Annotated in this window: 52 protein-coding genes and 1 tRNA gene (2 of these 53 cut by a window edge); 17 read left to right on the forward strand and 36 right to left on the reverse strand. The window is 59.2% G+C overall.

Annotated features, from left to right (window positions below; translation table 11 throughout):
- The 6 genes from C2E19_RS02625 to C2E19_RS02650 form a co-directional block, all read right to left on the reverse strand.
- Positions 1-452 carry the 5' portion of an FkbM family methyltransferase gene (locus C2E19_RS02625; protein WP_129387704.1) on the reverse strand. Its footprint begins 385 nt before the window's first position, so only the first 452 of its 837 coding nucleotides appear in the window; it begins with the start codon at positions 450-452; its stop codon lies beyond the left edge, outside the window.
- A 343-nt stretch (positions 453-795) separates the two neighbouring features.
- On the reverse strand, positions 796-2,031 hold the full coding sequence (locus C2E19_RS02630) for a methyltransferase (RefSeq protein WP_129387707.1): 1,236 nt from the start codon (positions 2,029-2,031) through the stop codon (positions 796-798).
- Positions 2,012-2,701: an ABC transporter permease gene (locus C2E19_RS02635; RefSeq protein ID WP_129387710.1), complete on the reverse strand. Its 690-nt coding sequence runs from the start codon at positions 2,699-2,701 to the stop codon at positions 2,012-2,014. Before C2E19_RS02635 ends, C2E19_RS02630 begins: the two co-directional genes overlap by 20 nt.
- Positions 2,701-3,393 carry an ABC transporter permease gene (locus C2E19_RS02640; RefSeq protein WP_129387713.1) on the reverse strand — a complete coding sequence of 231 codons (693 nt, stop codon included), beginning with the start codon at positions 3,391-3,393 and terminating at the stop codon, positions 2,701-2,703. The genes C2E19_RS02635 and C2E19_RS02640 overlap by 1 nt, the downstream gene beginning before the upstream one ends.
- A 78-nt stretch (positions 3,394-3,471) precedes the next feature.
- Entirely contained in the window at positions 3,472-4,221 is a 750-nt protein-coding gene (locus C2E19_RS02645) for an ABC transporter substrate-binding protein (RefSeq protein ID WP_034153033.1), read from the reverse strand.
- A 13-nt stretch (positions 4,222-4,234) separates the two neighbouring features.
- Positions 4,235-5,008 (reverse strand): ABC transporter ATP-binding protein, encoded by a 774-nt coding sequence (locus C2E19_RS02650; RefSeq protein ID WP_007909167.1) that lies wholly within the window; start codon positions 5,006-5,008, stop codon positions 4,235-4,237.
- A gap of 553 nt (positions 5,009-5,561) precedes the next feature.
- Here C2E19_RS02650 and gabP point away from each other — a divergent pair.
- Positions 5,562-6,953 (forward strand): GABA permease, encoded by a 1,392-nt coding sequence (gene gabP / locus C2E19_RS02655; protein WP_129387717.1) that lies wholly within the window; start codon positions 5,562-5,564, stop codon positions 6,951-6,953.
- A gap of 70 nt (positions 6,954-7,023) precedes the next feature.
- Here gabP and vapC read toward each other — a convergent pair whose 3' ends face one another.
- The 6 genes from vapC to C2E19_RS02685 all read right to left on the reverse strand — a co-directional run bounded on the left by vapC (position 7,024) and on the right by C2E19_RS02685 (position 10,853).
- Positions 7,024-7,431 carry a tRNA(fMet)-specific endonuclease VapC gene (vapC, locus tag C2E19_RS02660; RefSeq protein ID WP_129387720.1) on the reverse strand — a complete coding sequence of 136 codons (408 nt, stop codon included), beginning with the start codon at positions 7,429-7,431 and terminating at the stop codon, positions 7,024-7,026.
- Positions 7,431-7,661: a type II toxin-antitoxin system VapB family antitoxin gene (gene vapB / locus C2E19_RS02665; protein ID WP_129387723.1), complete on the reverse strand. Its 231-nt coding sequence runs from the start codon at positions 7,659-7,661 to the stop codon at positions 7,431-7,433. Before vapB ends, vapC begins: the two co-directional genes overlap by 1 nt.
- A gap of 164 nt (positions 7,662-7,825) precedes the next feature.
- Positions 7,826-8,278 carry a hypothetical protein gene (locus C2E19_RS02670; RefSeq protein ID WP_129387726.1) on the reverse strand — a complete coding sequence of 151 codons (453 nt, stop codon included), beginning with the start codon at positions 8,276-8,278 and terminating at the stop codon, positions 7,826-7,828.
- Between the two features lie 6 nt (positions 8,279-8,284).
- Positions 8,285-8,698 (reverse strand): hypothetical protein, encoded by a 414-nt coding sequence (locus C2E19_RS02675; protein ID WP_053116577.1) that lies wholly within the window; start codon positions 8,696-8,698, stop codon positions 8,285-8,287.
- A gap of 29 nt (positions 8,699-8,727) precedes the next feature.
- Positions 8,728-9,702: an alpha/beta fold hydrolase gene (locus tag C2E19_RS02680; protein WP_129387730.1), complete on the reverse strand. Its 975-nt coding sequence runs from the start codon at positions 9,700-9,702 to the stop codon at positions 8,728-8,730.
- A 68-nt stretch (positions 9,703-9,770) separates the two neighbouring features.
- Positions 9,771-10,853: a YhcG family protein gene (locus C2E19_RS02685; RefSeq protein ID WP_129387733.1), complete on the reverse strand. Its 1,083-nt coding sequence runs from the start codon at positions 10,851-10,853 to the stop codon at positions 9,771-9,773.
- A gap of 259 nt (positions 10,854-11,112) precedes the next feature.
- Between C2E19_RS02685 and C2E19_RS02690 the strand changes: the two genes are divergently transcribed.
- Complete coding sequence (locus C2E19_RS02690) at positions 11,113-11,562, forward strand: carboxypeptidase regulatory-like domain-containing protein (RefSeq protein WP_129387736.1); 450 nt, start codon at positions 11,113-11,115, stop codon at positions 11,560-11,562.
- An 80-nt stretch (positions 11,563-11,642) separates the two neighbouring features.
- Here C2E19_RS02690 and C2E19_RS02695 read toward each other — a convergent pair whose 3' ends face one another.
- The 12 genes from C2E19_RS02695 to C2E19_RS02745 all read right to left on the reverse strand — a co-directional run bounded on the left by C2E19_RS02695 (position 11,643) and on the right by C2E19_RS02745 (position 24,008).
- On the reverse strand, positions 11,643-11,990 hold the full coding sequence (locus tag C2E19_RS02695; RefSeq protein ID WP_129387739.1) for a hypothetical protein: 348 nt from the start codon (positions 11,988-11,990) through the stop codon (positions 11,643-11,645).
- 21 nt (positions 11,991-12,011) lie between these two features.
- On the reverse strand, positions 12,012-13,490 hold the full coding sequence (locus C2E19_RS02700) for a PLP-dependent aminotransferase family protein (protein WP_129387742.1): 1,479 nt from the start codon (positions 13,488-13,490) through the stop codon (positions 12,012-12,014).
- A 29-nt stretch (positions 13,491-13,519) separates the two neighbouring features.
- A complete protein-coding gene (locus C2E19_RS02705) occupies positions 13,520-14,944 on the reverse strand; it encodes an L-lactate permease (RefSeq protein ID WP_129387745.1) in 1,425 nt (474 codons plus the stop codon).
- Positions 14,945-14,961: 17 nt separating this feature from the next.
- On the reverse strand, positions 14,962-15,576 hold the full coding sequence (locus tag C2E19_RS02710) for a glutathione S-transferase family protein (protein WP_129387748.1): 615 nt from the start codon (positions 15,574-15,576) through the stop codon (positions 14,962-14,964).
- Positions 15,573-17,357, reverse strand: coding sequence for an FAD/NAD(P)-binding protein (locus tag C2E19_RS02715; RefSeq protein ID WP_256661277.1), 1,785 nt, complete (start codon positions 17,355-17,357; stop codon positions 15,573-15,575). The genes C2E19_RS02710 and C2E19_RS02715 overlap by 4 nt, the downstream gene beginning before the upstream one ends.
- Positions 17,357-18,388 carry a 2,3-diaminopropionate biosynthesis protein SbnB gene (gene sbnB / locus C2E19_RS29325; protein WP_372238455.1) on the reverse strand — a complete coding sequence of 344 codons (1,032 nt, stop codon included), beginning with the start codon at positions 18,386-18,388 and terminating at the stop codon, positions 17,357-17,359. The genes C2E19_RS02715 and sbnB overlap by 1 nt, the downstream gene beginning before the upstream one ends.
- A gap of 6 nt (positions 18,389-18,394) precedes the next feature.
- Positions 18,395-19,369 (reverse strand): 2,3-diaminopropionate biosynthesis protein SbnA, encoded by a 975-nt coding sequence (gene sbnA, locus C2E19_RS29330; protein ID WP_372238456.1) that lies wholly within the window; start codon positions 19,367-19,369, stop codon positions 18,395-18,397.
- 417 nt (positions 19,370-19,786) lie between these two features.
- Positions 19,787-19,862: transfer RNA gene (locus C2E19_RS02725), tRNA-Phe, on the reverse strand.
- Positions 19,863-19,966: 104 nt separating this feature from the next.
- The gene (locus C2E19_RS02730; protein WP_129387754.1) at positions 19,967-20,239 is read right to left on the reverse strand and encodes an oxidative damage protection protein; all 273 of its coding nucleotides are present in this window, start codon (positions 20,237-20,239) and stop codon (positions 19,967-19,969) included.
- Positions 20,236-21,303, reverse strand: a complete 1,068-nt coding sequence (mutY, locus tag C2E19_RS02735; protein WP_129387757.1) for an A/G-specific adenine glycosylase — start codon at positions 21,301-21,303, stop codon at positions 20,236-20,238. The genes C2E19_RS02730 and mutY overlap by 4 nt, the downstream gene beginning before the upstream one ends.
- On the reverse strand, positions 21,300-23,525 hold the full coding sequence (locus C2E19_RS02740) for an AsmA family protein (RefSeq protein WP_129387760.1): 2,226 nt from the start codon (positions 23,523-23,525) through the stop codon (positions 21,300-21,302). Before C2E19_RS02740 ends, mutY begins: the two co-directional genes overlap by 4 nt.
- Before the next feature lie 78 nt (positions 23,526-23,603).
- Complete coding sequence (locus C2E19_RS02745) at positions 23,604-24,008, reverse strand: acetyl-CoA sensor PanZ family protein (protein ID WP_129387763.1); 405 nt, start codon at positions 24,006-24,008, stop codon at positions 23,604-23,606.
- Between the two features lie 322 nt (positions 24,009-24,330).
- Between C2E19_RS02745 and C2E19_RS02755 the strand changes: the two genes are divergently transcribed.
- The 7 genes from C2E19_RS02755 to C2E19_RS02785 all read left to right on the forward strand — a co-directional run bounded on the left by C2E19_RS02755 (position 24,331) and on the right by C2E19_RS02785 (position 30,156).
- Positions 24,331-25,995, forward strand: coding sequence for an OFA family MFS transporter (locus tag C2E19_RS02755; protein WP_129387766.1), 1,665 nt, complete (start codon positions 24,331-24,333; stop codon positions 25,993-25,995).
- 270 nt (positions 25,996-26,265) lie between these two features.
- On the forward strand, positions 26,266-26,859 hold the full coding sequence (gene hisB / locus C2E19_RS02760; RefSeq protein ID WP_129387768.1) for an imidazoleglycerol-phosphate dehydratase HisB: 594 nt from the start codon (positions 26,266-26,268) through the stop codon (positions 26,857-26,859).
- Positions 26,859-27,497, forward strand: coding sequence for an imidazole glycerol phosphate synthase subunit HisH (gene hisH / locus C2E19_RS02765; RefSeq protein WP_129387771.1), 639 nt, complete (start codon positions 26,859-26,861; stop codon positions 27,495-27,497). The genes hisB and hisH overlap by 1 nt, the downstream gene beginning before the upstream one ends.
- Positions 27,498-27,758: a DUF2164 domain-containing protein gene (locus tag C2E19_RS02770; RefSeq protein ID WP_129387774.1), complete on the forward strand. Its 261-nt coding sequence runs from the start codon at positions 27,498-27,500 to the stop codon at positions 27,756-27,758.
- A 42-nt stretch (positions 27,759-27,800) separates the two neighbouring features.
- Positions 27,801-28,538 carry a 1-(5-phosphoribosyl)-5-[(5-phosphoribosylamino)methylideneamino]imidazole-4-carboxamide isomerase gene (hisA, locus tag C2E19_RS02775; RefSeq protein ID WP_003220753.1) on the forward strand — a complete coding sequence of 246 codons (738 nt, stop codon included), beginning with the start codon at positions 27,801-27,803 and terminating at the stop codon, positions 28,536-28,538.
- Between the two features lie 9 nt (positions 28,539-28,547).
- Positions 28,548-29,318: an imidazole glycerol phosphate synthase subunit HisF gene (gene hisF / locus C2E19_RS02780; protein ID WP_129387777.1), complete on the forward strand. Its 771-nt coding sequence runs from the start codon at positions 28,548-28,550 to the stop codon at positions 29,316-29,318.
- Between the two features lie 82 nt (positions 29,319-29,400).
- A complete protein-coding gene (locus C2E19_RS02785) occupies positions 29,401-30,156 on the forward strand; it encodes an ABC transporter substrate-binding protein (RefSeq protein ID WP_129387780.1) in 756 nt (251 codons plus the stop codon).
- A 105-nt stretch (positions 30,157-30,261) separates the two neighbouring features.
- Here C2E19_RS02785 and C2E19_RS02790 read toward each other — a convergent pair whose 3' ends face one another.
- The 5 genes from C2E19_RS02790 to gpmI all read right to left on the reverse strand — a co-directional run bounded on the left by C2E19_RS02790 (position 30,262) and on the right by gpmI (position 37,060).
- A complete protein-coding gene (locus C2E19_RS02790) occupies positions 30,262-31,740 on the reverse strand; it encodes a serine protease (protein WP_129387783.1) in 1,479 nt (492 codons plus the stop codon).
- A 132-nt stretch (positions 31,741-31,872) separates the two neighbouring features.
- The gene (locus C2E19_RS02795) at positions 31,873-32,649 is read right to left on the reverse strand and encodes a divergent polysaccharide deacetylase family protein (RefSeq protein ID WP_129387786.1); all 777 of its coding nucleotides are present in this window, start codon (positions 32,647-32,649) and stop codon (positions 31,873-31,875) included.
- Positions 32,650-32,651: 2 nt separating this feature from the next.
- Positions 32,652-33,971 carry a S41 family peptidase gene (locus tag C2E19_RS02800; protein WP_129387789.1) on the reverse strand — a complete coding sequence of 440 codons (1,320 nt, stop codon included), beginning with the start codon at positions 33,969-33,971 and terminating at the stop codon, positions 32,652-32,654.
- Positions 33,972-34,002: 31 nt separating this feature from the next.
- Positions 34,003-35,289, reverse strand: coding sequence for a murein hydrolase activator EnvC (locus C2E19_RS02805; protein WP_129387792.1), 1,287 nt, complete (start codon positions 35,287-35,289; stop codon positions 34,003-34,005).
- 241 nt (positions 35,290-35,530) lie between these two features.
- Positions 35,531-37,060 carry a 2,3-bisphosphoglycerate-independent phosphoglycerate mutase gene (gene gpmI / locus C2E19_RS02810; RefSeq protein WP_129387795.1) on the reverse strand — a complete coding sequence of 510 codons (1,530 nt, stop codon included), beginning with the start codon at positions 37,058-37,060 and terminating at the stop codon, positions 35,531-35,533.
- Between the two features lie 153 nt (positions 37,061-37,213).
- Here gpmI and C2E19_RS02815 point away from each other — a divergent pair, with 153 nt between their 5' ends.
- The 3 genes from C2E19_RS02815 to secB are packed head-to-tail and all read left to right on the forward strand — an operon-like array spanning position 37,214 to position 38,426.
- Positions 37,214-37,627 (forward strand): rhodanese-like domain-containing protein, encoded by a 414-nt coding sequence (locus tag C2E19_RS02815; RefSeq protein WP_008080560.1) that lies wholly within the window; start codon positions 37,214-37,216, stop codon positions 37,625-37,627.
- 1 nt (position 37,628) lies between these two features.
- Positions 37,629-37,883 (forward strand): glutaredoxin 3, encoded by a 255-nt coding sequence (gene grxC / locus C2E19_RS02820; RefSeq protein WP_025110925.1) that lies wholly within the window; start codon positions 37,629-37,631, stop codon positions 37,881-37,883.
- A gap of 57 nt (positions 37,884-37,940) precedes the next feature.
- Positions 37,941-38,426, forward strand: a complete 486-nt coding sequence (secB, locus tag C2E19_RS02825; RefSeq protein ID WP_007909233.1) for a protein-export chaperone SecB — start codon at positions 37,941-37,943, stop codon at positions 38,424-38,426.
- Between the two features lie 180 nt (positions 38,427-38,606).
- Here the strand turns inward: secB and C2E19_RS02830 are convergent, their stop codons facing one another.
- Entirely contained in the window at positions 38,607-39,062 is a 456-nt protein-coding gene (locus C2E19_RS02830; protein ID WP_129387798.1) for a tRNA (cytidine(34)-2'-O)-methyltransferase, read from the reverse strand.
- Between C2E19_RS02830 and C2E19_RS02835 the strand changes: the two genes are divergently transcribed.
- Entirely contained in the window at positions 39,061-39,501 is a 441-nt protein-coding gene (locus tag C2E19_RS02835; RefSeq protein ID WP_129387801.1) for a hypothetical protein, read from the forward strand. The genes C2E19_RS02830 and C2E19_RS02835 overlap by 2 nt on opposite strands.
- Positions 39,502-40,106: 605 nt before the next feature.
- On the opposite strand, the gene ntrC is transcribed toward C2E19_RS02835, so the two are convergent.
- From ntrC to glnA, 5 genes are all read right to left on the reverse strand, one after another.
- Positions 40,107-41,543, reverse strand: a complete 1,437-nt coding sequence (gene ntrC / locus C2E19_RS02840; RefSeq protein WP_007909238.1) for a nitrogen regulation protein NR(I) — start codon at positions 41,541-41,543, stop codon at positions 40,107-40,109.
- Positions 41,540-42,625, reverse strand: coding sequence for a nitrogen regulation protein NR(II) (gene glnL / locus C2E19_RS02845; RefSeq protein ID WP_122593979.1), 1,086 nt, complete (start codon positions 42,623-42,625; stop codon positions 41,540-41,542). The genes ntrC and glnL overlap by 4 nt, the downstream gene beginning before the upstream one ends.
- Positions 42,626-43,120: 495 nt before the next feature.
- Positions 43,121-43,744 (reverse strand): DUF4124 domain-containing protein, encoded by a 624-nt coding sequence (locus C2E19_RS02850; protein WP_129387804.1) that lies wholly within the window; start codon positions 43,742-43,744, stop codon positions 43,121-43,123.
- Positions 43,741-44,253 carry a DUF4124 domain-containing protein gene (locus C2E19_RS02855; RefSeq protein WP_129387807.1) on the reverse strand — a complete coding sequence of 171 codons (513 nt, stop codon included), beginning with the start codon at positions 44,251-44,253 and terminating at the stop codon, positions 43,741-43,743. The genes C2E19_RS02850 and C2E19_RS02855 overlap by 4 nt, the downstream gene beginning before the upstream one ends.
- Positions 44,254-44,540: 287 nt before the next feature.
- Positions 44,541-45,947: a type I glutamate--ammonia ligase gene (gene glnA, locus C2E19_RS02860; RefSeq protein ID WP_008080570.1), complete on the reverse strand. Its 1,407-nt coding sequence runs from the start codon at positions 45,945-45,947 to the stop codon at positions 44,541-44,543.
- A gap of 328 nt (positions 45,948-46,275) precedes the next feature.
- Between glnA and thiI the strand changes: the two genes are divergently transcribed.
- Positions 46,276-47,730 (forward strand): tRNA uracil 4-sulfurtransferase ThiI, encoded by a 1,455-nt coding sequence (gene thiI / locus C2E19_RS02870; protein ID WP_129387810.1) that lies wholly within the window; start codon positions 46,276-46,278, stop codon positions 47,728-47,730.
- Positions 47,731-47,869: 139 nt separating this feature from the next.
- Entirely contained in the window at positions 47,870-49,690 is a 1,821-nt protein-coding gene (gene typA / locus C2E19_RS02875; RefSeq protein ID WP_129387813.1) for a translational GTPase TypA, read from the forward strand.
- Between the two features lie 328 nt (positions 49,691-50,018).
- Here the strand turns inward: typA and C2E19_RS02880 are convergent, their stop codons facing one another.
- Positions 50,019-50,456: a YkgJ family cysteine cluster protein gene (locus C2E19_RS02880; RefSeq protein WP_008080573.1), complete on the reverse strand. Its 438-nt coding sequence runs from the start codon at positions 50,454-50,456 to the stop codon at positions 50,019-50,021.
- A gap of 260 nt (positions 50,457-50,716) precedes the next feature.
- On the opposite strand from C2E19_RS02880, the gene C2E19_RS02885 reads away from it, so the two are divergent.
- Both C2E19_RS02885 and C2E19_RS02890 read left to right on the forward strand, forming a co-directional pair.
- On the forward strand, positions 50,717-53,167 hold the full coding sequence (locus C2E19_RS02885; RefSeq protein WP_129387816.1) for a glycogen/starch/alpha-glucan phosphorylase: 2,451 nt from the start codon (positions 50,717-50,719) through the stop codon (positions 53,165-53,167).
- A 167-nt stretch (positions 53,168-53,334) separates the two neighbouring features.
- On the forward strand, positions 53,335-56,448 hold the 5' portion of the coding sequence (locus C2E19_RS02890; RefSeq protein WP_129387819.1) for a DUF2339 domain-containing protein. 471 nt of this gene lie beyond the right edge of the window; the window shows 3,114 of its 3,585 coding nt (coding positions 1-3,114); it begins with the start codon at positions 53,335-53,337; its stop codon lies off the right edge, out of view.

Below are 56,448 nucleotides of genomic sequence, written 5' to 3' on the forward strand. Positions count from 1 at the left end.
AGGACGGTTTCTTCGTGGCCTTCGACGTCGATCTTCAAAAAATGGATTGGCCGATCGGCAGCATATTGTTCGCAAATCGAAGTCAGGGTGCGGGCTTTGACGGTGAGGCTGCGCACGTCCATCCCGAGGTCTTTGCGTTGCTGGGCGACGGCGGGGTCGGCGGTGGAGAGGCCGGTGCCGGGAATTCCGTAGAAGGTCATTTCGCCGGGCTGGTCGCTGGCGACGCACTGTACGGTCGCGTCGCGTGGTCGCGCTTGGCACAGTGCGTCGTAGTAATTTTGCATCGGTTCGACGTTTACGCCGTGCCAGCCGTGATCGTAGAAGGCTCTGGTGACCGAGTCGTGGCTCGGGTCGTTGGCGCCGACGTCGATGTAGAAACCGTGTTCAAACTGCTTGAGTGCGCGCCACAGGCGAACATCTTCAAAGTTCTGCGCGTAAGAAATAAACGTCACGGTCGCTTCCTGTCGGTCTGATTTTTCTTGTTCGTGTGTGCCTGTCGGCGCGTTGTGCCCCTGTATAGCAAGGCTGGCAGGAGGCCGCAATTATTCACTCGGCGAGGGCTTTATTCGGCGGTTATGTCGTTTTGATTGGCAGCTTATGCACAACGGCGAGGGTCAAGGACTGGTTTGGACGAGATTTTGTGAACGCATTCTCATTTTGTTCGCAAATCCCTGTTTTACAGGTTTTTTATTCATGTGAACAAAAAATGACCAGCAGTGTTAAGTGGTCGAAACAGGCGTGGATATTGGATCCACGGAAAAACCATCAACAGAGTTATCCACAGGTGGTCGAGAATTATTGACGCTCGGCCAGCAGGAGCAAATTACGTGGAGTCAGCGGCGCAGCGCAAAAGGTGCCGAGTCGTACGAGGTATCCCTGCTCGACGAGGAAAAGTGCCCGATCCAGATTCAGCCAAAGCTCCAATGGTCGTCGGAAAACTCCGCGGAGCAATTCGAGGTTGCGAACTGCGGCCAAACGCTGCCAACCGGCGGTCTCTATCTCATCCCAGTTTTGCGAACCGATTGTGGATAACTCTTTGAGCGCGGCCAGATCGCGGCAGTAATCGGCAAAGGGTTTCTCCAGCCAGGCGCTGGGCAACGATGGCGTCGGCAAGTACTCGTCGACACCGCGCACCTGCCGTTGCAGCAAGTCGAAGGCCAGGCGACGAGCCATCGAGATGTCACGTTGACGTCGGACGCGTGCACCAGCGGTGACGGTTTCGCTCATCGGCAGCGCCAGATCTTCCAGCGATAGACGTAGGAGGGTTCCCGATCCGGCCGAGGACAATGGCTGATATTCGTGGCTGGTGGTGCGGTTGTAGCAGCAAGGAGCGATCGCCATGTGTTGGCAACCGACAGCGCTGGCCAGTTGCATCAAGCGTACATGCAGGTCACCGCAAGCGTGGAGGGCGACGGGCGTGTGAGCAGCGCTCAATACGGTTGAGGCGTCAGCCGCCAACACGTCCTGTTCTACATGCAGGGCGTGTAAATGATGACGCTGACTCAATGCCTGGCCGCTGGCGACCAATGCCGGATCGTACTCAACGCAAGTCAGCTGTTGCCCGGCGGCCAGTAACCGCCGTCCCAGGTGTCCTTTGCCAGAGCACCAGTCCAGCCAATGTGTTGGCTGCGCAGCAAAGGACAAACGACTGGCGAATGCTTCGATCTGCAGCCATTTACGCCCCGGTACATCGACATTCAAGCGATGCCCCGCAGATTCCAGCGCATGGCCCGGCAACTCACCGACCGCACTCAGCTCAGCCGACAACGCCGCCAACGAAGCAAACGGCTCCGGCGCATCAACAAGATCAGCCGGTTGGTTGTGAGCGTTTTCCGCGTCTTCCAGCGACCTCCCGCGTAACCACAAGGCCAGTTCCGGGTAGGAAGCTTCCCAGGCAAGCGAAAGATGTGTGAACGGTCGAGGTTTCCACAGCGCCTGATGCGTTGTGAGAAAAACATCCAGCGCGGTGAAGCGGGCGAGTAAGTCCTCGCCCGTCAGCACGTGGGAAGAATCAACGCCCTTGGCAGGCATCGACGCGCAGCCAGCGCTCCAGCAGCTTGAAGCCGCGCACCAGCACGTATGCCATCAACAGATAGAACATGCCTGCCGCGAAGAAAATCTCCACCGGCAGATAGGTGCGGGCAATGATCGTGCGCGCCATGCCGGTCAGTTCCAGCAAGGTGACGGTGCTGGCCAAGGCGCTGGCCTTGAGCATCAGGATCACTTCGTTGCTGTAGGCCGGCAGGCCGATGCGCGCGGCACGCGGAAGGATGATGTAGAACATCGCCTTGGGTTTGGACATGCCCAAGGCCCGCGCCGCTTCGATCTCGCCCGGAGGAATCGCCTGAATCGCCCCGCGCAGAATCTCGGCAATGTACGCCGCCGTGTGCAGGGTCATGGTCACAGTCGCGCACCAGAACGGATCGCGCAGGTATGGCCACAACGCGCTTTCACGCACCGCGTCGAACTGCGCCAGGCCGTAATAAACCAGGAACAGTTGAACCAGCAATGGCGTGCCACGGAAAAAGAAGATGTAGGCGTAGGGCAACGAGCGCACGTACCACAGCTTCGAGGAGCGGGCGATGCCCAGCGGAATTGCCAGCAGCAGACCGGCAATCACCGCGATGGCCACCAGTTCCAGGGTCAGGGTCGCGCCCTGTGCCAGTTTCGGCAGCCACTTGATGATGACTTCCCAGTTCATTAAGCGCTCCTCGCAAAGCCGCGGGCGGCGCGTTTTTCCAGAAAGTGCATGCCAGACATCGCCAGCACGGTCAGGCCCAGGTACATGATCGCGGCGACCATATAAAAGGTGAACGGTTGTTTCGACACGGTTACGCCGATTTGCGCGTGACGCATGATTTCTTCAAGACCGATTACCGAGACCAGTGCGGTGTCTTTCATCAGGATCATGAACAGATTGCCCAGGCCGGGCAGGGCGATACGCCACATCTGCGGCATGATCAGCCGGGTGAAGATCCGCCATTTCGACAGGCCCAGGGCTTCGCCGGCCTCACGGTGGCCTTTGGGAATGGCGAGGATCGCACCACGAAACACTTCCGTGGCGTAGGCGCCGAAACACAGGCCCAAGGCGATCACACCGGCAGCGAAGGCATTGAGTTGCAGGTCGGGGTTGCCGAAGTACTCACCGAGGGCGCGCATCAGGTTGACCGTACCGAAGTAGATCAACAGCACCCAGAGCAATTCCGGAACGCCACGTACCAGCGTCGAATAAGTGCCGCCAAGCCATTGCAGCGGCTTGTACGGGGAAGTCTTGGCCAAGGCGCCGAGCAGACCGAGCACCAGTCCCAGGCATAGGGCCGTAAGGGCCAGTTGGACGGTCATCAGCGCGCCGGCGGCGAGGGCCGGGCCGAATCCGTAGAGGTCGATAATCATGGGGTTCTGTTCAAATTGCGGCAGGCAAAGTCGGGAGCCGGCGCCGTTGCATCAAGGCGCCAGTCCCACAGGTCAGGATCAGTAGATGCTGAACGGGAAGTACTTGTCGTTGATCTTCTTGTAGGTACCGTCGGCGACGATTTCCTTCAGAGCGGCGTTCAACTTCTCACGCAGTGGATCGCCTTTACGCACAGCGATGCCGATCTTGTCGCTTTCTACGACCGGATCACCCTTGAACTCGTAGTTCTTGCCGGCGTCGCTTTTCAGCCAGTCATAGTTGGCGTACTTGTCCGCGAGGATCGCGTCGACACGACCGGAAGTCAGGTCGAGGTAGGCGTTTTCCTGGGTGTCGTAGAGGCTGACTTTGATGTCATCGGCGTAGGTGTCTTCCAGCCAGGTACCGGCCAGAGTGGCGCGCTGAGTACCGATGGTCTTGCCTTTCAGCGAGTCCTTGTCGGTTTTGAAGTCGACGTTTTTCGGTGCGATGAACTGCAGCTTGTTCGAGTAGTACGGGTCGGTGAAGTCGACCGCGCCTTTGCGCTCTTCGGTGATCGACAGCGAGGAGATCAGGAAGTCGAACTTCTTCGCGTTCAGGGCCGGAATGATGCCGTCCCAGTCGGAAGTGACCACGGTGCACTCGACTTTCATCTTCGCGCAGAGGGCGTCGCCGATGTCTTTGTCGAAGCCGACCACGTTGCCGCTGGCGTCTTTGTTGTTGAACGGCGGGTAAGCCGCTTCGATGCCCATCTTCAGGGTTTCAGCCATGGCACCGGCGCTGAACGCGAGGGTGACGGCGGCGGCCAGGAAGACCTTTTTAAAATTCTGCATGCATGTTGCTCCGTTAGCGGTTGCTGGACATGAATTGTTTGCAGCGCGCCGAAAGCGGGTTTTCGAACACCTGCTGAGGCGATCCTTGCTCTTCTATCAGGCCTTGGTGAAGGAACACCACTTCGCTGGAGACCTGACGGGCAAAACCCATTTCGTGGGTCACGAGCAGCATGGTGCGGCCTTCTTCGGCCAATGCGCGGATGACACTAAGTACTTCCTGAACCATTTCCGGGTCAAGCGCGGAGGTGGGCTCGTCGAACAGGATCACCTTCGGCTGCATCGCCAGCGTGCGGGCAATCGCCGCGCGTTGTTGCTGGCCACCGGACAATTGCGCCGGATAGGCGTGGCGCTTGTCGGCGATGCCGACCTTGGCCAGCAGCGCTTCGGCGACTTCGATGGCTTCGGCCTTGCTCTGGCCGAGCACGCGACGCGGCGCCTCGATGATGTTGTCGAGGATGCTCATGTGCGGCCACAGATTAAAGTTTTGAAACACAAAACCAATCTCGGAGCGCAGGCGGTTGATCTGTTTGCCGTCGGCGGCAACCAGTTCGCCATTCTTGGCGGCCTTGAGCTTGAGTTCTTCACCGGCCACGAGGATCTGGCCCTGGTGCGGGTTTTCCAGCAGGTTGATGCAACGCAGGAACGTGGACTTGCCGGAACCGGAGGAACCGAGGATCGAGATCACATCGCCGTCGCGGGCGGTCAGCGAGATGCCTTTGAGCACCTCAAGCTGTCCGTAGCGTTTGTGCAGGTTGCGAATTTCAAGCGCGGGCGTGGCCTCAGCCATGTGCGTTCCTCATATATGTTGCGCTCCAGCTGTTGGATGGCCTTCCTGGCGAGGCGGCCAAGCTAGCATAGCGTTTCAATGGCAGCCAACAGCGCTGCGAGCGGTAAACGGGTGGCGTGTGGCAGGTTGTCGCATCGGCACAGCAGACTGTCGCCCCATCAACAACCGAACGGGTGTTTGATCGTGCAAACCCGGGGTGTCTCGTAAAAAAAGGCGCGATGTTGCCAGCTTTGGCGGGGTGTTGGAAGCGCTATCCGGCCGAACGTACACGATTCGCCCTTTTATTGTGCATCCCACACTTTTTCAGTGTGTTTCTGGTGCGCTGATTTGTCTTGAAAGTGAGTCGCAGGGTAACGTTCTGGCGAATAGCCATTAATCTCAAGGACTTGCGATGACCGTCCGGTCGCGCTCAAAGCCGCGATTCAGAAGACTTTGAAACATTTTGGCGCATTTATTGCGTGCAGAATCCGGAACGCCCTGTTGGTTTCTTTTTACGAGAAAGAACACACCAGGCAGGACGGACTGAATCGCTTTCCTCGCAAAGGTAGTTTCGATGAGCAGTACCCCAAGCTCCAATGGCCTTGAACAAGGGCTCAAACCGCGTCATGTGACCATGTTGTCGATCGCCGGTGTGATCGGCGCCGGTCTGTTCGTTGGCTCCGGCCACGCCATCGCTGCCGCCGGCCCTGCCGTGCTGCTGGCTTATGCCGCCGCCGGTACCCTGGTGGTGTTGGTGATGCGCATGCTCGGCGAAATGGCTGTTGCCTCGCCGGACACCGGTTCGTTCTCGACTTACGCCGACCGTGCCATCGGGCACTGGGCCGGTTTCACCATCGGCTGGTTGTACTGGTGGTTCTGGGTGTTGGTGATTCCGCTGGAAGCCAATGCCGCCGCGACCATCCTCCACGCTTGGTTCCCGGGCGTAGGCATTTGGGCTTTCGCGCTGATCATCACCATGTTGCTCACGGTCACCAACCTGTTCAGCGTGAAGAATTACGGCGAGTTCGAATTCTGGTTTGCGCTGATTAAAGTGCTGGCGATCATCGGCTTTATCGGCCTTGGTCTTGCGGCCATTTTCGGCTTTCTGCCGAACAGCCAGGTCAGCGGTGTGTCGCACCTTTTCGACAGCGGCGGCTTCCTGCCAAACGGCATGGGCGCGGTACTGGGTGCAATCCTGACCACCATGTTCTCCTTCATGGGTACCGAGATCGTGACCATCGCGGCCGCGGAATCGAAAAACCCGGGCAAGCAAATCTCCAAAGCAACCAACTCGGTGATCTGGCGGATCGGCTTGTTCTACCTCGTGTCGATCTTCATCGTTGTGGCCCTGGTGCCTTGGAACGATCCTACGCTGGCCAACCTCGGTTCCTACCAGACCGTGCTTGAGCGCATGGGCATTCCTAACGCGAAAATGATCGTCGACATCGTGGTGCTGGTCGCGGTAACCAGCTGCCTGAATTCGGCGCTATACACCTCGTCGCGCATGCTCTTCTCCCTCGGCAAACGTGGCGATGCCCCGGCCATGTCGACCCGCACCAATAAAAGCGGCACGCCTTACTGGGCGGTGATGCTGTCGACCGGCGCAGCGTTCCTCTGCACTTTCGCCAACTACGTGGCCCCGGCTGCGGTGTTCGAATTCCTGCTGGCCAGCTCCGGCGCCATTGCCCTGCTGGTTTACCTGGTAATCGCCTTTTCGCAATTGCGCATGCGCAAACAACGCGTGGCGCGCGGCGAGAAAATCGAATTCAGCATGTGGCTGTTCCCGGGCCTGACCTACGCGGTGATCATCTTCATCGTCGCGGCCCTGACCATCATGCTGTTCCAGGAAGCGCATCGCGTGGAGATTCTCGCGACTGGCCTGCTGAGCCTGATGGTGGTGGCTGCCGGTTTGCTGGTGGCACGCCGTCGCAAGCTGGAAAAACGTGGCGCGGTGGTGTTGAACTGATCCGCAACGCGTAATGCAAAACGGCCGCTGTCAGTGATGACGAGCGGCCGTTTTTGTTTGTGAGCGCTGCTCAAACGGGATGAACCCAATCCTCAATACGCAATCCGGAAACACGTTCAAATTCCCGCACATTGTTCGTGACTACGATAAGTCCAAGCGACCGCGCGTGGCCTGCGATCATTTGGTCGTACGGCCCAATCGGTGTTCCAGCTTTCGCCAGTTCAGACCGGATCATACCGGTCTGTGCTGCGGCGTCATTGTCGAAAGGCAAGACCTCCAATCGCGCAACGAATCCTTCGACAATCGCTAGATTCTTTTCAGGGGACGCCGACTTTTCAGCGCCGTAAATAAGCTCCATAAGCGTGATAGCGCTGATGCACAACTGCCCGGAATGTTGATTGAAGGCCTCCCGGACAATTTGTGGTTTGTTTTTGATGGTGAAGATGCAGATGTTGGTATCCAGCATGTATTTGATCATCAGAACGACTCGCGCTCCTGATCAGCAGGTTGCTCACGGTCAGCCATGAAATCAGGTGTGACGCTGTCGCCATCAAACCAGCTATCCCAGCTTTCTCCAGCAGGCGTAATGACGCGTGTTCTGCCAATCGCGATGACTTCCACTCGTTTAACGTCGCCGGGCATCGCAACTGCCTTTGGCAGTCGAACTGCCTGACTTCTATTGCTCATGAAAATTGTGGTCTGTTCCATATTTGACCTCCAAGGTCTGCTCCTGCGATGAGCTCAGGATAGGCTGCGCTTGGGATATGTCAATGGGATATACATTGTCATCGGACAAAGGGTGACCAAGCCATCCAAACAAAAACGGCCGCTGTCAGTGATGACGAGCGGCCGTTTTTGTTTGTGAGCGGGGTTTATTCGCTCTTGTCTTCCTGCGCTTCCACCGACTTGCCATAAGCATCCAGCGCAACCCCGAAATCGGTGATGAACTGTGGCTCGCTCAGCCAGGCCTGGGCTTCTTCGATCGTTACGCCTTCAGCCCACATGCGGTAGTCGATCAACATGTCGGCGGCCAAGTGGGTGGCGGCCATGCCTTCGTCATCGGCGTTTTCCATGTCCAGCAGTTCTGGATGATCAACGATGACGAACGCGAGTTCGCGCAGTAGGGTCAGCAGCATTTCGTTGCGGCTGATGGCTTCGGCGTCGCGCATCTTGCTGAACATCGCCAGGGTGTATTCAGGGATCGGCTCGGCGAGGTGGTCGAGGTCTTCGTCCTGCTCCAGCGGCTTGCGGCCGACCATACGGATTTGCTTGGCTTTGGCCTTGGCGCGCTTGGCGCGTTTCTGTTGCTTGTTCAGGGATGCCATGGGAGTTCAGTTCTTCTGTTGGGTGTTTGCGGCGATCGCGTCGGACGCCGCCACATAGTCGGCCTGGAAGGCCGGTGATTCGATCCACGCCAGCGCGCCGGCCTCGTCGGTTTCCTGCGACCACTGGCGATACTCGATCAGGGCGGCGAGGATGAAATCCATTGCGCCCTCTTCGCCTTCCTGCTCATAGACCAGTTCCAGCAGCGGATCTTCGAGGAACGCAGTGCACAGGGCTTGCTGGCTGATCTTTTCGGCGTCGATCATTTTCTTGAACAGCTCGGTCAGATCCACCGACTCGAAGTCGATACGATCGTCGTTCGGGTCCAGTTCGACCGGCGCTTCGGCGCGTTTGGTGCGGTTCTGCTTGGCCTTGGCTTTGGCCCGGGTGGCGCGTTTCTGCTGCTTGTTGGCGGAGGCCATGATGTGTTCCGTCGTGCGTTGATTGGGGCTTAGCTGCGCGGGACTTGCCGCCCGGGTGTGTCGGGGGCCAGTGCGCCGGTTTGCAGCCAGGTCAGAGCGATGGGCCATAGTGTGGCTTGGTATGCGCTGCGAAAAAAGGCGAAATGTCCGACTTGTTGTTCGCCAATGTCCTGTGGGGCGATGCGCAGGTGGGTTTTTTGCGCATTGCTGAAGTAGCCGAGCAGGCGTTCGATGGCCGCAATCGTGCCGTAGGGATCATCGCTGATGCTGATGGCGAGGGTTTGTGCGCCGACGTTGGCGAAGGGCAGGGCGCCGGTTTTTTCCAGCAATGCGCGACCGCTGGGGCGCTGTTCATAACGCGCGGCAGGCGTGCTCCAGTCACGCACGACGCCGCTTGGCGTGTCTTCCAGCCAGCCGAGACGCTTTCCGGGAAAATAGCCGCAGAGCAGCGTCAGCAACGGCATCAGCAAATGCCATTTGCCGAACATCCGCCAGCGCTGTTCGGGGGCGTAATCGCGCCAGTAAGCGAACTGCGCACCGACGGTGACCAACCGTCGGATAACTCGCCCGGACTCACCCAGTCCCGCCGCACAACCGCCAAAGCTGTGACCGACCACATCAATCGGCTGCCCGGGAAACTGCCGTTGCGCCCGCTTGAGCATCGCTTCGAAATCCAGGGCGCCCCAATCTGTCCATGACGCGTCCAGCCCTTTGATCGAGGCGGATCGCGATTCGCCAATGCCGCGATAGTCATAGGTGATCACGTCGAAGCCATTGGCGAACAGATAAGCCGCGAATCGCCCGTAGTGGCGGCAGCGCACAGACGTCGCAGCGTTGATGATGACCACCGCACGCAGGGGATCGGGCAACGCATGGCGCCAGATGAAACCACCCAGGACAAAACCGTCGGCGGCGGCTTCCTTGAAGGGTTCACCTGACATGGCCTTCAGAGTCGCTGACCTTGACGGCATATCCTGCATAGCGGGCGTGTCCTGATAGCTCATCGCACTCGACCTTGGCGGTTAAGCTGCCAACGATAGCCGCAGTGCCGCGCCGCAACAAACCACAGATTTTATTCAGTGGATTCAGTCAGCAGGCGTTCCTCGATCAAGGCCTGTTCGCGATTGAGTTCTGCGCGCAACTCTTCCTCACTCGGCAAGATCGTCTTGTAGCTGCTGGCGAACAGTTGCTCGTTGCCCTTGAGCATCGAGTAGCGCGCCACCGACTCGCTGCTCTCCGCGCACAGAATGATCCCGACGGTCGGCTGGTCGCCCTCGCTGCGCATGAGTTCGTCGTACATGCGCACATACATGTCCATCTGCCCGACATCGCGGGCGCTGAGCTTGCCGCGTTTAAGGTCAATGATCACAAAGCATTTGAGCAGGTAGTTGTAGAACACCAGATCGATGTACAGATCGACGCCGTCGGTACTGATGCGTTGTTGGCGGGCGACGAAGGAAAAGCCTTTGCCCAGTTCGAGCAAAAATCCCTGCAGGTGGTCGATGAGGGCTTGTTCGAGACTGCTTTCCCTGACCTTGCCGGCTGAGGGCAGGCCGAGAAACTCGAGCATGACCGGGTCGCGAATGAACTCGCGCGGGCTGCATTTCAGCGCTTCGATATTGGTGGTGGCTTCTTCGATCACATCGGCTTTGTCTCGACTCATGAGGAGTCGCTCGTAGTAGAGCGTGAGAATCTGGCGATCGAGGGCGCGGCTTGACCAGTTCAGTGTGGCGGATTCTTCCATGTACCAATGGCGCGCTTTTTCGCTTTCGACCCGCAGTAGCCGGCGATAGTGGGTCCAGCTCAATTCAGGACGCAGTGCGTCTCGAATTGGAAATTTTTGATAAAACAGGCGCATCTTCCACAAATTGGTTTCATCAAAGCCTTTCCCGAACTGTCCAGTCAGATCCTTCGCCAGCAGGCCAATCAGCCGTTTGCCATAGCCAGCACGCTGGGCACCCTGTTGCTCAAACTCGACGATATGCCTGCCAATCTGCCAATCTGCCAATCTGCCAATCTGCCAGCAGGTCTGCACTTGAATCGTATCAACCGCGCGCAGCACTTTTTGCCGCGCCTGACGAATCAATTCGCCGAGCTCCCCCAGCAATGAATCAATTTTCGGGTCTTGCGTATCAGCAGGTTTCAGCTGGTTCATCGGGACTTCCGCGTCATTGGGAACAGACGTAAAAGCATGCCAAGAGTCGCCGTTTGCGTATGTCGGGACAGACGGCAAAGTTCGCAGGAAGCAGCGATGGGTGTTGCAGGACGTTGCCGATGAAAGACGCAATTGACGGTATTGGTCTGTAGTCCATTTCGTACACCCGCCAACTTCCAATCAATCTAAAACGCGACCCCATTTGCAAAATCTAAAAGGAGTAACGGTTGGGCTCTGCCAGAGCCCGGGAGTCGTGATCATGAAACGCGTTCCAACCTTCATGCTGCCCGTCGCCGCTGTAATTGCCTTGATGTGTGCGGGGATGTTGCAGGCAGCCAGTCTTGAGCCGATCGACAATGCGGGCGTGCAAGTTCAGCAGCAACAACAGAACGGTGTCAGTTATCTGTCCGGCGGGATCGGCGAAGATGAGTCCAGAGCCATCCAGCAAACCACCGGCTACAACTTGCACATGACGTTTTCCATCGGAGTGGAGAACAAATACATTCCCGATGTAGATGTGGTTATCGCAAAAGCCCAGGGTCAGCCCGTTCTCAATCTGACGCAGGCCGGGCCGTTGGTTTACGTGCAACTGCCGCCGGGAAAATACACCGTGCAAGCTACACGCAATGGCGTAACCCGCCACGACACGACCGATGTTGGCAGCGGCGCGGCACGCAATCTGGTGTTTCATTGGGATGGCGAGCAATAGCGATATTGCAGTCGCAGCAGATCTGGACACGGTCTTGCTGCCAGTCGAATACGTCAACACCCTCTGAATGCCGCCCTTGCCTAGCGCTTTGTGCGCTTGCCTTTGGGGCTGTTCACTGGCTCCTGCACCTTGCGATAAATCCAAAGCCCGAACAGCCCCATCACCAGCATGAACACGGTGCCGATGCTTTGCTTGATGAACTCCGCCCTGAACTGGCGAGGTTGCAGGGCCAAGGTGTAGGTGCTGCGCGGGCCGCGATTATTGGTAGTGATCGAGCCGGTGATCCAGCTGTCGACCAGCATCCAGATCGATGTGCCAATGGCGAAGGCGATCAGCACGGCAACGAGCACGGTCAGCCAGTAAGTCATGCGGCTTGGCCGATACGGCGGCGGATGGGGCAGGGGCACGCGGGTTCGTTTCTGGTTCATCGCAGGATTAACCGTCTTCCGCTAGGGAAGCACTGGTTCCTCGCGAGAGTCCGCCAGTTTCAGCCGCACATTCGAGGGTCCTGCGGCGACGTGCGCGCATTCGGCAATCACTTGCAAAATTTGCATCACCCCCGGTGACAGCGTGGTACCCAGGCAGATGCGCAGACCGGTGGAGGGCTGCCCATCGGCGAAAAAGATCCCGCTGCCGGCCACGTGGCAACCGCGTTCACTGGCCAGCCGTTCGAGTGCTGGCATGTCCGTATGCGCGGGTAACTTGATCCAGTGGATGAATCCTCCGCGCGGCGGCACGTAGACCGTTCCGAAGGGAAACTCAGTGCGTACCAGCGTTTCGACAAAGTTCGCCAGCGACGACAGTTGCGAGCGTAGCCGCGCGCAATGCTCCTCCATATAGCCGCGCCCGATGAACTCGTTGAGGACATTTTGCGCGAGGCTGGAAACGGCCAGATTGCGCGAGAACATTTGCGCAAGAATCGCCTCGCGGTATCTGCCGGCGACGCACCAGCCGACGCGGTAACCCGGCGCGACCGTTTTCGAAAATGATGAGCAGTAAATCGTCTGCCCGCTGCTGTCGTAGCTTTTGATCGCGCGCGGACGTTCTCCCTCAGGTACCAGATCGAAGAAAATATCGTCCTCGATAATCGGCACATCCGCTTCGCGAGCAATCTGTGAAAGTCTGGCCCGGGTCTCATCCGGCATGATGAAGCCACGGGGATTCTGCAGGGTGGGATTGAGAAAAATCACCGAGACTTTTTTCTGCTTCAGGGCTTCTTCGAGGTGATCGACGTCGATGCCCAGTTCGCCGTGGGTGCGAATCGGCAAGGCGCGCATGCCCAGCCGTTCGATGGTCTGCAGGATGCCGTAGTAGGTCGGCGTCTCGATAGCTACCGTCGAGCCCTTGGTCGCGACGGCTTCGAGTGCCAGTTCAAGCGCGACAGTGTCGCCCGAGGTCACGAGGATATCGTCCGGGCCGCAGACGACCCCGCGCGTCAGCATCAGCCCGGCAATGCGCCGACGTAGTGCTGGAAGACCGGGCGGTGCCACCAGACCGGTCAGCGAGTTGTCGGCCTTGCCGGCCATTACCGAAAGGCATTTGTTCAATAACACGTGCGGCGTCAGATCGCTGTGCAGCACCGCTGAACTCAATGATGCAGTGGTGCGCGACGCTGCTTGGGAGAGCATCGCGACCACGGCGTGATTGACGTTGACGGTGACACTGGAGAAGTCGAAACCGTTGGCCGGTTTGGCTTTACCGGCTGTGGAAACGAAATAGCCGACGCGCGGGATGGTGGAAACATAGGCATCGGCTTCCAGGTCAGCCAGTGCACGCTGGACGGTGGTGATGCTGGTTTCAAACATTCGGGCCAGGGACCGAATCGATGGAAGCTTGGACTCAGCTGCCCATTCACCACTTTCGATCTGACGAATAATCCAGTCCTTGACGATTCGCCAGCGCTTGTCCGGTAGATCAAACCTGTCCATAAGTTCTCTTGGTCATTCCTGGAAACAATTCAGAGAAAATAGAGTAAAACCATCCCCGTTGCAGCAACAATGACGATGTTCAGGGCAACCAGGCCGAAAGCGAATCGAATCAGGCCGTTTTCTTCATGCCGGTTGGCGCCCGCCAGCCCGGTGATCAGCGACAGAATCGATAACGACCCCAGCGCACCATGCCCGGCCGCACTGTTGACCATCGCGGCCAGCCATGGCCCGTGCTCGCTGGTCAGTGCCGCAATCGACGGCATGACGAGGGTGTTGCCGCCGACGTTGGAGCCGGTGACATAACCGGCAATCCCCGCCAGCAAAGCAATCGTCGGCGCCAGGGAAATCCCCGACAACGATTGCAGAGTGCGTTGCGCCTCGACCAGAAATCCGGCGTTGACCATCACCTGCGACAGCAGCAGAAACAGGAAAATCGTCGTGACTGGAAACTTCGCCCGGTTGAACAGTGCGCGCCATGGGAAACCTGTGGGCGTGGCTTGTCTGACGGCCATCAGCAAGGTGACGATCAGCAACGCCAGGCCCGGGGACGCCAGAGGCTTCCACGAAACATGCTCGCCCTTGATGATCCACAGCGCATCCCAGCCCGACAGCACAAACAGCCCGCGCGACGCAACGATGACGCCCAGCAAGGCCAGATACGGCCACGCCGCGCTCGGCCAGCGCACCAGTTTTTTGCGCTGCGAAAAGGAAATGCCGAGGCCGACGCAGGCCACGGCAAGGCCGGCCAGCACGCCGGACACTTCCGGCCCGATCCACAGGTTGATCGAAAATAGCACGGCGATGAACAACGCGGTTACCACCATCAGCCAGAGCCACGGAGCCACGGTGCGGATCCCGGCTTGCCACAAAGCGATGGCGGCCAGGCAGAGGAACACCGGGGCGCTGATCAGCGCCGAGTGGCTGCCGAGTGTTTCCGCCGGCAAATGCGCCAGCAACGCACCGATCACCGTCGCCAGGCCCAACGTGCCCCACGGCATGATGACCATGCCGGCGAGGGCGATTTTCATCCCCGACTGACGGGTGAACAGGCCCATCAACAGCGGCACTGTCGCAATCAGCGAGACGCCAAAACCGGTCATCGCTTCAAGCAGCGGCGCGAGGCCGAGGACGATGAAGATGACTTGAGCCGGCGGTGTCCAGCCGAGCTCCTTGACCCAGGCGCCGATGGCCTGAGGTGCGCCACCGCGTTCAACCAATATGACGAACGCCAGCCCCGGCACGATCACGCAGGCGGTGCTGAGAAACAGGATCGTGGTGTCCTGAAAAATGGCCGTGGTGATCGCTGCCGACACCGGTCCGGCAGCGCCCAGTGCCCATAACAGGAACACCAGCGCCACGCCCGCCAGCGCGGCTTGTACCGGTGGCCGGCGGACGATGAGTATCAGCGCGATCACCAGGCCGATCGGCGACATTTGCAACAAGAGCGAAGTCATACACAGTTTTCCTTAACTTAATCGTGAGTCTGCCCGCTGTACTCGGTCGCCCGCATGGACGCACGCTCACAAAAAGTCTGATACCACTCGGTCAGGCGCTGCTGCGCGGAAAAATCCGACAGCTCGCGAAAGGCAATCCAGTCGAGTGCGGTCGCCAAGGCGATGTGGCCGATGGTGATCGGGCCATTGAGGTCGACGTGCTCTTCGATGAAGCGGTAGGCCTCTTTGAGTTTGTAGGCCTGGCCATCGGCGTAGGCCGGATAGCGCAAGGCCTCCGGGCGACGCTCGACTTCCCAGCGCAGCTTGATGCCGACATCGCACATGCCCTGGGCCAACGCCTGCAGACGCAGAGCCTTGTAGCGCTCGGGGCCGCTTGGCGGGATGAATTTCGACCCTTGGCTCAGGTCGTCGAGGTATTCACAAATCACGATGGAGTCGAACAGTGCCGTCTCGTCGGGGAGGATCAGTACCGGGACCTTGCCCAAGGGGTTGGCCTGGTAGATCACTGCGTTTGGCGAGGTCGGGCTGGTCTCGTGATGTATCACCTCAAGGTCCGCAGCGATCCCGAGTTCATGAGCGAGCACCAGCACCTTGCGGGCATAAGGCGAATGCGTCTGGTAGAAAAGTTTCATGCTGGAGTACCTGCCTCAAGGATTGCGGTGGCCGCTCGATGTGCGTCCATGAACAGACGCGAAGGCGCGCCGGCCGAAGTGACGTAGTGGTTGTAGTAGCAGGAGCCTTCGGCAAGCGGGCCGAGTACCCAAATGTTGCGTACCGGTTCACCCTGACTTGATTTTGGATGGCAGGCAGCGTCGACATCGATGCCGTCGATGCCCGGTTCATCGGTGCGCGGGCGGATGAAACCGAGGCGGGCCAGATCGCGTACCGGCGCGCAATCGCTGTTGCTCACCCCGCTGCCCTGGACATAGCCGGCGACCCGGCGGTAATGCGCGGTCGCGGGTTGTGTGCCCGGCTTGAGAAACGTCAGCAGACCGGCGTCACACAGTGCGAGCAGGTCGGCGTGACGCTCCTTCTGCGGGCCGGCGACCAAGCGGTTGATCGCCTTGTGCCAACGGCCATAGAACTGCCGGTGCGAAGCCTCGGTCAGCCCGTCGAAATCGACGGCTTGACGCAGCCGGTCGCGCAGATCGCGCCAGACTTCAATGGCTGCCTTGATCGCCGATTCACCGCGTCCAAGCCGCGCCTCGTGCAAGTCGGCTTCGAGCGCGTGATAGATCCACGAGTGATAGTTGTGCGGCGTCACGCTGTCGGGCAGTGCATGCCAGATCAGCGCCTGCGGATTAATCGAACCGGCGCTCCCTTCGTGTTCGCTCAGCAGCGCTTCGCAAGCGGCTATGCCGGCGCTTCCCGGGACGCTGACAGCCCTGAGGCGGTCGAGTACTTCGCGATGGTGTTCGGGCTTTGATTTGGCGTGCAGGACGGCGACAGCGGCGGCACGCATCTCCAGCAGCATGATCGGCAGAATGTCGTGCTCGAAGTCCAGTTGACGGTTCTTTGCATGCACGCGCAGGTCCTCGATCCGCGCACTCGTCAGAAGTACCGCCTGATGTCGGGCAAAATCGATCAGGCCGTTGGGCCGGGTGCGAAATGGCAGCCCGTCGCGTGACTGAATGTAGATCACCGGCTCTTGGCCAGAAGGGTGATACACGTGACTGGCGTCTGCCATCTGTTTGTACTGGCCGCCCCGGCCGGCGGTCAGCGCCGCCAAGGTATCCATCGCGCCAAGGCCGAGGCCTTCGATCAGCACGGTTTCGCCCGGCTCGATGCTGGCGAGGCTGCCGGGCAACGGATAGACGTCTTCGACGCGGTCTGGGTCGGCGGGGCGCACACGGCCTGTATGGCCGACGGTCAGGATCAGTCGATCGACGGTCGCCGACGTACCAGAGGCAGTGCGCAACACGTATTGATGGCCTTCAAGGGCCTCCACCGCCGTAACGGCTTGATGGTGCAGGTGCACGCTGACCCAGTGCGGCGCCGTCGCGAGGATTTGCTCGAAGGCGTCCGCCAGATAAGCGCCGAGCAAGTGTCGCGGGAGGAAATCCTGCGGCTCGACGTCTCGTCCCTCTTGGGCCAGCAGGCCACTCTCGGGATCGACCTTGATGCGCTGCTGCAGGCACCAGGCGAGGAAGTCCGGACCCGGCCGCTCGCGCGCATCCTGCAGATTTCCCAGCGCGGGCACATCAGGGAACACACCCAGTTGTCCGGCAACGGTATTGAGCAGCAGGTAATCGGGTTGATCCGGCCAGTGCGCGCCGCTGCCGAATACATTGGGATCAAAAATGTCGATGATCACCGGCTGATCCGGGCGCTCTTCGGCGAGGCTCAGCAGGCGTTCGAAAATCGACAGCCCGCGTGACCCACAGCCGACCAGGCCGATATGCAGAGGAGCCATCACCATCTGCGCTCCTCCCCGAAGAAGGATGGAATGGCGACAGCCGAGCCTTCGTTGACCGCGATGTCATGAATCATCCGGCCGATCGCCAGATCGAGAATGCCCATGCCGAACGGCGAATAGATCAACGGCTTGTCGCGACTTACCTGCAGGTCGCCGCGAATCAACTGCGCGACGGTGCCGGTGACGAAATCACGATGACCGTATTTCTGTTCCGCCAGATGTGGCGAGGTATTGGCTTTCAGGCAATGGGTGATGTCATCGAAGTAGTTGTAACTTTCCTCGATGATCTCCGCGCCGATATCCCGTAGCGAGATGTTCAGCACGATCTGCCCCGGGCGGAATGTGCCTTTGCCGTTGACGTAGGGTTCGCCGGCGCTGGTGGCGAAAACCACGACGTCAGCGCTCAGTGCCTGTTCCAGTGAAACCTGTTGTACATCCGGCAAGCCGAGTTGTTCACCGAATGCCACCAGCGCCTGAGCCGAGTCAGCGTTGAGATCGTGGATTTCAACGCGGTCGAACGACCAGTCATCACTGAAGAACGTCTCGAGTATATTGCGTGCAATCACGCCGCCGCCAATGATCGAAAGCCGCGGTGCGCGCTTGTTCCGGCCGTTCAGCCACCAGGCGCCGAGCACTGCGGACGCGGCAGTTCTGACCGCACTGATCAGCGCGCCTTCGAGCAGCGCGTACGGATATCCGGTGTCCGGATCGTTAAGAATCAGCACCGCAGACGCGCGCGGGATTCCCGACTTGATGTTGTCCGGATAACTGGCAATCCACTTGATCCCGGAGACTGACTGATCGCCTTCGCTGTCGATGATCGCCGCCGGCAAGGCAATGATCCGGTTCGCCGGCTGTTCCGGGAAACGCAGGAAGTAGCTGTCGGGGTTAACGGTTTCGCCACGTTCGTGGGTCAGGTAGGTCTGGGCAACGATCTCGATGGCTTCCTGACGAAGTTCGTCGAGGATGTTCTTGATGGCGGCGCCAGGAATCACGTGGAATGGTCGAAGCAATGATTGTGTGGTCATGAGGGATTACGCCGAAAGTGCCAGAGCGATTTCTGGAAAGAGGGGTTGCAATGCTGATGCGCCGATGCGCTGGGTGACCCAGTCGTCGGAGTAGATGGTTTCGAGGTAGCGCTCACCCATGTCCGGTGAAATCGCCACCACCACATCGTCGGGACGGATGTGGTGCGCCCATTGCTGAACACCGGCCAGGACCGTGCCGGTGGAGCCACCGAAAAGCAGGCCGTAGCGTTGCGCCAGCCAGCGGCAGACCTTGATCGTCTGCTCCTCCGGGATGGACAGGAAATCGTGGATGCCGGCCGGTTCGAAGATTTCCGGACGACGGCTGGTGCCCAGCCCCGGAATATGGCGCGTACCACCTGGCAAACCGAAAGTGACCGAGCCGACGGTATCGACGGCGATGACTTTGGTGTGTGGGTGATGTTCGGCGAAGTAGTTCTTGCAGCCCATCAGCGTGCCGGTAGTGCCAGCGCCGACGAAGAGGTAGTCGACGTGTGGAAACTTGTGGGCAATGGACTTGGCCGTGGCCTGGTAGTGCGCCAGCGGGTTGACCGGGTTCTTGTATTGATTGAGCCAGATGTAGTCGGCGTTGTCGGCGACCAGTTGCTCGATCAGACGAATCCGCGAGTTCAGGTACCCGCCGTTTTCGTCGCGCTGATCAACCATGAGCATTTCGGCACCGAGGGCGTGCATCAGCTTTCTGTTCGGCGCAGAAATATTCGGATCGATCACGCAGACAAACTTGTAGCCCTTGGCGGCGCAGACCATGGCCAGCGCCACGCCGAGGTTGCCTGATGACGATTCGATCAGGCGGGTATTGCGGCTGATCAATCCGCGACCTTCCAGGTCGGAGATGATCGCGTGAGCGGTTTTGAGCTTGATGGATCCGGCAGGATTCAGTCCTTCGATCTTCAATTGAATCTTTGCGCTGCAAAGATCCTCGATCTGCACATAACTATCTTCATTGATAAGTTGTTTGATCATACGTCGTCCGTTTCGCTCGTTTATGCCGGGCGCAATCAGTCGCCAGCATCAGTCCTGGGGTGTTTGAAAAGCAGTGGTTGCCGTTCGCCCGTTTGGGTGGTTTTTGGATTTTTTAACTGGACGGGAGGTGACCTTGCGGTGGACGCCGATCTATTAAAAAAATCAGTTTTGCGCTCTGGTGCCGGAAGACATCCAGAGGGTGTTGGCGCGCAAGGTAGAGCCAGAAAGTGGTTCGCCAGGGCTGAGGAAATACTGGCGATTTTCCCGGCGCAGGGAGAGATACAGATTTTCGGTTTTTTCCAGTACACCCGATGGCGACGGGGTCTGAGGAGGAGGGCGTGGCGGGGGATTGCAGCGGATGATCAAATCGCAGGCATAAAAAAACCCTGAATCTTGCGATTCAGGGTTTTCGGTATTTGGTGCCCAGAGACGGAATCGAACCGCCGACACGGGGATTTTCAATCCCCTGCTCTACCGACTGAGCTATCTGGGCAACGGGGCGCATTAAAAGGGTTTTTCGGATTTACGTCAACGACTTTTTTAAAATTTCTTAAATTAATTCCGTCGCTTACGATCCGACCCCCGATTTTGCGGGGTTTACTCTGCAGGCGGAACGTAGCCTTCGGCTTGAGCGTATTCCTCACCGGAGAAGTACTTGTCCATTTCGCCCTGAAGAAATTTGCGATCTTCGGCGTTCATCATGTTCAGACGCTTTTCGTTGATCAACAGCGTCTGATGTTTCTGCCAGTCGGCCCAGGCCTTGGCGGAGACGTGGTCAAAAATGTCCTGACCTTTGGCGCCCGGGTACGGAGGGCGTTCCAGGGCTGGCAGTTCTTCTTTGTACTTGCGGCACATTACGGTGCGGGTCATGGCGACTCTCCTGCATTCAAGACGGCGGCCGCGCGTTCGAGCAAGGTTTTGACCGGGGCGGCGAGGCCCAGGCGCGGCGGGGTGGCGAGGTTATACCAGAGCCAGTCGGCCTCGGCCACGTGATGGGCGGCCTCCTGTACCTGAACCAGCCAGGGTTCGATGGACAGCTGGAAATGGCTGAACGTGTGGACAAGGTTCGGCAGCGCCTGCTGCTCGCCCATGGTCAGCGAGTGCTGGTCGGCGAGATGTTGCAGGTCGTCGAGGCCATCGAGTTCCGGCAGGCTCCACAAGCCGCCCCACAAACCGCTCGAGGGGCGACGGTAAAGCAGAATCGCGCCGTCGCCGTTGGCCAGCATCGGCATCAGCGTGCGCTTCTGCGGAATGGCTTTGCGCGGCTTGGGGATCGGGTAGCGGGTTTCGAGGCCGAGCATGTGCGCCTCGCAGCCACGCTCCAGCGGACACAGCAGGCAACTCGGCTTGCTGCGCGTGCAGAGCGTGGCGCCGAGATCCATCATCGCCTGGGTGTAGGCGTTGACCCGATCATGCGGCGTAAAGCGCTCAGCGTTGGCCCACAGTTGTTTGGCGACCTTTGGCTCGCCGGGATAGCCCTCTTGCGCGGTAAAGCGCGCCAGCACGCGTTTGACGTTGCCGTCGAGGATCGGTGCGCGCAGGCCCATGCTGATGCTGGCGATTGCGCCCGCAGTGGAGAGGCCGATGCCCGGCAGATCGGTAAGCTTTTCGACGTCACGCGGAAACTCGCCACCGTACTGGCTGACGACGATCTTCGCGGTCTTTTGCAGATTGCGCGCGCGGGTGTAGTAACCGAGGCCGGTCCACAGGTGCAGCACTTCGTCTTCCGGGGCTTCGGCCAGCGCTTCGACCGTCGGCAGTGCGGCCATGAAACGGTCGAAGTAATTCAGCACGGTGCTGACTTGAGTCTGCTGCAACATGATCTCCGACACCCACACCCGATACGGGTTGATGTCCTGCTGCCAAGGCAAATCATGGCGGCCATGGCGGTCGAACCACTCCAGCACCGCCGTGGAAAACTGCTCCGCTCTCATCGCTTGAACAGCCCCTTCAATGCGTTTTTCAGTTCCGGGCTGACTTTGTCACCCAGTTTTTCGTCGATCTTCTCGCTGAGCTTGTTGCCGGCCATTTTGGTCGCGACCTGGCCGAGGCGATCATTGTCGACACGGCAGGCCTTGGCGCCGAGTTCCAGCGGGCCTCGGCAGCGTAACGGCCACTCGATGCCGACGAACTTGTCGCCGACCTGGCAGGCCGGATCCGGAATGGCGCTGGTGTCGCCTTCGACGATGATGCCAACGCGGTAATCCATGCCGAGCACGCGCAGGTCGATGTCGCCATCACCGTTGACGGTCATGCCGGGGATGCGCACTTTCAGGTCCGGATTGCTGGCGATGCCGTTGCGCAAGGTCAGGTTGCCTTTCAGCTCCTGGAACGGCGTGTCCTTGCCGCGTGGCTCGCCGCTGAGGGTTTTGCGGTTGAGCGTGGCGATGCCTTTGCACAGTTGCTGTTCAAGGTTGGCGTTGAGCAGCACGCCGTTGTTGATCACGAAACTGGCATTGCCGTTTAGGGTATCGATCAGCGCCTGCTGGCTGTTGCCGCTGCTGGTGACGTTGCTGGTGAGGGTCACCAGGCCTTTGACCGGCGGGTTTTTGCCCTGGCTTTCGAGGATTTTTTCCGCCGGCACGCGGTTGAGTTTGGTCTGCAGGTTCAGTACCGGCGCACTTGGGCGTACATCGAGGGTGCCTTTGGCTTCGAAGCCGCCGTTGTACAGTTCACCGCTCAGATTGGTCAGGGTCAGCAGGCCGCCCTGGCCGGTGGCTTTCAATGCGGCGTTCTGGATCGGCAGCTTGTCGAGGGTCAACTGGCCGAAGGTCAGGTCGGCATCGACGTCGAGTTTGGCCAGACGCTCGACCGGCAACAGGCGCTCAGTGCTCCAGGCGGTTTTGCTCGGTTTGTCCGGCAGCGGCGTCGAACCGGCGCCGGCCATGGCATCGGCTTCGGTGCTGGCGACTTCGGCCTGGCGCACTTGCGTGGCGCTGTTGGCTTGTGCCGATTTTGGCGGCAAATAGCGGTCGACGTTGAACGTGTCGGCCTTGAGGATCGCGCGCAGCGATTGCTTGGCGAAGTCTTCGACGGCGATGCGGCCGCTGAAGCTGCTGTCGTCGAGTTTCAGGTTGATGTTGTCGAAGGCGACGCTGGTTGGCGTGGCAGCAACCCGGCTGACCAGTTCGACTTTGCTCAGGCTGCCTTCGGCCATGGCCGGGAGTTTCTGACCGATGCTGTCGACGAACTTCGCCAGATCGAACTGGGCAATGGAGAGGCCGCCAGTGATCTGCGGGGTCTTGTCGAGGTCGTTGGCTTTCAGTTCGCCCAAGGCGCGCAACTGGTTGGCGGAAATCTTGATGCCGGTCCATTCGGCGACGTTGGCCGCTTTATCCAGCGATATCTGCCCTTGAGCTGCGAAGGTCATGGTTTTGCCTTGCAGCGGATCGCCAGCCAGTTCGCCGGACAGCTTCATGTCTTCGAACTTGTAGCGTTGCAGTGCGCGCTCGATGCGCAGCTCACCGGTGAGCTCGGTGCGCACGCGCAGGACCGGTTGATTGGTGCCAAGGAATGCAGTGGCTTTCACCGGGATATTGGTCGAATCATGCACCGGGCCGGTGCTCAGCTGGATGCTCTCGGCACTGAACTGCTTGCCGGTCTTCTCGTCGTTGTACTCAACACGGGCGTTGTTGACGGTCAGGCTATCGATGTCGAGGCGGATCGGCTGCGGTGGTTTTTCCACAGCAGCAGTGGGTTCGATGGCCGGTTGGCCTGCGGTTGCAGCTGGCGGCGTCGCTCCGGCCTCGGCGGGCAGCTTGCCGATGTCTTCCCAGTTGCCGTGGCCGTCCTTGTCGCGGTTCAGGCGCAGGTTCAGGCCTTCGACGCGCACATCGCTCATCTGCACTTCACGGCGCAGCAGCGGCAGCACGCGTACGGAAAGGCCGAGCATCTGCAAATCGGCAAACGGTTCGGTCGGTTTGACCAGCGTCGCGACGCTGGCCTCGTGCAATTCCAGGCCGAGCCACGGGAACAGGCTCCAGCCGATATCGCCATTGAGCGTCAGCTCGATGTGGGCCTTGTCGCGGGCTATCTGGCGGATCTCGTCTTTGTAATCGTTGGGATCGAAGAGGTGGGTCAGGGCAAAACCTGCCGCCACAATGATCAGCAACAGCCCGAGAAGTACCAGACCCAGGATTTTGCCGAACGCTTTCATGGGCGAGTCCTTGTAGTTAGTCGAATTCGTAATTTAGCCGGGGAGTATAGCGCTGCAACGGCCCTGTTCGGTGTGGCGTCATGTCGTCAGGACTTCCAGCGGCACCTGTAACCGGGCGGCGATTGCCTGAGCTTCAAGGTGCCCGGCGGGTGCCCGCAGGCGCAGTTCGGCCCCCGCTTGCGACGCCATTTTCTGCGCTTGGTTCACCATCCGCTCGGCAACCCCACGGCGACGAGTAACTTTTCGTACACACAAATGGGACATGTACCAGACGTCGCGGTGCCTTTGCAGGCGCGCGGCGCCGAGCAGACGGTCGTTGAAACGTCCGGCAATAAAACTCCCGTCCGCCAACGCACTTTCGATCAGCTCCACTTCACTGGAAAACGGCGAAAACAGCCATTCGGGTGCATCACGATAGATTTTCTGCAGATCCTGCTGATCCTGATAATTGGCGTCTTCAAGCGTTTGAACGATAACCGGCATGGTAACCCCGTAAAAAATGCGCCCCGTGCAGGAGCTGCCGAAGGCTGCGATCTTTTGATCCTGTTTTTGCAAAACAACGTCAAAAGATCGCAGCCTTCGGCAGCTCCTACACAGGTGTAGAGATCAGATGACATGAAAAAGGTGATATCAGTTTGGTTTTTCTGTCACCTGCAAATGGTAACCTTCGCCCGTTCGTCCGTCCTTCTGCGACTTAACGTCGCGCCTTCATGGAGCTTCACCTGAAAAAACGGTCATGCCTGCGTGCATAAGGCCGAGGGTGAACAGTGGCTGGCGAACCATACTAATAATTGGGGGATACACAATGAGCACGAGCATTACGGCGGACGGCGTCAAAGCCGACCAGCCCGCGTTCCTGTCCAAGGAACGCATCATCGCCAAGCCCGGTTTCAACCGTTGGCTAGTCCCACCGGCCGCTCTGGCCATCCACCTGTGCATCGGCATGGCCTACGGCTTCTCGGTGTTCTGGTTGCCGCTGTCCAAGGCGCTTGGCGTTACCGCTCCAGTGGCTTGCGCACCGGACATGAGCTTCATCACACAAGTGTTTTCGTCGCAATGCGACTGGCCGATCTCGATGCTCGGCTGGATCTACACGCTGTTCTTCATCTTCCTCGGCTGCTCGGCAGCGATCTGGGGTGGCTGGCTGGAACACGCCGGGCCGCGCAAGGCCGGTGTGGTATCGGCACTGTGCTGGTGCGGCGGTCTGCTGATCTCGGCGCTGGGTATTTATACCCACCAGATCTGGCTGATGTGGCTCGGTTCGGGCGTGATCGGCGGTATCGGTCTGGGTCTGGGCTATATCTCGCCAGTGTCGACCCTGATCAAGTGGTTCCCGGACAAACGCGGCATGGCCACGGGCATGGCAATCATGGGCTTCGGTGGCGGCGCGATGGTCGGTGCACCGTTGGCAACCGCGCTGATGAGCCACTTTGGCTCGGCTGGAGGCGTTGGCGTCTGGCAGAGCTTTGTGGCCATGGCGGCAATCTACTTCGTGTTCATGATCGGTGGCGCTCTGGCTTACCGCGTACCGCCTACCGGCTGGAAGCCTGAAGGCTGGACTGCACCGGCGAAGAAAGCGGCGAACGCGATGATCACCAACCGCCACGTGCATGTGAATGTGGCGTGGAAAACCCCGCAATTCCGTCTGGTCTGGCTGGTGCTGTGTCTGAACGTCTCTGCCGGTATCGGCATCCTCGGCATGGCTTCGCCATTGTTGCAGGAAGTGTTCGGCGGCAAGCTGCTGGGTGTTGATGTGCCGTTTGGCCAGCTCGATGCCGGGCAATTGGCCTCGATCGCTGCGATTGCTGCCGGTTTCACCGGTCTGCTGAGCCTGTTCAACATCGGTGGTCGTTTCTTCTGGGCATCGTTCTCCGACTACCTGGGCCGCAAAAACACCTACTTCGTGTTCTTCGCACTGGGTTTTGCCCTGTACGCGCTGATTCCGAACATGGGCCATCTGGGCAACGTTGCGCTGTTCGTGGCGGCGTTCTGCATCATCCTGTCGATGTACGGCGGCGGTTTTGCCACTGTTCCGGCTTACCTGGCCGACCTGTTCGGTACGCAAATGGTTGGCGCGATCCACGGTCGTCTGCTGACTGCCTGGGCGGCGGCTGGCGTGCTGGGACCGGTGTTGGTGAACTACCTGCGTGAATATCAGTTGAGCATCGGCGTTGAACGCGCTGCTGCTTACGACATCACCTTGTACATCCTCGCTGGCCTGCTGGTGCTGGGCTTCCTGTGCAACCTGCTGGTACGTCCGGTGGCCGACAAATACTTCATGACCGACGCGGAACTGGCTGCCGAACAAGCGCTGGGCCACGACAAAGGTGCTGACGCCAGCACTGTCCTGGAGTGGAAAGCGGCGCCGGGCAGCAAGCCGTTGGCGATCGCTGCGTGGTTGGCCGTGGGTATTCCGTTGGCGTGGGGTGTGTGGGTGACCCTGCAGAAGACGGCGGTACTGTTTCACTAAGTAAGTGATAAAACGCACTACCCCTGTGGGGGCGGGCTTGCTCGCGAAGACGGACTGTCAGTCGACATAAGTGTTGGCTGACCCACCGCATTCGCGAGCAAGCCCGCTCCCACATTTGTTTTTGGGTGCCTGTAATGGCTTGTATGGACATGTCTACCCGCGACAGCCGGGCGTTCTATCCGTCAGCCATCTCACCTCTCGTGTTTCTGTTTGCTTCCTGCGTGCCTATAATGGCTGCCTTTTTCGCCCAATGATTTTGCGGAGCTGGTGATGGCCGAACGTAAGGCGTCTGTCGAGCGCGACACTCTGGAAACCCAGATCAAAGCCTCGATCAACCTTGATGGCACCGGAAAGGCCCGATTCGATATCGGTGTTCCTTTTCTTGAGCACATGCTGGATCAGATCGCCCGTCACGGGTTGATCGACCTGGATATTGAATGCAAGGGCGATCTGCATATCGACGACCACCATACGGTGGAAGACGTCGGTATCACCCTCGGCAAGGCATTTGCCAAAGCCATCGGCGATAAAAAAGGCATCCGTCGCTACGGTCACGCCTACGTGCCGCTCGATGAGGCGTTGTCGCGCGTGGTGATCGATTTCTCCGGTCGCCCGGGCCTGCAGATGCACGTGCCGTACACCCGCGCCACTGTGGGCGGCTTCGACGTTGACCTGTTCCAGGAATTCTTCCAGGGTTTCGTCAACCACGCGCTGGTCAGCGTGCATATCGACAACCTGCGTGGCACCAACACTCACCACCAGATCGAAACCGTGTTCAAGGCTTTCGGCCGCGCGCTGCGCATGGCCGTCGAGCTGGATGAGCGCATGGCCGGGCAAATGCCATCGACCAAAGGCGTTCTGTAATGCAGACGGTTGCAGTTATCGATTACGGCATGGGCAACCTGCACTCGGTGGCCAAGGCCCTCGAGCACGTCGGTGCCGGCAAGGTGCTGATCACCAGCGATGCCAACGTGATTCGTGAAGCTGACCGCGTGGTGTTCCCCGGTGTTGGTGCGATTCGCGATTGCATGGCGGAGATCCGTCGCCTCGGTTTCGATTCGCTGGTACGCGAAGTCAGTCAGGATCGTCCTTTTCTCGGCATCTGTGTCGGCATGCAAGCCTTGCTCGACACCAGCGAAGAGAACGACGGTGTCGACTGCATCAGCCTGTTCCCGGGCGCGGTGAAGTTCTTCGGCAAAGACCTGCATGAAGACGGCGAGCACCTGAAAGTCCCGCACATGGGCTGGAACGAGGTGAAGCAGAAGGTCAGCCACCCGCTGTGGCATGACATTCCGGACATGGCGCGTTTCTACTTCGTGCACAGCTACTACATCGCCGCCGCCAATTCGCGGCAAGTGGTCGGTGGCGGTCATTACGGCGTCGATTTCGCTGCGGCGCTGGCCGATGGTTCGCGTTTCGCCGTGCAGTTCCACCCGGAGAAAAGCCATACCCATGGCCTGCAATTGCTGCAGAACTTCGCCGCGTGGGACGGTCGCTGGTAAATGGCTGCCAGGAAAACCAAACCGCCGATTCTGACCCTCACTCCCGAACAGGAGAACGAGGCCAATCGCAAGATTCAGCGGTTCATGGAAGACCGTTTCGAACTGGACCTCGGTTCGTTCGAAGCGGCAGAAATTCTTGAGCTGTTTACCCGCGAAATTGCTCCGCACTATTACAACAGGGCGATTTTCGATGTGCAGACCCACCTCAAAGAGCGGTTTGAAAGCATTGAAAGCGACCTGTGGGCGCTCGAGAAAAACTGATTTCCGAGCCAAGCTGAACATTCAAATTTGAAGGTTTGCCAGATGCTGATTATTCCCGCTATCGATCTTAAAGACGGTGCATGCGTACGTCTGCGCCAGGGCCGCATGGAAGATTCCACGGTGTTCTCCGATGACCCGGTGAGCATGGCTGCCAAGTGGGTGGAGGGCGGTTGCCGCCGTCTGCATCTGGTCGATCTGAACGGCGCTTTCGAAGGCCAGCCAGTCAATGGCGAGGTGGTCACCGCGATTGCCAAGCGCTATCCGACCCTGCCGATCCAGATCGGTGGCGGCATCCGCTCGCTGGAAACCATCGAGCACTACGTCAAGGCTGGCGTCAGCTACGTGATCATCGGCACCAAAGCCGTTAAAGATCCGGCGTTCGTCGCTGAAGCCTGCCGCGCGTTCCCGGGCAAGATCATCGTCGGCCTGGATGCCAAAGACGGCTTCGTCGCCACCGATGGCTGGGCTGAAATCAGCACCGTACAGGTCATTGATCTGGCCAAGCAGTTTGAAGCTGACGGCGTGTCCTCGATCGTTTATACCGACATCGCCAAAGACGGCATGATGCAGGGCTGCAACGTACCGTTCACCGCTGCACTGGCTGCTGCCACGAAGATCCCGGTGATCGCGTCCGGCGGCATCCACAATCTCGGTGACATCAAATCGCTGCTCGACGCCAAGGCGCCAGGCATCATCGGCGCTATCACCGGCCGAGCGATCTACGAAGGCACCCTCGACGTCGCCGAAGCGCAAGCTTTCTGCGATTCGTACCAAGGCTGAGGACTGACCATGGCGCTGGCCAAACGCATCATCCCTTGCCTGGACGTGGACAACGGCCGGGTCGTCAAAGGTGTGAAGTTCGAAAACATCCGCGACGCCGGTGACCCGGTGGAAATCGCCCGTCGCTACGACGAGCAGGGTGCCGACGAGATTACCTTTCTCGACATCACCGCCAGCGTCGATGGCCGCGACACCACGCTGCATACCGTCGAACGCATGGCCAGTCAGGTGTTCATTCCGCTGACGGTCGGCGGCGGCGTGCGTACCGTGCAGGACATCCGCAATCTGCTGAATGCCGGTGCGGACAAGGTGTCGATCAACACCGCTGCCGTGTTCAACCCGGAATTTGTCGGTGAAGCGGCGCAGCATTTCGGCTCGCAGTGCATCGTCGTCGCCATCGATGCCAAGAAAGTTTCCGGCCCGGGCGAAACCCCGCGCTGGGAAATCTTCACCCACGGCGGGCGCAAGCCAACCGGGCTCGATGCAGTCGAGTGGGCGAAGAAAATGGAAGGCCTCGGTGCCGGTGAAATCCTGCTGACCAGCATGGATCAGGACGGCATGAAAAACGGTTTCGACCTTGGCGTGACCCGCGCGATCAGCGATGCGCTGGGCATCCCGGTAATCGCTTCCGGTGGCGTCGGCAATCTGCAGCATCTGGCTGACGGCATTCTCGAAGGCCACGCCAGCGCTGTGTTGGCGGCGAGTATTTTCCACTTCGGCGAATACACCGTGCAGGAAGCCAAGGCCTACATGGCCAACCGCGGCATCGTGATGCGTTAAGCGTCAAAATCGATACAGGCCAGTGGACACCATGGCGCACCCAAGGCACTCTTGGGCACGCCATGGATTTCGGTAGCCCGACATGATCAAACGCCTGCTTCTTGTTCTCGCCAGCGCCTCGATGTTGCTCATCAACACGGCCCGTGCCGAAACCAGTCCCGACACCGATCTGGTGCTCCTCACCGAAAACTTCCCGCCTTACAACATGGCGAAAGACGGCAAGAACTTCGCCAAGGGCGAGAACATCAATGGCATCGCCACCGACATCGTGCGCGAAATGTTCCAGCGCGCCGGCGTTACCTACAGCCTGACCCTGCGATTCCCCTGGGAGCGCGTCTACAAACTCGCCCTGGAAAATCCTGGCTACGGTGCCTTCGTGATGGCGCGCCTGCCAGACCGCGAAAAACTCTTCAAATGGGTCGGCCCGATCGGTCCGGACGACTGGATCATGTTGGCCAAGGCCGACAGCAAGATCACCCTCGAAACCCTCAACGATGCACGTAAATACAAGATTGGCGCCTACAAGGGCGATGCGATTGCCGAGACGTTGGCCAAGCAAGGCCTGAAGCCGCTGGTTGTCCTGCGTGATCAGGACAATGCGAAAAAGCTGGTCAACGGCCAGATCGACCTGTGGGCCACCGGGGATCCTGCCGGGCGTTATCTGGCGCGGCAGGATGGAGTCACCGGTCTCAAGACCGTGTTGCGCTTCAACAGCGCCGAGCTTTATCTGGCACTGAACAAAGACGTATCTGACGCTGTCGTTGCCAAGCTGCAGGCAGCGCTGGATCAGATGCGCAAGGACGGTGTTGTCGACGAAATCATGTCGCGCTATCTGTAGCGGTTGGTAGCTCCGACTCAGGTTGTGCAGCGCCGACTGGCTCAGCTTTGCCATGGCCAGCCCTGCGCTTCCGTTGGTACAGAAACACAAGGCCGGAGGGGCGCATCAAGGGGCGTTATTTTTGAGCGCCTCCCATTCCCGCGTGTACTCCTTCAACTCTGAGCGCTGATGGTTGGTGTCGACAGCGTAGACGCAGAGCTTTAAGGGGAAGTTGCTTTTCGGGCGTAGCCAATTGGATGTCACACGGCTATAACCCTGTGAATCTTCGCAGCTGGTTTTTTCAACAAGTCCGTTTTTTACCTCGTACCAGTCAATGCCCTCGTTCTTCCGTTCCGGCCACAGAATCATCGCTTTGTTTATTTCTGTATTGAAGGAAAAGTCCACTGTTGGGGAGGGGGTTGGCCCGGCAGCAATCAGATAGGTGGGGACAGTGACAGCGTTTCGATAAGTACCTTTCGGTAATATCTCGTTGGTACTGTCTGTGCCAATAATACAAAGGTTATTAAGTCCGGTTTTCGGACCCATTGGGACATTTAACTGAACAGGGGTGATGCCAGCATTGATCGGTTGGCTGTAGTCTTTCGGATTTTCGCAATCGAGTGGGTCATAAGTGCGTTTGGTCCGGATAAAACGGGTGCTGGCGGTTACTTCAAAGTTCCATGTCGGGTAAACGTATTGATTCTCCGTGGTTACTATGATTTTTGCATGCGTTGCCAGTTCGGAAGGTAGTTTAATGGAGGCTGCCGGGAATAACTCACACACTTCCGGGTTGCTATTGAGTTTTCCATCGATAAAGCAGCTGTTGAAAACCGAGGTTGGACTAGCGTAATTGCCACTCGGCATCTGGCCGTATCCCGGCAGCGGTGTCAGTTGCTTTGCCATCGTACCCAGCACGGCATAGACCTCGTTGCTCGTTCGGTCAATTACAGGGCTGCCCGAGCTTCCGGGTGCAGCATCTTTGCATTGGTTGCTGACAATATGTCGCCAAACCCAAGGCTTCTCGAAAATTGCCGAGGAAGGCGTGTGGGTGCAGGCAGAAATTCGTAATGGAACTCCGTTGGGGCCATGCACAATCAGAACGTCGCTATCTTCAGTCGGTGGTTGCTGGGCCAGTTTCAAAGGCTTGATGCCTTGTTTCAGGAGTTCGGCTTGTGACACCCCAAGCTCCAAAAGAGCCAGATCGACGCCCTGAATGCTGCTCCAGGATACCTTTTTCAGAGGGAAGGTCTTGTGAGCTTCAGGTGTGTCAATGAAATGGTTGAAGGTAATGGTGCCTTCGATGGGGTCGTCTGTTCGCATGACACCATTTTCCTTGCCCACGCAGTGTGCGCTAGTGAGTGCATAGGCGGGATCGGACGCTCGAGAGCTGTTTGTATCGATTAGGAAAGCAGTGCAAAAACCGTGAGCGGGGCTCTTGTACTTGCCGATACCCGTCCAGTAGTTATATGTGCCATCTTTGTTGTTCAGATATTGCGAGGGTGAAAGGTTTTCAACCCCTCTGCCATAATCAATCGGGTTGGAGTTAGCAGGAAGTGAGAATGCAGCGAGTAATAAAAAGCTTGGATAGAAATTGTTTAAATTCATGGCCAGTCCTTGGCTAATTGCGTGGGTGCAGACTGGAGGAGAATAAATTAGTTTGGGTTTGTGTGGTTTTCCAAGGTGTTGCAATTTGTTGGGGATGTAGGGAGTTTGTAAAGAAGTTCGTTAATTGACAGGTTAACGGTAAATGCCATTTGTCCCGTGTGCAGCCGTCGCCCTGTTACTACGCACGCTGATCATCTGCTTGATGTCGATCCACTCGATGCCTTGAGCCTTCAGCTTCGGCAATTCTCGCTCGAGCACTGCCAGCGTCTGCGGATAGGGATGGCCGATCATTACCGCTGAACCCTGCTTGCGCGCCAGGTTGATCGCCGTCTGCAGCTGCGTATAGATCGCCGCTTCAGTGCGCTCGTCATCGAGAAACACATCCCGCGAAACACTCGCCAGATCGATCTTCTGCGCTTGCTGCGCAGCAACGGTCTGCGCGCTGGTGCGGCTGTCGACGAAGAATTTGTGCCGCCGCTGCAACTCGGCCATCAACCACGCCATCGCCACTGGTTGCGCGGTCATGCGACTGCCCATGTGGTTATTGATACCAGCGGTGTACGGGACCATTTTGAACGCGGCGTTCAGGCGTTTTTCCAGCTCTTCGATCGGCAGTTCAGGGTGCCAGGCGTAGGGCCCGGTGGCCGGGTCCATCGGCATGTGCAGGATGACGATCTTGCCGGCGCGATGGGCTTCGCGGGCAAATTCAGTGGCGTGGGGTGTGTCGGGCATGATCGCTGTGGTCACCGGGCCGGGCAGGGCCAGCACACGGCGATCCCGGGGCAGATTCTGCCCCAGGTCGTCGATGATCAGTGTCAGGTAGGCTTTGTGTGGCTTTGGGCTGACGGGCTCTGCGTGAGCAGCACCCGCCAGACAGCACAACAGAACGAAGACGAAACGCAAAGACATCCTCAACGGCCGGACGTGATGCTCAGCCCTTTGAGCAGGCTCAGGGCCTGGGCCAATTGGTAGTCATCATCCTGCGGCATGGCTTTGGGCTTGGCGCCGGAGCCGGTTGGTTTGTCCGCGCCGCCATTGCCATTGCCCAGGTGACCTTGCAGGTCAGCTTCCTTGAAGTAATCGCCATCGGCCTCGTTGGTGATCTTGGCCTTGCGCACTTCGATGTCCGGAACAATGCCTTGCGCCTGAATCGAGCGGCCATTCGGCGTGAAATACAGCGCCGTGGTGATCTTCAGCGCGCGGTCGTTGTTCAGTGGCAGCACGGTTTGTACCGAGCCCTTGCCAAAACTGGTGGTGCCCATGACCACGGCGCGTTTCTGATCCTGCAGGGCGCCGGCGACGATTTCCGAGGCCGAGGCGCTGCCACCGTTGATCAACACAACCATCGGCACCGCTTCGCTTTCGTCTTTGCCGGTGGCCGAGAAGCGCAATTCGGAGTTGGCGATACGGCCTTTGGTGTAGACGATCAGGCCTTTGGTGATGAAGTGGTCGACCACTTCCACCGCCGCCTGCAACACGCCGCCCGGGTTGTTGCGCAAGTCGAGAACGATGCCGTTGAGCTTCTTGCCGTTGTCCTTGCGCATCTTCGCCAGGGCCTTGGAGACCTCTTCGCCGGTCTTGACCTGGAACTGGGTGATGCGGATGTAACCGTAACCTGATTCAAGCAGCTGCGACTTGACGCTCTTCACCTGAATCACTGCGCGCGCCAAGGTCACGTCGAACGGCGTGCCGCCATCGCGCACCAGGGTCAGGGTGATTTTCTGGCCGATCTTGCCGCGCATCTTGTCGACGGCTTCGGTCATGGTCTGGCCGCGCGTTGGCGCACCGTTGATCTTGACGATGAAGTCGCCAGCCTGAATGCCGGCCTTCGACGCCGGTGTGTCGTCGATTGGCGAGACGACCTTGATGAAGCCGTCTTCAGCGCCGACTTCGATACCCAGGCCGCCGAACTCACCGCTGGTGCTTTCCTGCAGCTCGGTGAAATCTTCAGGGCCGAGGTAGGCCGAGTGCGGATCAAGGTTGCTGAGCATGCCCTTGATGGCGTTTTCGAGCAGGGTCTTGTCGTCCACCGGTTCGACATAGGCGGCTTTGATCCGGTCCATGACCTCGGCAAAGGTGCGCAACTCTTCCAGCGGCAGCGGTGCCTTGGAGGTCGCGGCAGTGCCTGCCGGAGCGACGGCCGGGGCCGGTTGAGCGGCGAACGCCAGAGGCGCGCCGATCACCAGGGCGATCGTCAGGGCCAGCGAGGTAAGGCGGGACAAATGCAGCATGTCGAACGAACTCCTTAATTAGGCGGTGCGCTTATCCTTGCGCACGACACCATTGCGCCGGATCACTCGGGTGACCCTGCTGACGAATTGCGAAATACAGCGCTGGTGTGTCCTGGCCGCCACTGTTCCCGACAGTGGAAATGGACTCACCGGCTTTTACCACGTCACCGGCCGACTTGAGCAACGTCTGGTTGTGACCGTAAAGACTCAGAAAACCGTTGCCGTGATCGAGGATCACCAGCAGCCCGGCACCGCGCAACCAGTCGGCGAACACCACACGACCGCCGTGTACGGCATGCACTTGACTACCGGCGGAGGCGCTGATCATCACGCCGTCCCACTTGGTCCGGGCATCGTCGCCACGGCTTTCGCCGAAGCGTGCCAGCAGTCGACCATCAACCGGCCAGGGAAGTTTTCCCCGGGTTGCAGCAAAAGGGCCACCAAAGGTCTCGCCGCTGCTGGAGACCAGCGCGCCGGGAGTGGATTTGACCGGTTTCCGTGGGGCGTCGCTGTTTTCAGCCTGCGCCTCACGCAAACGCTTTTTTTCCGCTTCCTGCTGGGCGATCAGCGCTTTCTGCCGCGCTTCTTCTGCCTCACGAGCCTGGCGAGCCAGGGTTTCTTCAATGGTTTTAAGGACTTTAGACAGGTCTGCCTGATCCTGCTCACGCGCGGCGAGTTTCTGATCGCGCGCCTTTACATCGTCGTTGAGCTTGGCGAGGACTTGCTGGCGCTCCTTGCGAACCTTGTCGAGTTCATCGCGCTGGGTATCAAGGCTGCTTTTCTGTACCAGCAATTGCGCCTGCTGCGCGGCGATGTCCTGTTCGACATTGGCCAGTTGGCGCAGGGTTTCGTTGAAGTTTTTCAGCTGCTCCAGGCGCGCCTGGCTCAGGTAATCGTAATAGGTGAGGGTGCGGGCGAATTTCTCGGGATTCTGCTGGTTGAGCAGCAGCTTGAGGTATTCCTGCCGACCATTCTGATAGGCCGCGCGGGCCTGGATGGCGATCAGTCGCTGCTGTTCAGTGCGTGCGCTCTGGAGTTTTTTTTTCTCCGCATCGAGTCGCTGCAGCTCGGATTCGCTTTTCTTCAGCTCTTTTTGCAGCGTATCGATCTGCTTCTCGAGATTGCCCATCTCGGTTTCAGTGCCCTTGAGCTCTTTCTGTACGCCGGATTTTTCTTCCTGGACCTTGTTCAGCAGCTTTTTCAGCTCGGCAATGTCCTGACGCGTGGCGTCCAACTGCTGTTGGGTTTGCGCGCGCTCGTCAGCGAAGGCCGGTTGGAGCAGGCAGGTCAGAGCAAGGGCGATCAGGACGCGGAGCATAGAGGCGGGCGGCACCAGGGTAAGGGACGGCCTAGTATGCCCGCCCGAGGCTGCAAAAAAAACGCCCAATTGGGGCTGTGTGATAACTGGACCAGATTCGGTATTGAAAATAGCGCAAAACCAATGTGGGAGCGGGCTTGCTCGCGAATGCGGTGGATCAGGCAACATTGAAGTCGACTGATCTACCACATTCGCGAGCAAGCCCGCTCCCACAGGGTTTTGTGGTGTTTGATCGGGCGGGTTAGACCAGGATAGAGGTGCCAGTCATCTCCGCCGGTTTCTCCAGACCCAGCAGCTTCAGCATGGTTGGCGCCACGTCCGCCAAGACGCCGCCTTCACGCACCTTAAGGTCACGCTTGCCGACGTAAATGAACGGCACCGGCTCGGTGGTGTGCGCGGTGTGTGCCTGATGGGTTTCTTCATCGGCCATTTTTTCGACGTTGCCGTGGTCAGCGGTAATCAGCGCTTCGCCGCCGACTTTTTCCAGTGCTTCAACGATGCGGCCCACGCAGGTGTCGAGGCATTCAACCGCCTTCACTGCTGCGTCGAACACACCGCTGTGGCCGACCATGTCGCCGTTGGCGTAGTTGACCACGATCACGTCGAAACGCTGGTTTTCAATGGCCTCGACGATGCGGTCGGTGACTTCCGGCGCGCTCATTTCCGGCTGCAAGTCATAGGTAGCGACTTTCGGCGACGGGATCAGGATGCGCTCTTCGCCCGGGAACGGTTCTTCACGGCCGCCGGAGAAGAAGAAGGTCACGTGCGCGTATTTCTCGGTTTCAGCGATGCGCAGCTGGGTTTTGCCGTTTTTCGCCAGATAGTCGCCGAGCACGTTTTCCAGGCTGCCCGGAGCGAATGCCGACGGTGCCGGAATGCTGGCCGCGTATTGGGTCAGCATGACGAAACCGGCCAGTTTTGGCTGGCGTGCGCGTTCGAAGTCCCTGAAGTTGTCCTCGACGAACACGCGGGTCAGCTCGCGGGCACGGTCGGCGCGGAAGTTCATGAACACCACGGCGTCGCCGTCTTCGACTTTCACCGGCTCACCAATGGTCGTGGCTTTAACGAATTCGTCGCTTTCGCCACGAGCGTAAGCCGCGTCGAGGCCTTCCTGCGCGGTGGCGGCGTTGAATTCGCTGTTGCCGTCGACGATCAGGTTGTAGGCCTGGGCCACGCGATCCCAGCGGTTGTCACGGTCCATCGCGAAGTAACGGCCGATGATGCTGGCGATGCGGCCCTTGCCGAGTGCCTGGAAGGTTGCATCGAGCAGTTCGATCGACGATGCAGCGCTTTTCGGCGGCGTGTCGCGGCCATCGAGGAAAGCGTGCAGGTAGATTTTTTCGGCGCCGCGCTTGAAGGCCAGTTCGGCCATGGCGATCAGGTGATCCTGATGGCTGTGTACGCCGCCATCGGACAACAGGCCCATGAAGTGCACGGCTTTGCCAGCGGCCACGGCTTTATCCACAGCGGCGCAGATGGTCGGGTTCTCGAAGAATTCGCCATCGCGGATCGATTTGGTCACGCGCGTGAAGTCCTGATACACCACGCGGCCGGCGCCGAGGTTCATGTGGCCGACTTCGGAGTTGCCCATTTGGCCGTCCGGCAGGCCGACGTCCATGCCGCTGCCCGAGATCAAGCCGTTCGGCACGGTGGCCCACAGGCGATCAAGGACGGGCTTCTTCGCCGCAAAAACGGCATTGGATTCGGGGCTTTCGCTGTGACCGAAGCCGTCGAGAATCATCAGGACCAAAGGTTTAGGCGTAGTCGTCATGGAATCCACTCGTGGCTAATAAAGAAGAGGGCGATGGAAAAGGGAGTTGGAGTTTAAAGCTAAGTTCCGACCGCGTCACCGCCGGACGGGGTTTGGCCGACCATAGTGGCTGTGTATACTGGCCGACATTTTAACGCCCTGGAACCTCCTTCGATGGTTGCTCACCTGATTGAATTTGCCACTAACCACTACATTCTTGTCGGTATCTTCGTCGTACTGCTGGCTCTGCTGCTGGCGCACACGATGCAGGGCGGCGGTAAAAGCCTGAGCACCGGCGAGCTGACTGCACTGGTCAACAAAGACGCAGGCGTAGTGGTGGACATCCGTCCGGCCAAGGATTTCGCTGCCGGCCACATCGTTGGCGCGATCAACATTCCCCAGGACAAACTGGCTGCGCGCACCGCCGAGCTGGAAAAGCACAAGGCCAAGACCATCATTCTGGTCGATGCCCTCGGTCAGACCGCCGGCACCCACGCCCGCGAACTGATGAAATCCGGCTTCACCGCCGCCAAGCTTTCCGGCGGGATTTCCAGCTGGAAAGGCGACAACCTGCCGCTGGTGAAGTGATATGAGCGAAGTCATCGTCTACTCCAGTGATTACTGCCCTTATTGCTCTCGAGCCAAGTACCTGCTCGAGAACAAAGGCGTGGCCTTCAAAGAGATCAAGGTCGATGGCAAGCCGCAGGTGCGTGCCGAAATGACCCAGAAGGCCGGGCGCACGTCCGTGCCGCAGATCTGGATCGGCAGTCAGCACATCGGTGGTTGTGATGATTTGTATGCCCTGGAGCGCGCCGGCAAGCTCGACGCGCTGCTCAAGGCCTGAACGGCTGCACCCACGTACAGCACTCCCTAAAAGACCCAAGATCGATAAGGATCTGAGATGACTGACCAACAGAACACTGCAGCCAGCGAAGAAGAAACCGCACCGCAATTCTCCTTGCAGCGCATCTATGTACGCGACCTGTCCTTCGAAGCCCCGAAAAGCCCGGCGATCTTCCGCCAGCAGTGGGACCCGGCTGTCGCGCTGGATCTGAACACTCGCCAGAAGGCTTTGGAAGGCGATTTCTACGAAGTCGTGCTGACCCTGTCCGTTACCGTGAAAAACGGTGAAGAAGTGGCCTTCATCGCTGAAGTGCAGCAGGCCGGTATCTTCCTGATCAAGAACCTCGATGCGGCTTCGATGAGCCACACCTTAGGTGCGTTCTGCCCGAACATTCTGTTCCCGTACGCGCGTGAAACCCTGGACAGCCTGGTGACCCGCGGTTCGTTCCCGGCGCTGATGCTGGCTCCGGTGAACTTCGACGCTCTGTACGCGCAAGAATTGCAGCGCATGCAGGAAAGCGGCGAGACGCCAACCGTTCAGTAAGCGGTCTGGACTACAACGAAAAAAGCGCCGTAACAGGCGCTTTTTTCTTGGGCTGAAACAAGCCTCATGTAGGAGCTGCCGCAGGCTGCGATCTTTTGATCCTGTTTTTAATATCAAGATCAAAAGATCGCAGCCTTCGGCAGCTCCTACAGGGGAGCCAGGAAGTGCGGATTTTCGGTGTTACTTGAAGTCGTTCTGGCGCCAGGCTTCGTATACGGCGACGGCCACGGTGTTGGACAGGTTCAGGCTGCGGCAGCCTTCGCGCATCGGCAGGCGCAGGCGTTGTTCGGCAGGAAGGGCATCGAGCACCTCCGCTGGCAAACCACGGCTTTCCGGGCCGAACAAAAACGCATCGCCCGGGACGAACGCGGCATCATGAAACGGCCGCGAACCCTTGGTGGTGAACGCGTACACCCGAGGGTTACCGATGCTCTGCAGGCAACTGGCGAGGTCCGCGTGACGTTGCAGCGTGGCATATTCGTGGTAGTCGAGACCGGCACGGCGCAAGCGCTTGTCATCCATCTCGAAGCCCAACGGTTCGATCAAATGCAGGTGGCAGCCGCTGTTGGCGCACAGCCTGATAACGTTGCCGGTATTCGGCGGAATTTCTGGTTGAAAAAGGATGACGTGAAACATGCACGGCTCCGAAGGTAAAGATGAGCGGCATTCTACGCCGCCTGTGGACAACCGTTCGAAACTATTCCCGCGAGTGGTCGGTTCGCTGGCGATTGTCGGCGTAATGATCGGCTTGATGATCGGCCGCCTGACCACGCCCGATCCGACCGTGCTGCAGCAAGTCGAGGTGACGGAGCAGGGGCTGGTGGTGTGGTTCAACAACGAACCCAAGCTGCACGGCGAAATCATCGACGGCACCGTGGCGCTGTTGTTTCAGGCTGAAGGCAAAGCGCAGAAAGGCCAGCTCAAGCTCAACGGCAAAGACCTGAACTGGCGGACACGAGCGAGTGATGGTGGGTTGTTGCTGACGGTGTTGGCGGCGCGGCCGCTGCAGGGGGACTGGGCCGGCAGCAAGGTCGATGACCGCTGGCGACTGGAGATCCATCTCCGCGAGCAATAAAAGCGGGAATCCCTGACCTGCCTGTATCAGGGTTCCCAAAACAGTGTGGACTTCGCGTGACGCGTCGGTCCGGTGTAAAGAGGGAACCCCCGGCCTGCCTGTACCAAGGATCCCAAAAGGGTGGGCGCATCGCGCGGCGATCTGCGCCCGGTGTAAAGAGGGGAATCCCCGGCCTGCCTGTACCAAGGTCCCCGAAACGGGTGGTGAAACGAATCACCTGCAAGAGGTATTGCAGGGCGCGTGCCAGGTTTTAATTTGTTGAAACAAAAAGCTGATCAGAAACACGAAAGCCCCGGAAATCGGGGCTTTGGTGTTTTCAAAGTTAAAGTTTTGCAGTGGTTTTGATTTGGGTAGTCAGCCGCTGGACATGCTCGATTGCGGGTCAAAGTGCCTTAAGGTGGTGCACGGCTGAATTGCCCTCACCCTAACCCTCTCCCAGAGGGAGAGGGGACTGACCGAGTTGATATAAAAAACTGCGCCGACATGAAAGTCCGAGTCGAACACACATTTGGAAGCGACATGAATCGGCTCCCTCTCCCTCGGGAGAGGGCTGGGGTGAGGGGAGAGATCTTGAGTACACATACGACCTCAAGCGAACGAGGTCTTTACCCCTCATCCCCCTCATCATCATCGCCACCATCAACCTTCATCCCCAATTCCTTGATCTTGCGCGTCAGGGTATTACGCCCCCAACCCAGCAACACCGCCGCATCACGCCGGCGCCCGGCGGTATGCTTCAACGCCGTCTCGATCATGATCCGCTCAAACGCCGGCACCGCACTGTCGAGCAAACTCGACTGACCACGCGCCAAGGCCTGATCGGCCCATTGACGCAACGCCTGCTCCCAGTTGGTCACTGGCGCCGAATCCTGCGGCAGGTTCAGCAGCTCTGGCGGCAAGTCGCTGATGTGCACTTCGCGCCCGGACGCCATCACCGTAATCCAGCGGCAAGTGTTCTCCAGCTGACGCACGTTGCCGCCCCACGGCAGGTTCTTCAGGTATTCCTCGGTCTCGCTTTTCAGCAGCTTCGGCTCGACCGCCAGTTCCTGCGCGGCGCGGCTGAGGAAGTGCTTGGCCAGGGTCGGGATGTCTTCGCGACGATCCGACAGGCGTGGAATATGGATGCGAATCACGTTGAGGCGATGGAACAAGTCCTCACGGAATTTGCCCGCGTGCACCAGGGTTTCCAGATTCTGGTGCGTCGCAGCGATGATGCGCACATCGACCTTGACCGGCACATGCCCGCCCACGCGGTAGAACTCGCCATCGGCCAGAACGCGCAGCAAGCGGGTTTGCGTATCTGCCGGCATGTCGCCGATTTCATCGAGGAACAGCGTGCCGCCGTCAGCCTGCTCAAAACGGCCGCGACGCAGATTCGCCGCGCCGGTGAACGCGCCTTTCTCATGGCCGAACAGCTCGGATTCCATCAGATCCTTGGGGATCGCCGCCATGTTCAGCGCGATGAATGGCGAGGCCGCGCGCGGGCTGTGGCGATGCAGGGCGTGGGCGACCAGTTCTTTACCGGTGCCGGATTCGCCGTTGATCAGCACGGTGATGTTGGAATGGCTCAAGCGGCCGATGGCGCGAAACACTTCCTGCATCGCCGGCGCTTCGCCGATGATTTCCGGGGTGCGGGTCAGTGCCGGCACGACTTCCAGGCCTTGCTGCTCTTGTGCGTGCTGATTGGCGCGCTTGACCAGCGATACCGCCTCATCAACGTCGAACGGTTTTGGCAGGTACTCGAAGGCGCCGCCCTGATAGGAGGCGACAGCGCTGTCCAGATCGGAATGAGCGGTCATGATGATGACCGGCAACCGTGGGTGCTGCTCGCGAATCCGCGCCAGAAGGTCCAGACCACTGGCACCCGGCATGCGGATGTCGGAAATGATCACGTCAGGCTGCTGACGGGCCAGGCGACTCATCACGCCGTCGGCGCTGTCGAAGCTCTGGGTGGTCATGCCTTCCTGCTGCAAGGCTTTTTCCAGCACCCAACGGATAGAACGGTCGTCATCGACGATCCACACGGTTTCACTACGGCTCATGTCGATGTGGCTCCTTGTTCCAGTGGCAGAAAGATCGAGAAGGTGGTGTGGCCTGGATGGCTGTCACACTCGATCAGGCCCTGGTGCTGGCTGATGATGTTCTGGGTAATGGCCAGGCCGAGCCCGGTACCGTCCGGGCGTCCGCTGACCATGGGAAAGAAAATGGTTTCCTGAAGTTCCGCCGGGATCCCCGGGCCGTTGTCGATGATCTCGATCTTGGTCACCAGGCGATGGCGGATGTGGCCGATGGTGAACTGGCGCATCGCTCGGGTGCGCAGGCTGATGCGGCCCAGGCGCAACTCGTTCTGGCTGCTGATCGCCTGCATCGCGTTGCGCACGATGTTCAACACGGCTTGAATCATTTGCTCGCGATCAATCAATACGTCGGGAATGCTTGGGTCGTAATCGCGCACCAAGGTGATGCAGCCCTGACTTTCCGCTTCAACCAGTTGGCAGACGCGCTCCAGTACTTCGTGGACGTTGCACATCGCCAGCGACGGCAGCTTGTTCGAACCGAGCATGCGGTCGACCAGGTTGCGCAGGCGGTCGGCCTCTTCAATGATCACGTTGGTGTAGTCGCGCAGGCTTTCTTCCGGCAACTCGCGAGCAAGCAATTGTGCAGCGCCGCGGATGCCGCCGAGCGGATTCTTGATCTCGTGGGCGAGGCCGCGCACCAGCATCTTGCTGGTTTCCTGTTTGGACAGCTGCGCTTCTTCCTTGGTGATCCGCAGCAGGCGGTCACGCGGATGAACCTCGAGCAGGAGCATGGTCGCGCCGTTGCTGAGAATCGGCGTCACCGCGTAGTCCACGGTCAGAGTCTGGCCGGTGAGGGCGGTGAGCATCGCTTCGCGCTTGGTGAACGGGTGCGCCTGCTCTACCGCTTGGCGCAACGAATTCAGCGCTTCGGTGGATTCTGTGAACAGCTCGCTGATGAATTGCCCATGGCTGCGCTGCCCGCTGATGGCGAGCAGCATCTCCGCCGCCGGGTTCATGTACTCGAGGCGCAATTCGGCGTCGAGCAGGATGGTGGCGGTGGTCAGGTTGTCGAGCAGCAAACGGTGGATTGCGTCGCTAATGGTCATCGGAGGTCGTGCTCACCGTAAATGGCGAATCGCGTTGGCGCTGTGATCGCGCCAGGCAAGGCGCAGGACGCAGAGAATGGCTTCTCCTTTTCAAGTCCTGCAACGCAGCATGGCGCGATCACAGCGCCAACCCGGAGGGCAAAGCCCCACGAGACGCAATCCGTCGTTATTCGTCGTTCATTTGGAGCAACCAAACTTCTCTCCTCATGCCTAGTCTTGCGTCTCGTGGGGCTTTGCGCGATTGCCATTTACGGTGAGCACGACCTCCTTCTCTTTTGGGGGCGGAGCGTGCGCAACAAGCAAGCGTCGGTGAACGGAAAATGCAAAAACCAAACCAAGGCTCCGAAAAGAAGCGCTTATCGCCTGAAACAGGCGTTTGACGCTCGTTTGCGTGGCAGCCGATAAGCTCGAACGGGAAGTTTCGAACCAAAATGGGTTGGAATGTGGGTACGGTGCAGTCTATTGCACCAATATAGTGCGCAAAGCTGAACGGCGTTAGAAGAAACGCAGGAAGGGGTTTTTCGGCTCTTCGGGTTTGTCTTTCAAAGGGCATTCCGGGCGCACGCCGTAGTCTTCGGCGACGCAGGGTTTGACCTGGCGCTTCTGCGCGAGGGAGATACGCAGCATGTGGAAGGGTTGGTTGGCTGTGCGTTCGACGATACGGTCCTCGGCATCGAGGATTTCCACCGAAAGGTTATGGCTGCCACGGTCGATATTCTTCAGCGGGAACACCGGTGTCAGGCCGGGTTCGCCGGTGGCCTGCCCGTCCAGCAACAGACGATAGCGATGACCTCTTTGCAGGCCCGGTTCGCTGGTGACGCTGACGATGATTTCGCCGGCGCTGCTGCGAATCGTGGCATCGGGTTCGGGCACCAGAATGCGCAGCATGTCGTAGTGAAACAGTGGTTGTTCCGGGGCTTTTTTCGCGGTGGTGATCGGCGCGGCGGCGGAGGGGTTTGCGGACATGCGATTGCTGGTGGCGATGGGTACTCGTTTGGCGTTGCCGCGCGGCTGGTCGGTGAATACCCGATTACCTTGGGCGTCGGTGTAGGTGAACACCTCTGCCGAGGCTTGCAGCGTTGTCAGTGCCAACACAGCGATCAGCCACGCGCGGATCATGGCTTATGCACTCGCTGCACGCTGAGGGGGACTGGCGGGCTCTGCTGGATGATCGTCTGCCCGTCAATCACCTGCACGGCGAGCCGATGTTCGCCGCGATCGACGTTCACCAGTTGCAGGATCGGCACGTTGCTCGGCTGACCGTAGGGCTCGTCATCCAAAACCAGCCTCAATTGATGCGATGGTTGTAGACGCGGCTTGATCAGTACGTTGACGGTGAAGGTGCCGTTGTTGGCGCGCAGGGCTTCTTCGTTGGGCAGGCCGGCCAGTTCAAGAATGTCGTAGGCGTTGCGCGCGGGCTGCCGATTATCGGTTTCGGGCGCGGGGGGTGCGCTGGGTGCTTGCGGTTCGACGCGATTGAGTGGCGGCAACTCCACCGGTTGCGCCTGCACTCCGTCCGGCGAGTGATCGCTGTACACCGTGTTGCCGTTGGCATCGGTGTATTTGTAGATCTGCGCGGCGGCGGGCAGGGCGATCAGCAGCAGAATGTAGAGAAAGGTGCGACCCATGAAATCGACCGGGATTGAAAGCGATGGGGTGCAGCATAGGTCAGACGTAGCGGTTGGCCCAACCCTGCACATATCCAGAGACCATTCTCACGCCACAAATCCCCTGTGGGAGCGAGCCTGCTCGCGAATGCGTCGTGTCAGGTAACACTTATTTCAATGACCCGCCGCGTTCGCGAGCAAGTCCGCTCCCACAAGGGAAAGGCGTCGAGCCATAAAATCCGGGCAATAAAAAAGACCTCCCGAAGGAGGCCTCTTTCACTCACGCCGAGAAACGCGGCGCTACCGGATCAGCAGCTGTAGTACAGCTCATATTCCAGTGGGTGTACGAAGGTGCGAACCTTGATTTCTTCTTCCGATTTCAGCGCGATGTAAGCGTCGATGAAGTCGTCGGAGAATACGCCGCCCTTGGTCAGGAACGCGCGGCCCTTGTCCAGCTCTTCCAGGGCTTCTTTCAGGCTGCCGCAAACTTGTGGGATCTCTTTCGCCTCTTCAGGCGGCAGGTCGTACAGGTTTTTGTCGGCAGCGTCGCCTGGGTGGATCTTGTTCTGGATACCGTCCAGACCGGCCATCAGCAGTGCTGCGAAGGCCAGGTACGGGTTGGCAGCCGGATCCGGGAAGCGTGCTTCGATACGGCGGGCTTTCGGGCTCGACACGTAAGGAATACGGATCGAAGCGGAACGGTTGCGAGCCGAGTAGGCCAGCATTACCGGAGCTTCGAAGCCTGGTACCAGACGCTTGTAGGAGTTGGTCGCCGGGTTGGTGAAGCCGTTCAGGGCCTTACCGTGCTTGATGATGCCGCCGATGAAGTACAGAGCGGTATCGGACAGGCCGGCATAGCCTTCACCTGCGAAGGTGTTCTTGCCGTCTTTCCAGATCGACATGTGTACGTGCATGCCCGAACCGTTGTCGCCGTACAGTGGCTTCGGCATGAAGGTCGCGGTGCGGCCGTAAGCGTCAGCAACGTTGTGCACAACGTACTTCAGGGTTTGGGTTTCGTCGGCTTTCTTCACCAGGGTGTTGAACTTGACGCCGATTTCGTTCTGGCCGGCAGTCGCCACTTCGTGGTGGTGAACTTCGACGGTCAGGCCCATTTCTTCCAGTGCGTTGCACATGGAGGTACGGATTTCGTGATCGTGGTCGAACGGTGGAACCGGGAAGTAGCCGCCTTTGACGCCTGGACGGTGACCCTTGTTGCCGCCTTCGATGTCCTGGTCGGACATCCACGAACCTTGCTCGGAGTAGATCTTGAACATCGAGCCGGAGATGTCCGACTTGAATTTTACCGAGTCAAAGATGAAGAATTCTGGCTCTGGACCGGCGAACACGGTGTCACCGATACCGGTGGCTTTCAGGTGTTCCTCGGCGCGCTTGGCGATCGCACGTGGGTCGCGATCGTAGCCTTGCATGCTCGAAGGTTCGATGATGTCGCACACCAGGATCAGGGTGGCGTCTTCGGTGAACGGGTCGAGAACGGCAGTTTCGTCAACCGGCATCAGGATCATGTCGGAGGCTTCGATGCCTTTCCAGCCAGCGATGGAGGAACCGTCGAACATTTTGCCGACTTCGAAGAAGTCGTCGTCCAAAGCATCGCGAGCCGGCATGGTCACGTGGTGCTGAGTGCCTTTGGTGTCCGTGAAGCGCAGATCAATCCACTTGACGTCATGATCTTTGATGAGTTGAACCGTCTTCGACATATGTCCTCCGGGTGGCTTCGGGCTTGGTAGTGGATGCCCTTGAATTTGGGTGATGCCGGCGCGAATACTCTGCCAAGGCAACCTGCCTCACAAGGGAGCAAATTGCATGCCAGTGCCCCAGCATGGGTTTTTTGCCCCAATTTCACGCTTATTAAGGTGCAAAGTGCCTGAATGCAGAAAATCTCGCCCTCTAATGTAGCGTCTCCGATCAAAAATGACCCGTTTTGGTGCGCGCAAAACCTTCTGCACATTAACTGGTTAAACCTTGAGCAATTTCCGCTATAATCCGCGCCCCCCTTTTTCGGCTGGCCGTTCGCGCGCTGTTTTCATGAAACTAATCGTAAAAGTCTTCCCCGAGATCACCATCAAAAGCCGACCTGTCCGGACGAAATTCATCCGCCAGTTGGCCAAGAACATCCGCACCGTGCTCCGCGACCTGGACCCGGCCGTGGTGGTGAACGGTGTGTGGGACAATCTCGAGCTGGAAACACGCGTTACCGACGCCAAAGCCTTGAAAGAGATGGGTGAGCGCCTGACCTGCATGCCGGGCATCGCGCACTTCCTGCAGATCGACGAGTACCCGCTGGGCGACTTCGACGACATCACCGAGAAGTGCAAAGAGCACTACGGCGCGGCGCTGGCCGGGAAGATTTTCTCGGTACGCTGTAAGCGTGCCGGCAAGCATGCGTTCAGTTCGATGGACGTCGAAAAATACGTCGGCAGCAAGCTGCGCCGTGAGTGCGGTGCCGCCGGTATCGACCTGAAAGCGCCGCAAATCGAAGTCCGTATCGAAGTTCGCGACAAACGGTTGTTTGTGATCCACAGCCAGCACAACGGCATCGGCGGTTACCCGCTTGGCGCGTTGGAGCAGACGCTGGTATTGATGTCCGGCGGCTTTGACTCGACCGTTGCGGCTTACCAGATCATTCGTCGCGGCCTGATGACGCACTTCTGCTTCTTCAATCTGGGCGGTCGTGCCCACGAATTGGGCGTGATGGAAGTCGCGCATTTCATCTGGAAGAAGTACGGCAGCTCGCAACGCGTGCTATTTGTCAGTGTTCCGTTCGAAGAAGTGTTGGGCGAAATTCTCGGCAAAGTCGATAACAGTCATATGGGCGTCGTATTGAAGCGTATGATGTTGCGCGCGGCCTCCAACATCGCCGACCGCCTGCAGATCGAGGCGCTGGTCACTGGCGAGGCGATCTCCCAGGTGTCGAGCCAGACGCTGCCGAACCTGTCGGTGATCGACTGCGTGACCGACAAGCTGGTCCTGCGTCCGCTGATCGTGGCGCACAAGCAGGACATCATCGACACCGCCAACGAGATCGGCACCGCCGATTTCGCCCGGCACATGCCGGAATACTGCGGGGTCATTTCGGTCAATCCGAAGACCGCCGCCAAACGCGGTCGCGTTGAACACGAAGAGAAAGAATTCGACATGGCAGTCCTCGAGCGTGCGCTCGAAAACGCCAAACTGGTGCCGATCGATCGGGTGATCGACGAATTGGGCCAGGACGTACAGATTGAAGAAGTCAGCGAAGCACTGGCCGGCCAGATCGTGATCGACATCCGTCACCCGGATGCCGCCGAGGATGAGCCGCTGGAACTCGCTGGCGTAGAAGTACAGACGATGCCGTTCTACGCAGTGAACGCTCGTTTCAAGGAGCTGGATCCGACTCGCCAGTACCTGCTGTATTGCGACAAAGGCGTGATGAGTCGCCTGCATGCTCACCATTTGCTCAGTGAGGGGCATGCCAATGTGCGCGTTTATCGACCGAGCTAAGTGCCCGGGGCTGTTTGCCTGTGGCCTGCGTCACCGGCCCCCCGACACCGCCGTCAAGCTGTAACGGCCATGCCGGACACTACTGCTAATCGCTGCCAAGACTTGTCAGCAAACCGAATCCTCTGATCGAGATACACAAGTGATCGAAAATCTACGCAACATCGCCATCATTGCCCACGTTGACCATGGTAAAACCACCCTGGTAGACAAACTCCTGCGTCAATCCGGCACTCTGGAGCGCAACGAGCTCAACGACGAGCGCGTGATGGACTCCAACGACCAGGAAAAAGAGCGCGGTATTACCATTCTGGCGAAAAACACCGCCATCAACTGGAACGGCTACCACATCAACATCGTGGACACCCCGGGCCACGCCGACTTCGGCGGCGAAGTTGAACGCGTAATGTCGATGGTTGACTCCGTTCTGCTGCTGGTTGACGCTCAAGACGGCCCTATGCCGCAAACCCGTTTCGTGACCAAGAAGGCTTTCGAAGCCGGCCTGCGTCCAATCGTGGTGATCAACAAGGTTGACCGTCCAGGCGCGCGTCCGGACTGGGTTCTGGACCAGATCTTCGACCTGTTCGACAACCTCGGTGCTACCGAAGAACAACTGGACTTCCAGGTTGTTTACGCCTCGGCCCTGAACGGCATTGCCGGTCTGGATCACACCGACATGGCTGAAGACATGACCCCGCTGTACCAAGCGGTAGTCGACCACGTTCCGGCTCCGGCTGTTGACCGTGACGGCGCATTCCAGATGCAGATCTCCGCTCTGGACTACAACAGCTTTCTGGGTGTTATCGGCGTTGGCCGTATCGCTCGTGGCCGCGTCAAGCCGAACACCCCGGTTGTGGCTATCGGTGCCGACGGCAAGCGTCGCAACGGTCGTATCCTGAAACTGATGGGTCACCACGGTCTGCACCGCGTTGACGTTGAAGAAGCTGCAGCAGGCGATATCGTTTGCATCAGCGGTATGGACTCGCTGTTCATCTCCGACACCCTGTGCCACCCGGACACCGTCGAGGCGATGAAGCCTCTGACCGTTGACGAGCCAACCGTTTCGATGACCTTCCAGGTAAACGACTCGCCATTCTGCGGTAAAGAAGGCAAGTTCGTGACGTCCCGTAACATCAAGGACCGTCTGGACAAAGAGCTGCTGTACAACGTTGCACTGCGCGTTGAAGAAGGCGACACCGCTGACAAGTTCAAGGTTTCCGGCCGTGGTGAGCTGCACCTCTCGGTACTGATCGAAACCATGCGTCGCGAAGGCTTCGAAATCGCTCTGGGTCGTCCGGAAGTGATCATCCGTGAAGTTGACGGCGTCAAGCAGGAACCGTTTGAAAACGTGACCATCGACATCCCTGAAGAAGCTCAGGGCAAGGTCATGGAAGAGATGGGTCTGCGTAAAGGCGACCTGAGCAACATGGTGCCGGATGGCAAGGGCCGTGTTCGTCTGGAATACAATATCCCTGCTCGCGGTCTGATTGGTTTCCGTAACCAGTTCCTGACCCTGACCAACGGTGCTGGCATCCTGACCTCGATCTTCGATCGTTACGACACCGTCAAGTCGGGCCACATGTCCGGCCGTCAGAACGGCGTTCTGGTTTCGGTTGAAACCGGCAAGGCACTGACCTACTCGCTGGAAACCCTGCAGGCTCGTGGCAAACTGTTCGTAGAACACGGCCAGGAGATCTACAACGGTCAAATCGTTGGTCAGAACAGCCGCGACAACGACCTGGGCGTTAACCCTACCAAGGGCAAGAAGCTCGACAACATGCGTGCGTCGGGTAAAGACGAAACCATCGCTCTGGTTCCACCAGTGAAGTTCACTCTGGAACAGGCTCTGGAATACATCCAGGAAGACGAGCTGTGCGAAGTAACTCCTAAGTCCATCCGTCTTCGCAAGAAGATCCTGGACGAAAGCGAGCGTACCCGCGCTGCCAAGAAAGCCAAGAACTGAGTCATTAGTTCCGGCTGAATGAAAACGCCCCCGGTCGAGAGACCGGGGGCGTTTTTGTTTGTCTGGGGGAAGTGCAGATTGGGCCTTGAAGATCAAAAGCCCCTCACCCTAGCCCTCTCCCGGAGGGAGAGGGGACTGAATGGGGGATGCTCAGGGGATACATTGACTTGAAAGAATTCTGCTGAATCCAAAATCGATTTGGTGGGGCTCAACCGAATCCATATTCGACTGGGTGTTTCAGGTCGATGTATGGCCCCAGACACCTCGGTCGGCGCCCTCTCCCTCCGGGAGAGGGCTGGGCGGGCGGCGTTCCGATGAGGGTAAGCTTTTAAAACTTCTCGATCGCCCGGAAATTCTGCTCGCGCACCACTTCCTTCGGCTTGTACGCGCAATACCCCGGACGCGGCCCGATCTTCGGGTGATTGCGACAGGTATCCGGGCGCTTGTCATAAATGGTGCACAGGCGGCTCTTACGATCCAGGTAGTAACAATCGTTGTTGCTCATGCGCTGCAGGGTGAAGATGCCCGACTTCTGGTTGAAACGCTCGACCAGGCCTTCCTTCTGCAAACGCTTGGCGATGTTCTTCGGCGGGTCACCGAGTTCGAATTCGTCGACCACACCGATGCGCACCAGATCCTTGATCTTCACCTCAACCGGCAGCGTGCAGCAGCTGGATATGCAGGAACCGCACATCGGGGCTGAGTATTTTGCCCACGTATCGAGACGATCGATCTCGGCGGCGGCAATCAGGTTGGGCTTCATCATCGGGAGTTACCAGGCGTGTGTGCATCAGGGCGCGCGATCATACCGGGACTGGTGGATTTTTGAACAACCTTTCGCCAGATTTTTTCAGCGTGCAGGCACATTGCCGGACAATTCGGCACGGCCCCTGCATTCATTAGCTCACTCGACAAGGTAATGCCGGGCTATCTCACAGTCTCGGGAAAAACTGCCGAACCAGAGCCGCTACCGTCGGTCAGACCGTCTAGGCTCAGACAATTCCCCGCTCGCTCGAGGTCCTATCGATGACTCAAGAACCACTAGTTCGCGAAGCAGAGGTGGCCGCATTCCGCGACGCCGTCCTGACCAAACTCACCTACGCGGTGGGCAAAGACCCCGATCACGCCTTCGACCATGACTGGTTCGAAGCCATCGCATTGGCCGCGCGTGATCACATGGTCGAACACTGGATGGACCACACCCGGCAGATCTACCGCAAAGGCCAGAAGCGGGTGTATTACCTCTCGCTGGAATTTCTCATCGGCCGCTTGCTCTACGACAGCCTGAGCAACCTTGGCCTGCTCGATGTCGCCCGTGAAGCGCTGACCGAACTCGGTGTCGATCTGGAGCGCATCCGATTGCTGGAGCCCGATGCGGCGCTTGGCAACGGCGGCCTCGGTCGCTTGGCCGCATGCTTCATGGAAAGCATGTCGACCCTCGGCATCGCTGGCCACGGTTATGGCATTCGTTACGAACACGGTTTGTTCCGCCAGGCCATTGTCGATGGCTGGCAGCAGGAGCAGACCGAGCACTGGCTGGATTTCGGTAATCCATGGGAGTTCGAACGGCCGGAAGTCGTCTACTCCATCGGCTTCGGCGGCAGCGTTGAAACCGTCACCGATGTCAGCGGCAAATCCAAACAAGTCTGGTCGCCGGCAGAAACCGTCCGCGCGATTGCCTACGACACGCCAGTGGTCGGCTGGCGCGGGGCGAGCGTCAACACCTTGCGTTTGTGGCGTGCCCGCGCCATGGAGGATTTGCACCTTGAGCGCTTCAACGCCGGTGACCACCTGGGCGCGGTCGCCGAAGTGGCGCGCGCCGAAAGTATCTCCCGCGTGCTTTACCCGGCGGACAGCACTGAAGCGGGGCAAGAGCTGCGCCTGCGTCAGGAATACTTCTTCGTCGCCGCCTCCCTGCAGGACTTGCTCCGTCGTCACCGCAACATGCACACCTCGGTGCTGACCCTCGGCGATCATGCGGCGATCCAGCTCAACGATACCCACCCCTCGATTGCTGTCGCCGAACTGATGCGCCAATTGGTCGATGTCTACGACGTGGCGTGGGATGCGGCGTGGCAAGTGACCGTCGACACGCTGTCGTACACCAACCACACGCTGTTGCCGGAAGCGCTGGAAACCTGGCCGGTGGGTCTGATGGAACGCATGCTGCCGCGACACATGCAGATCATTTACCTGATCAACGCACAGCACATCGATTCGCTGCGGGCCAAGGGCATTCACGATTTCGACGTGCTGCGCGCGGTGTCGCTGATTGAAGAAGACAATGGTCGCCGGGTGCGTATGGGCAACCTCGCGTTCCTTGGTTCGCACAGCGTCAACGGCGTGTCCGGATTGCACACGCAACTGATGCGCAAAACCGTGTTCGCCGAACTGCACAAGCTGTATCCAGAGCGGATCAACAACAAAACCAACGGCATTACCTTCCGCCGCTGGCTGTATCAGGCCAACCCGGAATTGACCTCGATGCTGGTCGATGCGCTGGGCCCGGACTTACTCGATAACGCGGAAGAACGTTTGATCGACCTAGAGCCTTTTGCCGAGAAAACCGCGTTCCGCAAAGCCTTCGCCGAACAGCGCCTGCACAGCAAAAAAGCCCTGGCCTATCTGATTCACGAACGGCTGGGCATTGCGGTCAACCCGGCGGCGATGTTCGATGTGCAGGTCAAACGGATTCACGAATACAAACGCCAGTTGCTCAACCTGCTGCACACCGTGGCGCTGTATCAGGCAATTCGCGCCGAGCCGGAAGTCGACTGGGTGCCACGGGTGAAAATCTTCGCCGGTAAAGCGGCGGCGAGTTATCACCAGGCCAAACTGATCATCAAGTTGAGCAATGACATCGCCCGCGTCGTGAACAACGACCCGACGGTGCGCGGCTTGTTGAAAGTGGTGTTTCTGCCCAACTACAACGTCAGCCTGGCGGAGAGCATCATTCCGGCGGCGGACTTGTCCGAGCAGATTTCCACCGCCGGATTCGAGGCTTCGGGCACCAGTAACATGAAGTTCGGCCTTAACGGTGCGTTGACCATCGGCACGCTGGACGGCGCCAACGTGGAAATGGCTGAGCGTATCGGCGTTGAACACATGTTCATCTTTGGCCTCAGTGCGCAGCAAGTGGAAGCGCGCAAACAGAATCACGAGTTCAGCGCCTTGCCAGACATTGCCGCCTCCCATCGATTGAACGATGTATTGCAGGCGATTCGCGGCGGGGTGTTCTCGCCGGATGACACCTCGCGTTATACCGGTCTGATCGATTCGCTGGTGGATTACGACCGCTTCCTGGTCTGTGCTGACTTCGATTCCTACTGGGAAGCGCAGAAGCGCGTTGAAGCGCACTGGCACGACTCCAATAACTGGTGGCGTTCGGCGGTACTCAACACGGCGCGGATGGGCTGGTTCTCCTCAGACCGGACGATTCGCGAGTACGCCACGGATATCTGGAAAGCGCTGGAGTAACTTTTCGCTCGGCTCGATATAATCGCGCGCCGGAAAAGATCGCAGCCTGCGGCAGCTCCTACACAGGTGTTCGCATAACCCTGTAGGAGCTCCCGCAGGCTGCGATCTTTTTGGGTCAGGCTGCGCTAATCTTCCCGGATTGGCCTTCGCGCTTAGGGATATCGACCATGCAATGGATGTTCATGTTGATCGGGCTCGTGCTCGGCTGGCTGCTCGACGAGTCGTTCAGCGATGCGCTGTTGGGCGCGTTGCTGGGGCTGGCGATCGGGCAGACGATCCGTATCGCGCGGCTTGGCTCGCAGATGGCGGAGCAGCAACGACAATTTGAACAGGCGAAGGAAGCCCTGCAGGGCGTCGCGCAGCGTCTGTTTGTGCTGGAAGGTTCGCCTTCTCATGCGGTGCCTTCGCCGAGTACGGCGCCGGTTACCGAGCCAGTCGCCGAACCGTCCAAAGCCGTCGAAGAGGCCCCAGCCGCCGAATTGGTCTGGGAGCTGCCACCTGAACTCGAACCGATTTCCGCCGTCGCCAGCGAAACCAGCCAACCGCTGCCTGCCGATGTCTGGAACCTCGGTGCCGTCACTCCCGAACCACAAAGAATCGCCGAACCGCGTGGCCCGAACCTCATCGAACGCGGCATCAGCGCTGCGCGCAACTGGCTGTTTGGCGGCAACACCGTGCTGCGTGTCGGCGTGGTGTTGCTGTTCTTTGGGCTGGCGTTTCTGCTGCGCTACGCCACTGAAGGCATGGTCGTGCCGATCGAATTGCGTTACGCCGGTGTAGCGGCCGCAGCCCTGGCGTTGCTCGCGCTGGGCTGGTGGCTGCGGCGGCGCAACAGCAGTTATGCGCTGATGCTGCAAGGCACCGGGATTGCGGTGCTGTACCTGACGGTGTTTGCGGCGATGCGCCTGCATCCGTTGCTCGATCCCTCTGCCGCGCTGGGCTTGCTGGTCGCGGTGACGGTGTTCTCGGCGATTCTCGCCATCACCCAGGACTCGCTTGCGCTGGCGGCAGTGGCCGCATTGGGCGGTTTCGCCGCACCGATCCTCACTTCGACCGGTGCCGGTAACCACGTCGCGCTGTTCAGTTATTTCGCCTTGCTCAATGCCGGTATCCTCGCGATTGCCTGGTTCAAGGCCTGGCGTCTGCTCAACCTGATCGGTTTCGTCGGCACCTTCGGCATTGGTTTCGCCTGGGGCCTGCGTTCGTATGCACCAGAGTTGCTGTGGAGCACCGAGCCGTTTCTGATTCTGTTTTTCCTGATGTACCTCGCCATCGGCCTGTTGTTCGCGCGGCGCAAACTGCTCGACATGCCCAACGCCCCGGCAGATGGCGACCGCGAGGCGCTGCTGCACTGGTCGGCGCGCAAGGGCGATTACGTCGACGGCACCCTGTTGTTCGGCCCGCCGATTATTGGCTTCGGTTTGCAGTTCGCGCTGGTGCAGCATCTGGAATTTGCCGCCGCGTTCAGTGCGCTCGCGCTGGGCATGATCTACATGGCGCTGGCCAAGGTATTGATGGGCGGTCGCGCGCTGCTGCTGGGTGAAACCTGTCTCGCGCTCGGGGTGATTTTCGCCAGTCTGGCGATTCCGCTGGGGCTGGATGCACGCTGGACGTCGGCGGCATGGGCGGTGGAAGGCGCGGGGATTCTCTGGCTCGGTTTGCGTCAGCAGCGGCCGTTCGCCCGGGCGTTCGCCTTGCTGCTGCAACTGGGCTCGGCATTGGCGTTCCTCAGTCAATTGCGCGTCGGCGAAAGCAGTTTGCTCGACGGTGCTGCGCTGGGCGCACTGATGCTTGGCGTCGCGTTGCTATTCAGTTTCTACCAGGTGCGCAAAGCTGCGCCGCAACAGACCTCGCCATGGGAGCGCCAAGGTTTGCCGGTGTTGGCGGGCTTGGGCCTGACCTTCCTTTACCTGCTGGCGCCGCTGTTTTTCTTCACGCAAGGCACGGCGATCAGTTGGGCGCTGGCCGGGTTGGCGACATTGTTTATCGGCCTGCGGATTCAGTCGCGCACGTTCCTGTTCAGCGCATTTGCCGTGCAGTTGCTGGGCGGCGCGTTGTTCCTGTTGCGTCTGCAAGGCGCGGGGCAGGATTCGGCAGCGGTGTTCAGCGCCGGCTGGAGCGGTTTGCTCAGTGCTTCGCTGATCGGTCTGGCGTTGATCGCCGGCATGCTGTTGGCCGCTCGCGATGAAATGGTGCGCAGTGACGTGCGTCTGCTGCGCGGTCTGTCGGTGGTGCTGCTGGCCGGGTTGGTGCTGATCAATCTGGCGGTGTTGTTTGTGCTGCCGTGGCAAACGGCGAGCGCGGTGTGGGCGGCGAGTGGTCTGCTGATCATCTGGCTGAGCCTGTACCTCAAGCAGCGCGTGAGCTTTGTTTTCGGTCTGCTGTTGCAGGTGATTGGCGGCGCGGCGTTTTTACTGGCCGGTCCGGAGTTGCTCGGGCCGATGTCCAGCGAAGGTCTGAAACCGTTGGCGCATGGCGGATTCTGGACGCCGCTGGTGTTGGGTCTGGCGGCAATGATCGGAGCGTGGCGCCTGCAACTGGGTAATCACGCCTCGGCATTTGATGCGTTGAGTTTGCAGCGCCTGTCCGAAGTGTTACTGGTGTGGGGCGCCGGTTGGTGGACGCTGGCGTGGGTGAGTGAAGTACTGCGTTTTGCATCGCCGAATCTGCAAGGCACGTTATTGCTGCTGGTTGCCGCTGTGAGCGTGGCGCTGTGGATGCTGCTGTCGCTACGCCTGAAATGGCCGGCGCTGGGATTGCTCTGCACGTTGCTGATTCCGGCGGCTGGATGGGTCCTGATCGGCGCGTGGCATTCGCGTTATCACCCAGCGGCGGATTTCGGTTGGCTGGCGTGGGCGGCGGTATTCGCCGTGCATTTCTTCAGTCTGCGACGCTTGGCGCCGATGCTGCCCGCGCGGGCCTTGAGCACGGCGCATGTGCTCGGCTGCTGGTTGCTGATCGGCGTGCTGGCGCTGGAGTTGCGTTACGGCCTGCTGCTGTTGTCCGAGCAATACAACGCCTGGCGCTGGCTGGGCTGGGCGATTCTGCCGAGTGTTTATCTGTTGCTGGCGGCGGCCCCGCGCACCTGGCCGTGGCCAGTTGCTGCGTTTGCCCGTGAGTACCGCTTGTACGCCGCCGCGCCGTTGGCGGTGTTGATGCTCGCGTGGTTCTGGCTGGCGAATGGCGTCAGCGATGGCAACGCCGAACCGTTGCCGTACGTGCCGTTACTCAACCCTTTGGAGTTGGGCTTGCTGTTCGCACTGTTCGGCGTTTACGTGTGG

It is taken from the genome of Pseudomonas sp. DTU12.3, assembly GCF_004124275.1.
GTDB classification, from domain to species: Bacteria; Pseudomonadota; Gammaproteobacteria; order Pseudomonadales; family Pseudomonadaceae; genus Aquipseudomonas; species Aquipseudomonas helmanticensis.

Excerpts from the sequence above, each read along its gene's own strand:
- hisB (WP_129387768.1), top strand. The coding sequence starts at position 26,266 with ATGGCCGAACGTAAGGCGTCTGTCGAGCGCGACACTCTGGAAACCCAG.
- C2E19_RS02800 (WP_129387789.1), bottom strand. The coding sequence starts at position 33,971 with ATGCTGCATTTGTCCCGCCTTACCTCGCTGGCCCTGACGATCGCCCTG.
- sbnB (WP_372238455.1), bottom strand. The coding sequence starts at position 18,388 with ATGACCACACAATCATTGCTTCGACCATTCCACGTGATTCCTGGCGCC.
- C2E19_RS02700 (WP_129387742.1), bottom strand. The coding sequence starts at position 13,490 with ATGGACAGGTTTGATCTACCGGACAAGCGCTGGCGAATCGTCAAGGAC.
- glnA (WP_008080570.1), bottom strand. The coding sequence starts at position 45,947 with ATGTCGAAGACGGTTCAACTCATCAAAGATCATGACGTCAAGTGGATT.
- C2E19_RS02795 (WP_129387786.1), bottom strand. The coding sequence starts at position 32,649 with ATGTCTTTGCGTTTCGTCTTCGTTCTGTTGTGCTGTCTGGCGGGTGCT.
- C2E19_RS02650 (WP_007909167.1), bottom strand. The coding sequence starts at position 5,008 with ATGGCTGAGGCCACGCCCGCGCTTGAAATTCGCAACCTGCACAAACGC.
- C2E19_RS02830 (WP_129387798.1), bottom strand. The coding sequence starts at position 39,062 with ATGTTTCACGTCATCCTTTTTCAACCAGAAATTCCGCCGAATACCGGC.
- C2E19_RS02835 (WP_129387801.1), top strand. The coding sequence starts at position 39,061 with ATGCACGGCTCCGAAGGTAAAGATGAGCGGCATTCTACGCCGCCTGTG.
- C2E19_RS02675 (WP_053116577.1), bottom strand. The coding sequence starts at position 8,698 with ATGGCCTCCGCCAACAAGCAGCAGAAACGCGCCACCCGGGCCAAAGCC.
- vapC (WP_129387720.1), bottom strand. The coding sequence starts at position 7,431 with ATGATCAAATACATGCTGGATACCAACATCTGCATCTTCACCATCAAA.
- grxC (WP_025110925.1), top strand. The coding sequence starts at position 37,629 with ATGAGCGAAGTCATCGTCTACTCCAGTGATTACTGCCCTTATTGCTCT.
- C2E19_RS02630 (WP_129387707.1), bottom strand. The coding sequence starts at position 2,031 with ATGCCTGCCAAGGGCGTTGATTCTTCCCACGTGCTGACGGGCGAGGAC.
- C2E19_RS02805 (WP_129387792.1), bottom strand. The coding sequence starts at position 35,289 with ATGCTCCGCGTCCTGATCGCCCTTGCTCTGACCTGCCTGCTCCAACCG.
- C2E19_RS02745 (WP_129387763.1), bottom strand. The coding sequence starts at position 24,008 with ATGCCGGTTATCGTTCAAACGCTTGAAGACGCCAATTATCAGGATCAG.
- C2E19_RS02640 (WP_129387713.1), bottom strand. The coding sequence starts at position 3,393 with ATGATTATCGACCTCTACGGATTCGGCCCGGCCCTCGCCGCCGGCGCG.
- C2E19_RS02880 (WP_008080573.1), bottom strand. The coding sequence starts at position 50,456 with ATGATGAAGCCCAACCTGATTGCCGCCGCCGAGATCGATCGTCTCGAT.
- C2E19_RS02770 (WP_129387774.1), top strand. The coding sequence starts at position 27,498 with ATGGCTGCCAGGAAAACCAAACCGCCGATTCTGACCCTCACTCCCGAA.
- C2E19_RS02705 (WP_129387745.1), bottom strand. The coding sequence starts at position 14,944 with ATGACTTCGCTCTTGTTGCAAATGTCGCCGATCGGCCTGGTGATCGCG.
- C2E19_RS02635 (WP_129387710.1), bottom strand. The coding sequence starts at position 2,701 with ATGAACTGGGAAGTCATCATCAAGTGGCTGCCGAAACTGGCACAGGGC.
- C2E19_RS02815 (WP_008080560.1), top strand. The coding sequence starts at position 37,214 with ATGGTTGCTCACCTGATTGAATTTGCCACTAACCACTACATTCTTGTC.
- C2E19_RS02690 (WP_129387736.1), top strand. The coding sequence starts at position 11,113 with ATGAAACGCGTTCCAACCTTCATGCTGCCCGTCGCCGCTGTAATTGCC.
- hisA (WP_003220753.1), top strand. The coding sequence starts at position 27,801 with ATGCTGATTATTCCCGCTATCGATCTTAAAGACGGTGCATGCGTACGT.
- C2E19_RS02755 (WP_129387766.1), top strand. The coding sequence starts at position 24,331 with ATGAGCACGAGCATTACGGCGGACGGCGTCAAAGCCGACCAGCCCGCG.
- sbnA (WP_372238456.1), bottom strand. The coding sequence starts at position 19,369 with ATGATCAAACAACTTATCAATGAAGATAGTTATGTGCAGATCGAGGAT.
- C2E19_RS02885 (WP_129387816.1), top strand. The coding sequence starts at position 50,717 with ATGACTCAAGAACCACTAGTTCGCGAAGCAGAGGTGGCCGCATTCCGC.
- C2E19_RS02855 (WP_129387807.1), bottom strand. The coding sequence starts at position 44,253 with ATGGGTCGCACCTTTCTCTACATTCTGCTGCTGATCGCCCTGCCCGCC.
- C2E19_RS02685 (WP_129387733.1), bottom strand. The coding sequence starts at position 10,853 with ATGAACCAGCTGAAACCTGCTGATACGCAAGACCCGAAAATTGATTCA.
- C2E19_RS02850 (WP_129387804.1), bottom strand. The coding sequence starts at position 43,744 with ATGATCCGCGCGTGGCTGATCGCTGTGTTGGCACTGACAACGCTGCAA.
- C2E19_RS02785 (WP_129387780.1), top strand. The coding sequence starts at position 29,401 with ATGATCAAACGCCTGCTTCTTGTTCTCGCCAGCGCCTCGATGTTGCTC.
- ntrC (WP_007909238.1), bottom strand. The coding sequence starts at position 41,543 with ATGAGCCGTAGTGAAACCGTGTGGATCGTCGATGACGACCGTTCTATC.
- mutY (WP_129387757.1), bottom strand. The coding sequence starts at position 21,303 with ATGAGAGCGGAGCAGTTTTCCACGGCGGTGCTGGAGTGGTTCGACCGC.
- C2E19_RS02645 (WP_034153033.1), bottom strand. The coding sequence starts at position 4,221 with ATGCAGAATTTTAAAAAGGTCTTCCTGGCCGCCGCCGTCACCCTCGCG.
- C2E19_RS02740 (WP_129387760.1), bottom strand. The coding sequence starts at position 23,525 with ATGAAAGCGTTCGGCAAAATCCTGGGTCTGGTACTTCTCGGGCTGTTG.
- C2E19_RS02730 (WP_129387754.1), bottom strand. The coding sequence starts at position 20,239 with ATGACCCGCACCGTAATGTGCCGCAAGTACAAAGAAGAACTGCCAGCC.
- C2E19_RS02710 (WP_129387748.1), bottom strand. The coding sequence starts at position 15,576 with ATGAAACTTTTCTACCAGACGCATTCGCCTTATGCCCGCAAGGTGCTG.
- C2E19_RS02715 (WP_256661277.1), bottom strand. The coding sequence starts at position 17,357 with ATGGCTCCTCTGCATATCGGCCTGGTCGGCTGTGGGTCACGCGGGCTG.
- glnL (WP_122593979.1), bottom strand. The coding sequence starts at position 42,625 with ATGACCATTAGCGACGCAATCCACCGTTTGCTGCTCGACAACCTGACC.
- thiI (WP_129387810.1), top strand. The coding sequence starts at position 46,276 with ATGAAACTAATCGTAAAAGTCTTCCCCGAGATCACCATCAAAAGCCGA.
- C2E19_RS02670 (WP_129387726.1), bottom strand. The coding sequence starts at position 8,278 with ATGGCATCCCTGAACAAGCAACAGAAACGCGCCAAGCGCGCCAAGGCC.
- C2E19_RS02790 (WP_129387783.1), bottom strand. The coding sequence starts at position 31,740 with ATGAATTTAAACAATTTCTATCCAAGCTTTTTATTACTCGCTGCATTC.
- vapB (WP_129387723.1), bottom strand. The coding sequence starts at position 7,661 with ATGGAACAGACCACAATTTTCATGAGCAATAGAAGTCAGGCAGTTCGA.
- gabP (WP_129387717.1), top strand. The coding sequence starts at position 5,562 with ATGAGCAGTACCCCAAGCTCCAATGGCCTTGAACAAGGGCTCAAACCG.
- secB (WP_007909233.1), top strand. The coding sequence starts at position 37,941 with ATGACTGACCAACAGAACACTGCAGCCAGCGAAGAAGAAACCGCACCG.
- C2E19_RS02695 (WP_129387739.1), bottom strand. The coding sequence starts at position 11,990 with ATGAACCAGAAACGAACCCGCGTGCCCCTGCCCCATCCGCCGCCGTAT.
- hisH (WP_129387771.1), top strand. The coding sequence starts at position 26,859 with ATGCAGACGGTTGCAGTTATCGATTACGGCATGGGCAACCTGCACTCG.
- hisF (WP_129387777.1), top strand. The coding sequence starts at position 28,548 with ATGGCGCTGGCCAAACGCATCATCCCTTGCCTGGACGTGGACAACGGC.
- C2E19_RS02680 (WP_129387730.1), bottom strand. The coding sequence starts at position 9,702 with ATGAGCTATCAGGACACGCCCGCTATGCAGGATATGCCGTCAAGGTCA.
- gpmI (WP_129387795.1), bottom strand. The coding sequence starts at position 37,060 with ATGACGACTACGCCTAAACCTTTGGTCCTGATGATTCTCGACGGCTTC.